This window comes from Dendronalium phyllosphericum CENA369, from assembly GCF_016056275.1.
Lineage (GTDB): Bacteria > Cyanobacteriota > Cyanobacteriia > Cyanobacteriales > Nostocaceae > Dendronalium > Dendronalium phyllosphericum.
On record NZ_JAECZA010000021.1, the window covers coordinates 1 to 52534 of the forward strand.

The window sequence follows — 52534 nt, forward strand, 5'->3', positions numbered from 1 at the left end:
CCCCTCTTCTGTCAGTCTCCGAAAACATTTGCCATTTCTGAATTCTAGAGCTTTTGTACAGCAAGCGATCGCGCGATTATTTTCTAATAACAAATTCAAGAGCAATTTTTTTCTAATAGTATAGGTTGTATTGATTGCCTCGTGAGACTTCTAGCAATCGCCCTCACGGAGAGTGACAGAAGAGGGTTACAGCAGATTTCAAGTGGTGAGGTACAAATAATTGTAAGGGCGAATGTAACAGCGCCCCTACTTGTGTACTTCATTTACCTGGAAAACGCTGTAAAAATGAGTAATTCAATTTTTAATTTTATATTTTTAATTTTTAATTGATTTATCTCCCCCTGCTTTCCTTCCTTCTCTTCCCGCGTTGCCAACTTTGACTATTGGCTTGTTTAGTAAATTCGCCGTTGGGAAAAAGTTTTTGTTCCAATTCTTCATAACTACCTTCAAAGTCACAATGACCGTAAAGAGGACATTTCTGGCAATAAACGCCTTCGGTGTAGCGTTCTAAGTTTTCACGGTTGAAAAAGTAGGGTTTATGGCTAAAGGTGCTGGCAATCCACTGCCATGACATATTATTGCTAGCAGGATCGCCATCTAGCAGATGTTCGAGAAACCATTTGGCTCCAGTTTGCCAACGAATGCGTCGCCAATGCACAATGTAAGCGGCTAGCCACATGCGGACATGGTTGTGTAAGTAACCAGTTTCTTGTAAGTTGCGGCTAAAACTGTCGATGCAAACTCGACCTGTTGTACTTTGTTTAATATCTTCTGGAAAATCTGCTGTGTAGTCTTTTTGGGTGTAACCCGTTTTGTATTCTTCTTGGTCTTGCCAGATACCATTGCCTAACTTAATGTATAAACGCTGCCAATAGTCACGCCAGGCTAACTCATTAATCAGTTTAGTGACTTCATCTGGATGCTGTACTTTTTCAAGTGCATAATCCCGAATTTCTCGCAAGCTCAAAACCCCATAACGAATGTAAGGCGAAAGTTGGGTTACGGCTCCTGTTAAAAAGTTACGTGTTTTTGCGTAGGCTGCTGGGTCTACTTTTTGCAGTGCTTCTTGCGCTGCTTTACGTCCCCCTACTGTATCACTGATGCGATCGCCTCTTTGTGCTGCTGTTGGAAACTGTTCGCTAATATAAGCTATTAATTCATCGCGGCTGGAAAATTGACGTAACATACCTGTTAAATTTCACAAAATAAATGGTAGCAACTTATAACCACGATCGACAGGTTAAATAGTTGCGATCGCTAACTCTATTTAAGCTTAGATGCAAAGTGTCTGCACTTGATGTCAGCTAGCAATTTAACTGTTGCTCAACCCAATCTACTATTTTGCTTGACTAATCTGATAGCTTCTTAATGCGTAATCAGTGGTAAATCTTTCTCATATTCTTTTACTTAAAACTCCTCAAACTAGGAAAGGATTTGATTAATACAATTCCTCCAATTAACGTAAAAGTTAAACCTAAACTGGTAAAGATAATTGGAAGCAACCAAAGTTCAAACCGAGAGTTAATCATAGCAGAATTGGGCTTTTGCGGATTGTATAATACTTCTACTTGCTGACCTTTACTAAATGCTGGTGGGTTGCTACCTGCGTTTGCTTCAAATACCGTAGGTTCGCCAGAACGGTCTGTAAATTTCACCACTGGATGATAGACAGAAGAGGAGTAACCTTCACTATCAGTTGACGAACGCAGCACTAAATCGATTATTGTGCCTTGTGCTGATATTGCTGTGGCAACAAAGGAATGAGTATTCAGTCCAAAGATTATGCCTATGACAGCAAATATGCTGCCAATACCAGTAAATATAGAACCAAAAATGCGAGGGAACATTACATCTTCATTCATAGGATGTTGACAAATGATACAGATATTGAGTCAAGGTTAGCGTAAATAAATACTTCCGGAAAATTTAATTACACAATATTTTATATTGCCTATCCAGTCAGAAGTATTTCGGAAAATTTAGCTAAAGTTTGCACCTATATACCAGATTTTTCCGAAAAACAGCTAATTATATTTGATGTTAATTGCTAAGACCATATTCTATCGATTTTATGCACTTATGAGCCAAAAAATAGCTTTTATTGTAGTAAGTGCCATTTCATCATCGACAGTTCTTGAGGACATAACCGCATGAGTTTTGTGGAGTAAAAATAAAATACTACTTAATAGTTGTAAAATTTTTTCATGTCAGAGTTTTTACACTCCGAATCTAACGTGCGTTCTTGCAGAGATTAATTGATATTGAGGAGAAAACGTGAAATTGCATAAGTTATTGTATATTTTTACTTTAATAGAGATTGCGACGTTCGTGAGTGTACCTGTATTTGCTCAAATAACGGAGACTCCTTCCAAGTCTTCACAGCCGAGTTGTCGTGCGACTAAAGTAGACACTCCAATTTTTAAAGAACCCTCAACATCATCCAACGCTATCAGAATCTTATCTGCAAAGACAAAGGTCTCTTTAGCATATATACCAGCTAGTGGAGACAAATTTGTGAGAATTCAATCTCCTACTTCGGGATTTATTCAGACTGCTGTGCTAAAGTTTTGTGAAACGAATAGCAGTGATGAAAAACCGTGGAATAAACCGACGATAGGCAATACATGTCGGCAAATCGTACAACCTGAAATTATTATCCGTCGCCAACCAAGTACAAAAGGAACGTACATCATAACACTTTATCCAAATACAATAGTATATGCAAATTTAACTACAGGTAATGTAGTTAAGTCATACAAATCTGAAAATTACATCTGGGTAGAAATTGACCTTTCTAGAAGTTTTCCTGGTGAGTTATCTGGTAATGGTTGGATAGTGAATACTGATTTAGTAAATACTCCTGGATTAAGTAGTCTATCTTATTGTAATTAGTAGCTCATTTGGATACAAATTTTACTATTTCTTTGAGAAGAAACAAAAGCGATCGCTTGTATCTTAAGAGTGCTGCGATCGCTCTTTCTTAGCTCAACTTTATCCATTGTGAAAGATAAAACAATAGCCTTATACATGAATTTATCCGAATCCGAATATTTATTAGTGTGATGACAGTAAAAGCTTTTAACAACTCGTAGTTTTGATGAATATTGATTACCAAATCGTCTCAACATTCAAAACAAACCCAACTAGGACATTTTCCCCTGATACTGAAGCAGGAGATTCCAAAACCTCAACCTCCTTTCCTTTTCTATAAATTTCTAATTGTCGAGATTTTCGATTAATTAAAAAACCTAAAATTACACCATTATCTATATATTCTTTCATCTTGTCTTGTGCAGCTTTCAAACTATCGCTTGGGGAAAGTAACTCAATTACAAAATCCGGAGAAATGGGAGGAAACTTTTCTTTTTCATCCTCAGTTAAAGCATCCCATCGTTCCAACTTTATCCAAGCAGCATCAGGCGAACGATCTGCACCGTTGGGCAATTTAAAACAAGTAGAGGAATCAAAAACTATACCTTGTTTACTTTGTTCATTCCAAACCCAAAGTTGAGCAGTTATTCCTGCATTACGATTCCCCGTTCCTCCCCCCGTAGGTGGCATAATAATTAATTCTCCCGTAGCAGTGCGTTCAAACCTTAAATCACGGTTTGCTTGACATAGCTTGAAAAACTGCTCATCTGTCAGTTCCACTACTGATTGCAGATTTACGATTAAAGCATTCATAGTGATATTGCAACTAGAAAAATTAAGGCAGTCAAAGTCCCTAACTTACAGACTATTCTATCCCCTGAGTTTTTCTCCATATATTACTGCGATCGCATTTACTACTGCCTGAATAGATTTTCAGCGATCGCTAATTCTATGATGACGAAGATAGCCTTTTTTCAGCATTCAATTCTCAAGCCTACGAATGCGAATTGCTGTTGGTGTAATCACAGTAAAAGCTCCTAGTAATTCAGCATTGTGTTGATTGATTGCATTGGCAATAATTTCTACTTTGCTAATTATTGATAACCCCGCTAATCGAATTAATACAACACCTGAAGCAATACGTCGTAAGCGGAACACTAACTCCCCAAAATCTTTATCAGATGTTAATAATATTGCTTCTTCTTGATTAGCCAAATCCAGCACTACATCATCTGAAATTCCTGGTTGCATTTCAGCAACGTACCACACTAAATGACCATCTTGGCGCAAACGTTCAACAATCTGCTAATCTAAATTCTCATCTGCTAGAAATTTCAAAAAGCGTTCTCAACAATAGGATAAATCACATCATATCGTAAAGCCTCAGCTGCAAATGCTAAAGCTGCTTGAATAGCTTCGCGTGTGAGTCGTGGATGTGATTCTAAAATTTGTTCTGGGGTTTCACCAGCAGCCAACTTTTCTAAGATTAACTCAACGGTGATGCGTGTTCCAACAATCACTGGTTTCCCCATCATTACCTTTGGGTCGGATACAACCAGTTGTTTAAGATGCTTTTGCATAGTTTTTGCTCGTGGCTTGCTTTTCCTACAATCATACTAGCGAGATAGCGATCGCCTTGCAGAAAACCTCAAAAACAAAGCGAGCGCTTGTTATGGAAGTTCAAAGAAGAGGCGGTCGCCTTGCAGAAAACCTCAAAAATAAAGCGAGCGCCAATTGTCGAAGAGTGAGCGATCGCACTTCATATTTTTATAAATGGATACTTATCTCGGATTCCACTGCCAACTGTTTTTGCATTTAGGGCAAGTAAGGGTCAATATGCCTAAATTGCTGGGTACACGCAGCTTTTGAGAACAATTTGGACATATAGTAATAATTTTTTCATCCTGTAGTGATTGATCGTCGAAAAGCTGTCCTACAAGTTTATAAGCTTCACTAAGAGGAATCTGCCCATTCTCGACAGCTTGAATCAACTGATAAGCATCTTCGGCACTAAGCAAATTTAGCTTAAGCGGCTCTTTTAAAAACACATAGAAGTCTGTAATGTCATGCTCCTTAACTTCAGAGCGCTTATCTTTTGCTTCAACTTCTCTCAGCTTTTCTCGATATTCATGCAAAAGCTGATTACGTTTACCTTCGTTAAAGCCACCATCTTTGATTAATCTAGATATGCCATAGACTGCTGCTCCACCAGCGACAGCAGCACCAGCTACAAGTCCCACAGGAGCAGCTACAACCATACCAATACCTGTTAGGGCTGTAATGATTGGTATTGAAGCTGTCGTTGTTCCGAAGAATGCGGCAGCAGCACCAGCACCAGCAACACCTAATGCAGTGATTCCAACATCAGCAAGAATTCCAACTTTATCATCTGGATTTCGCTCTAACCGCTCAATTGTTCTCAGAAGTTGTTCTTTATTCGGATTTTGATTGTTTGACATTTTGAGCCTTTAGGATTTGGGAATAAAACTAACTATTAGTAACGTCACGAAACACGCAGCCAAAAACATCTGCAAGAAGTGCAAAAAAGTGTTGAGCAATTTCCATAAGGTCTTCACCTACACCTTGGAATTGCTTATCAAGTCTATGCCCAACTATTGCACCAATTGTAGTAATCGTTATTCCCAACATTGCTGCCACTGGCGCTAGAAGCTGTCCTAGAAAAGGTATTGAGGTTAATAGACCTGCAATACTACCACCAACAACAGCACCGATACCAGCACTTAAAACCAGAAAAGGATGTGCTTTCACAAATTCAATAATCTTAATAAGCACAATCTTGCCTACAGAAAAGGCTCTACCTGCTACTTTCTTTGTGTAAGTAAGAATTTCGTGCAATCGGCTGACAACTTCTTCTGGAAGTCCCAGTTCCTAAAGTTGGATGTAAAGTTCACTACTTTTTACCAACTCTGCTTCTGAATTCCAAAGTGCTAATTTAAGATTTGCTTGTGCTATTGATAATTTTTGGTTCATCGCTATTGCCCAAAACATAGATTGCTATGAACTTTAGGCTAATCTCATTACGAACATTTGAGATTCGTGATTATACGAAATTTGATTGCGAGTCTACGAACCTGTCTTTTTTCTATATCCCGTGAAAAATCTTATAAATGAGGAAAACACGGTATTATCGTGCCTCTTACTTTATTGATTATTTATAAACCAATACATTTCAGCAAAGACTAAAACCTTTTTTACCATCATATTAACACAGGAGTTGGGGTTAATATTTATTAAGTCGCGCTTGGAGATTTTCAAAACATCTCCTAACTAACAGCATATTCTGTAAACTGCCTCATAAAAGGAGACTGGAAGCCTAACACAATGTCTTCCTTGAGAACTCCCTCAGCTACCAAATTAGCTGCAATATCATCTTCTGTACCATTCCACTGAAGCCAAATTTTTCCACCCTTAATGTCAATATGGATGATACAACTATGTACCCAGTCTTGACCTTCCCAGCCTACATGAACTATTTGATAATGGTCGCGTTCTCTATCAAAAATCGTTTCAACTTCTATATTTTCAGAAGCTGGTTTTTGCTCGCTATAATCATGTAATATTTGTTGTACAAGCTGGCGATATCGAGTTAATCTATCCATTGGGAAATCACCTCTTGTTCTACATCATATATAAGCATTTTAACTTGATTTTCTGCTATCATATATTTAGGAAAATCAAGTTGAAAAAATGTTTTGTAAATTGTTAAAGGCACTGCTAAATACAAAACACGTTCTGGTTGTCGCCGCCGTAATGCGGCTCTATAATTAATAAACTGTCCTAATGCTGTATGAAACTCTGAAATAGCAGACGACTTCTCTAAAAAACTTTTGACTTCGACTGCAATTTTTTGTTTTTCACGTTCTGCTGCAATCAGCTTTTCTGCGCCTAAATCAATCGAAAGATTAACTCCTCCCACGCTAATTGTGAGTGGATCGTTAGTAATTCGCCAACCATCTTTCTGTAAAGCTGTTTTGACAACTTCATGAAAGACATCTTTAGCAGACATACATATCTATAATTATATATTTGATTTTCATTTAGCCGCATTTTACACAATTTGCCAAAGATGTAGAGACGTTTTATTGAACGTCCCTACATTTATGATTAGGGATTATTCTATCCCTTCAATTCGGTCTTCAACTTCTTGGTACAACTCGCGCAGCAAGTCTAAATTGCTTTCGCTAGTCTCCCAATAACCGCGACCATTCACTTCCAACAAAGTTGATACAACTTTGCGGAAAGAATGAGGATTGAGATTCATCAATCGCTGACGCATTGCTTCATCTTTGATGAATGTTTCGTTAGTATCCTCGTAAATCCAGTTATCCACAGCGCCGGCTGTCGCACTCCAACCCATTGTATTTACCAACCGCTTGGAGAGTTCGCGTACACCTTCGTAACCGTGAGACAACATCCCCTCATACCATTTGGGATTTAATAATTTGGTACGGGCATCTAAGCGCACGGTTTCTGATAATGTCCGCACTTGGGCGTTAGCTGTGGTGGTATCTGCAATGTAAGATGCTGGTATTTTGCCATCACCCCGCAGACTTGCCACAAGTTTGGTGGGATCTGAGTCGAAGTAGTGGGAAACGTCCGTTAAGCTAATCTCGGAAGAATCCAGATTTTGGAAAGTTGCATCAGCAGTTTTTAAAGTGCTTTCAAAAATCTGCCGGGACTCGTCCATCATTCCAGGGTTATCGGAGTTGAAGGCGAAGGATTTCCGCTTTAGGTACATTTCCTGTAACTCGGCTTCGCTTTCCCAAGTGCTGTTTTCCACTGCCAAGTTGATATTTGACGAGTAGGAACCAGAAGCGTTGGAGAAAACGCGAGTCGCTGCTTGACGCAGGTTAACCCCCAGTTCTTCGGCTTGCTGCAAAGCATGTTTGCGGACAAAGTTCATTTCCAAGGGTTCATCCGCTTCGGCTGCCATTTTCACTGCTTGGTCTAGCAAATTCATCTGGTTGATGAACAAGTCGCGGAATACACCAGAACAGTTAATCACCACGTCAATTCTGGGACGACCCAACTCTTCTAAAGGTATTAACTCCAACTTGTTCACCCGTCCCAAGGTATCGGGAACCGGACGCACACCCACCATCCACATGATTTGCGCTAGGGATTCGCCATAAGTTTTGATGTTATCGGTTCCCCAAAGAACGCAGGCGATGGTTTCGGGCCATTTACCGCCATTTTCGGCTTTGTTACGTGCTAAAAGCCGATCTACAACGATTTTGGCTGATTGTACTGCTGCTGTGGTCGGGATTGATTGGGGGTCGAGTGCATGGATATTCTTACCTGTGGGCAATACATCCGGGTTACGGATGGGATCGCCGCCAGGGCCGGGTAGAATGTACTCGCCTTCTAAACCTTGGAGTAATCCTCCGAGTTCGTTGTCCGCACAAACTTGCTGCAAGCAGAATTCTAAGTATTCAAACAAGGGTTTCAAGGCTGCACCATCCACCTTGGGATAACCTGCTTTATGCAATGCTTCCACCCAAGGTTCTTTTTTACCCATATTGAAGAAATTCAACCGGGAAACTAAAGAAACCCGCCCTTCAGCGTCGGTTTGTTCTTTGACAAGGGCGCTAACAGCTTCGCGGGTTGCTAAGGTGATGTCTTGCAGTAGCTGGACATCTTCTAAAAGACCTTTGTCGCTATTTTGGTAAATCTCGTCAATGTTGCGTCCCAAGCTGTTGGCGATAATTCTGGGCAAGCTTTGAATTTCTTCTTCTGGACGGTCTAAGCTGGCAATATTAACCAGAGTTGCCACGGCTTCTTCTGCACTCGGCGGTTTCCCAATGATATGCAACCCACAAGGCAATAACCGAGACTCAATCTCCATCAACTTGCGGTAAACGCTGCCGACGATATTATCCCGCTCCTCTGCGGTCATATCTTTGGCATCGGTTTCCGGCAAGATAATATCTTTATCCAAGTTCACCATCCGGCACTTATCCATGATGGTGTTAACAATGGGAACGCCGCGTCCGGTATCTTTTAAGGTTTGGTAAGAAGCGATTAACTCACTGAGTTCCTTCAAACCTTTGTATAAACCAGCATTTTCGGCAGGAGGTGTGAGGTAAGAAATTGTCTCGGCATAACCCCGACGCTTGGCAATTGTCGCTTCGCTAGGGTTATTGGCTGCGTAATAATACAGATTGGGAATTGTGCCAATTAAGTTATCTGGATAACATTCGCCAGACATGCCCATCTGCTTACCGGGCATAAATTCTAAAGAACCGTGAGTGCCAAAGTGCAACACAGCGTCAGCTTGCCAAACTTGCTCTAGGTAAGTGTAGTAGGCTGCAAAACCGTGATGGGGACTCGCAGAACGAGAGAACAACAACCGCATCGGGTCGCCTTCGTAACCGAAGGTAGGCTGTACGCCGATGAAGACGTTACCGAATTGTTTGCCGTAAATCAGCAGATTTTGCCCGTCGCTGTTGAGGTGTCCGGGAGGTGGTCCCCAATTTTCCTCTAAGCGTTGAGAATAGGGAGTCAATGCTTCATACTCTGGCACTGACATTTTGTAGGCGATGTTGAGTTCGGGACTGCTGTACTGCGCTTGGGCATCGTGGATGACTTCTTGCATCAATGCTTCGGCTGATTCTGGCAATTCTGGTACGTCGTAGCCGTTGTTTTTGAGGGCTTTCATCACCTCGTAGATGGAACCGAATACATCCAAGTAAGCAGCTGTGCCGACGTTGCCTTTATCTGGTGGGAAGCTGAAAACAGTGATGGCAACTTTTTTGTTGAGTTTGGGTTTGCGACGAAGGTTAGCCCATTTTAACGCTCGTTGTGCTACTGCTTCGATTCTGTCTTGGAGAGCGATCGCTTTCCCGGTTGCCCCATCTCTACCCGATAATATAATCGGCTCAATTGCCCCATCCAATTCTGGAATGGCTATTTGCAAAGCTACTTGAATCGGATGCAAGCCTAAATCGCTATCCATCCACTCTTCGGTGGTTTGGAAAACTAAGGGCAATGCCACCATGTAAGGACGATTTAAGCGTTTGAGCGATTCAATTGCTTTGGGATGGTCTTGTCTGGCTGGCCCGCCTACCAAAGCAAAACCAGTCAGCGATATCACTGCATCCACCAACGGCATTTTAGAAGTCGGTTCGTAAAAGTATGCATCAACAGGCTTGGAGAAGTCCAAACCGCCAGCAAATACAGGCAGTACTCGTGCCCCCAGTGCTTCCAACTCCTGCACAATTGCCACATAATGGGCATCATCACCTGTAACTAGGTGAGTGCGTTGCAATACCAAGCCTACACAGGGAGCTAAGGGATCTTTCAGATTTTTGGAAATATCTTTGCGGGTAGTGTACCAGTTGAGGTATTCTCTAACATCCTCAAACATGTTGGGAGCTAAAGGATGCCAAATCCCTAAATCTGGATAAACTACTGGTGCTTGATATTCAACAGATGCAACATTTTGTTTCTCTAGACCTTTAAATACATATTTATCAGCTAGCATCAGCAAGAAGTTTTCCAAGTTGTCTGGAGAACCCCCTAGCCAATACTGAAAACTCAGCATGAAATTTCGTGCGTCCTGTGCCTTGTCCATTGGTAGGAACTTCAGCACTTGTGGCAGCGTTCGCAGCAGCTTTAGCATTCCATCTTGGAATCCCGCGCCGGATTTTTCCTTGCGTTTCCGCATGAATTGTGCGATCGCACTCTTCGACTGTCCCAACTGTGCCAAGGAAAAGCTGCCCATTTTATTTAGGCGCATCACCTCTGGCATTGATGGGAATACTACGGCAACGTCCAAGCGATCGCGGTGTGGTTCGACTGCTGTAACTACCTTCTGAGCTAAGTCTTCGATGAAAATAAGTGAGGCGATAAAAATATTGGCACTCTCCATATCCCGTTTGAACTCTTGATAGTTCTCTGGATCTCGGAGTTCTTCAATCAAGTAACCGCTGATTTCAATCGCCAAGTTAGGATTGTTAGAATTAATCGTGCGAACCGCTTGTGACAATGCACTCTGGTACTGGGACTCAAGCACGACATAGACCACCTTGATTAAATTACGTCCGCGTAAATTATCTGGCGCAATATGTCTAATGGTGGACTTGACGTGGGTGAACATGCAGACAGGCTCCTTTGATGCGCGTTCTCTACTGGAAGTTCTTAGCGGTTTGCGCCGCGACAGATTACTTCTTCTCTTTAGGCAATATGAGTTTTTTATCAGAAAAACCTTACCCAGAGGGAATTTTATTCCTTATCTGACACAAATCGATATAAAAAAAGAAATATTTATTAACTAATATTGACAACTAATGAAAGTAATTAATTCAATTTATGTAACAAATACTTAATATTAAGTGAGTGGTGACTGGTGATTAGGTATTGGGTACTAAAGAAGAGAATTTGCGAGAATAACAACTGACCCCTTCGGGATTCATCAGTCGCTCATGGGGGAAACCCCCAAGACCGCGCTGATTCACCACTGACCACTGACAACTGACAACTGACCAATGACTAAACAAGCAGTTGATATTTTAGTTCTCTCCAATGGGCCTGGAGAGGTGACAACTTGGGTGCGTCCAGTAGTAAAAGCTCTACGGCAAAAACTAGGAGATGACCGTTCTGTTGCGAGAATTTCCGTAGTGTTATCGCCATGCCCCAATGCTACTGGTAAAGAACCTGCGATCGCTCGTTCTTACCCAGAAGTTGATAGAGTTCAAGAAGCAGAGCATTTTTGGCAATTTTTGCTTTGGGGCAAGACTTTTGAGAATTGGGATTGGAGAAGTCGTGGTGTAGTAATTTTCCTCGGTGGCGATCAAATTTTCCCCGTAGTCATTGGCAAAAAATTGGGATATCGCACAGTTGTTTACGCCGAATGGGAAGCCCGCTGGCATAACTGGATTGACCGCTTTGGCGTGATGAAAGCACAAGTCGCTAAAAACATCTCTCAAAAACACGCTCACAAATTCACCGTTGTGGGAGATTTGATGCTAGAAGCACAAGAACAACTCCTAACTTCTCACTTTTGTACAAGCGAACGGCCGGTCGCCCCAACTGAATTAATTGGTCTTTTACCGGGTTCAAAAGCTGCAAAATTAACCCAAGGAATACCATTAGAGTTAGCCATTGCTGAATATATCCACGCTAAAAGACCCCAAACCAAGTTTGTGATTCCCGTCGCCCCAACTTTGGATTTACAAACTTTAGCTAGTTTTGCAGATCCGCAGAAAAATCCTTTTGTGCAAACTTTTGGCTTTAATGGTGCTTCTTTAATTGTTTCAAAGGAAAGCACCAATAATTCAACACTCAAAACGCAGAAGGGCTTAATTATAGAACTGTGGCAAGAAACGCCGGCCTATGACTTATTATCCCAGTGCCGTATCTGTCTGACTACAGTAGGGGCAAACACTGCTGAACTCGGTGCTTTAGGTGTGCCGATGATTGTTTTGCTCCCGACGCAACAACTAGATGCTATGCGTTCTTGGGATGGTTTGCCAGGGTTACTAGCGAATTTACCAGGAGTAGGTTCTAGCTTTGCTAAAGCGATCAACTGGCTCGTGTTGAAACGTAAAGGTTTATTAGCATGGCCAAATATCTGGGCACAAGAGGAGATAGTACCAGAACTTGTAGGCAAACTCCAAGCGCCAGAAGTTGCGGACATAGTATTAGACTTGTTAGATAATCCAGAAAAATTGGACGAGATCAGAACCAAGCTGCACAGCGTTCGTGGCGAAAGTGGCGCAGCACAGAAAATCGCACAGATTGTTTGCGAGGAAATGGGGAAGCAAGAGCAGTAGTAAGAAATGGGCAGAATTTAATTTGAATTAGGAATATTGATTTTTTATCCCTATACTGAAAAACTTACATGCAGTTAGGTAAAAGTGAGTTCTTCTTTTGTATGTAAATCCCGACCCAAATTTTTTTGGAACTCTAACCAATCAAACTTATAGAGTTGAGCGTAAAAATCTGGAGATTATCAAAAAGCACATAAGTAAGTTTGATAATTTTTTACCTAACCAAAAAATGATTGAAAGACTTCAGCAAGCTTTAGATTCAGGACAAAAAATTTCTGGAGCTGATGCTAGTTTCTATTTTCACGAACTAAAAGAAGCTGAGTTCATGGAACAAGGTTATGATTGGTATACAGCTCATCCTATGGCCATAGCACACTATGGTGTATCACCATATAGCTTGTATCATCCTGAAGTAATTAAAGCTTATCCAGAAGATTTCAATAAAAATTGGACAAAAGCTTGGGGAATTGAGTAAATATGAAATCACTCGATCTAGGTTTAACTGGAAAAGCTCGTATTTGGCAGGATGAACCATTATGTTTTCCTGGAGATTACCGACCTGTTTTTTATCCTGTAGAAGATGAAAGGATAGAAACCATACTCGATAATGCAAAAGTTGGTTCAATCTCTAAAACAGAAGTAATGATTGAGATATTAGTGCCTTTAGGAGCTAGGTTTTTATATGGTTGCTTAGGTGCTATTTTTGAACCAAACGATTCTGGCAAATTAGTATTGAAGGTTAGTATTGCCACGGAATCAGAACGCCAACTCAATACTTCTCTTGCATCATCATTAGATATAGTGAGAGTTGGCATAACTGAAGAGTACGTCCCTAGTGTTACTGATGGTGCAAGATTAAAACTTCAAGAACCCGGAGTTAGCGACATACTTGGGTCTGGCGAAATTTCTTTTAATAGGGGTGCATTTGGCGAAATAGGCTCCTCTAAAGCATTTTTTCACGATCTAGGTTATGCAGTTATTGAAGTGATAGTTCGAGATAAAGGAAGCTCTTACAATATTAAGCCACCCTTGAAAAAGGTTCTCGAACAATTTTGATGAACTTCTAATAGGTCAGCAATCAATCTGAAGATTGCCCATCGCGTCGCCCTAGTTCATAAATACCGGAACCCATACAGGCAAGTATGCCCATGCTGATTGCCCAACCGCGACCTAAACTTATTTCTACACCCCAGTTACATAAAGCGCCAATAATTAAAAAAGGCACGATGCTAAACAGTGATGCATAAAAGGCATTTTGGGATTCTCTAGCTTTACGAGTCTTTTCAAACTCTGACTGACTAGTGTAGAGCGATCGCTCGGCAAAGTTAAACCAGCGGCTTAATTGCTCCATCACCCATTCACTGACTGGGGAAAAACCTAGATATAGCGCCAAAGACCACAAACTCGCTCCGGCGATCGCGATCGTGTCTAACTCAAAACGAAAAGGCAAAATTTCAGTCAGCATGGCTTGGGTGAGTCCTGCAAATGGTCAACTGAACCTCTTATCAATGCCCAACTGACCTTTTCAGCAATTTTAAGCATAAAGATTAACAGTATTTCAATTGCTTGGCAACTCTCTATCGGTCAAATTGCTCTAGCTGACTGATGAGTTGCAAGAACTATTTACATGTCAAAATTTATATATTTCCACTACTCAGTATATACGTAATAATTACTAAAAATGTTTGTGTATAAAATTATTAAACCGTAACTGCTAGCAACTAACTGTATATTAACATTTAGCTAACAAGTAACCATGCTAATTAAAAATATACTAGTTGATTGAAAACAAATCAAATATGTAATTATTATTTTTTAATCTATTTTGGTTAATTAAAAACTTACAAATACAAGTTTGACAGGAGCGCGCATTCTGTCGTATGCTACATCACTAATATAGCAATATCTTGAAGAAGAATAGTGCAATGTAAGTAAAAATAATGTGTATATTACACTATTTCTATAGCAATAAATTTAAATTTTGAGTATAGATTTTTAATAAATTTATAGTTATTTAAAATATTTACGATTTGAGGATAAAATAATGAGTAAGCGGCAAAAAAGAACGCTATTCTATGGAATTAATCTGTTGATATTAGGATGGGTAACTATAAGTTTAGGTACTCTATTAACTGAGTCAAAAATTGTGATAGCTAAAGAAGTACAGCAAAAGAAAGTAACGACATACAGCAGCTGGCTAGGAGCTTCTTTTCCTGTAGAAAACTTTCAAGGTTACACGTCTGCTTTTGGTTATCGTCATTCTGCAACTGGCGGTTCTAAGTGGGAATTTCACGGTGGTTTAGACATTGCTGCTCCACAAGGTAGTTACATTCGCAATTGGTGGGCTGGTACGGTAATTAAAGTTGGCGATCGCAATGCCTGTGGTACTCATATAGTAATTAAATCAGGAGAATGGGAACACACATATTGCCACATGCAAGGAAGCGTCGAAACCGCACAAGGTCATCGTTATTTAATCGACCGTGCAGGTGGAATTCAAATTTGGGAAGGACAAACAATACCAACGGGATTCAGAATTGGTAGGGTAGGAATGACTGGACGCACTACTGGACCTCACCTCCACTGGGGATTGAAGTATGCCAACAATTATGTAGACCCTGCACTAGTTTTGCGGGAGATGTTTTCCCAGCAGCAAATTGCTAGAGGCGCGTCAAGGTTTAATTCTCAACAGTCGCAAGTCACTATTCAAGAATCAAACACTCGTGATTCTGGTTATTAAATGAGGATTATCCTCCTTGTTTACCTTGATTGTTTTTTCTTTAGTTGGTCTGACTGATCTTGATTTTCTCCTCCTGAGCCGTTGCCTTTCTGATCTTGATTGTTTCCTCCACCGCTGGCTGACTGTCCAAAGTTACTTTCATCAAACCACTCTGCCTTCAGCAATGACCACCAAGCAGCTGTAAGTCCGGCTAAAACATAGTCATAGGGAAGCCATCCATAACCGTTTTCTCCCCATTCAGATCCCCAAGAGTTTCTAACTAAGAACGCACCTTTTGAGTAGTGCTGGCGATCCGCACATCGGATAAATTTGTAATCATCATACCCAACTACAACAGCAGTGTGTCCACCAACGACTTTATCTTTGTTAGGATCGGGATATGGAATATAACCTTTTTTAACATTAGTCTCTTCGTATACAGAACTATAAAGCGTTAATCCAAAAATACAAGGAAAACCCGCAGCTAAAACGGCCTTAACCTGAAACAAAAGGCTCTCTGTAGTAATGCCAGCATAATCTAAAAGAAAGTATTTGAGTGTTTTGTAATTTTGTGCATAAGCATAGCAATAAGGAGGTGGTTCTTCGTTGACATTATCTTCGTCATACGGCCAAGATTCTTCCGGAGGAACACCAAATAAAGCTAGTGCTTTCATCGTTTCTCGTATAGATACTCCAACATCCCCTTGAACATTCATTTTGTTGCGTGCGGTCTGATAAAGAAATAGAGGAGAAGCATCTGTTGTTTTACCAAAATTTCTATTTTCAAAATACTCTAACAGTGCGATCGCAGCAAAAGCAGTACAAGAATTCAGCGAACCTTGATCTCTCACAGGAGAACACCAAAAGCTCAAATCAATTACACCTGGGAGAAGAAAAAATAGCTTTTTATTTGGTTGATTTGGTTGCTTTGATATTGTTAATTCATTGATATAGTTATTAGTAACTATAGGAATGTGTAAATCTAAAGTTGGAAATAATCCTGCTTTTTTCTGTTCATTATTGTTTGATGAATTACGATAATTAAATAATAATTCAATTTCAAAAACTTCTTGTTTATCAAAAATATTGCTTTTAACTTCTTTATTTTCAGCAACTGCTTGTGCAATCTCAGTCTCTGCATTTGAAATATACTTTTCAAAACGATTGAGGTATTTTTTTAGCAAAAAATACACTAATATATGATTTTTATCTTTTTGTTTTTCTGATTCAATAGAATAAATTTCTTGTTTAATAAGAGATAAAACTTGAAGAATGGCATCTCTTACTAATTCTGTTTCTGAATATTCTGGTTCAATATTTCGATTATTAGAAAAATCATCCTGATTAGCAACTTTTTCAAATTCTTCAAAGCCGTGTTCGATAATTTCTTTCCAAGTCTTATTTCTCCATTTTGCCAAAGGATAAAGTATTCGAGTTACAACTGAAAATATTGGATCGATTACATATGAATTTATTAAGATTGCTATAATATTATTGTTTGAAATACAAAAGCTACTATCTTTTTCATTTACACTATCTAAAATTCTTAGGAGATTATTTTCTATAGTACTAATATCTTCATAGTTATCTGTCAAATCAAGTATTTTTTGAAATAAAGTTTCTTCAACCTCTATTTTTTTGAGAAAACTATATTCAAAAATTTTTTCTAAAACAATTCTGGTCGGAAAATTCTTCTTGTCTGAGAATTCTTTTGATATTTGTTCACGTGACTTCAAAATCAAAACATTTACGAGTTTCTCAAATTCTTTGCTTGGTATTAAAGAGTTAACAGAAAAAAATTTTATTTTAGATAAAGCTCTTGGACGTATTGAATTTTGTTTTGGCTCTATATAATATTTAAGTTTTTCCAATGTATCAGGCTGAGAGAAATATTCATTAAAAGTGGTATAAGTTTCAAGTCCCACTATCCCATCGTCCATAATACAGGAACGACGCTGGAAATCTTTTACAAGTGATTGAGTTTTTAGATCGTACTTTTCTTGTCCCATCCAATTCATCCACTCTACTACGTTGTCTGTAACGCTAAAATCTTCAAAACTACTATTTTCACCTTGAATATATCCTCCTATTAATAAAATACCTAGGTACTTCCTGAGTTCTAATATTTGTTTTGAAAGGATACTTTCATATTTAATATAATTAAATATTTCTTTATTATTTGTATCTTTATCTTCGGTAATTTCTCGCAGAAACTTATGAACTCTAACTTTTGCAAATAGAACATTACCAAATATATTATTTTTAATTTTATCTATTCTATTTTGCTTGCAATTATCATGTTTAACTAAATCTGAAACAATATTAATTAATTCTTCTATAGCTGTGTCAAAATTACCAGTTCTTTCTTCTCTTTTAAATCTAAGTTTACTCTTAATTGCATCCTGGTTATCTAGATTATAATCGCGTAGGTCTGGATAGTCCGGTATCCAACCTAGTCCTTTTTTGCGAGCGTTATTACTTTGTTGATTTCTATCTTTACTTTCCATAATTTAAACCTCAGATTTTTACTTATCAAATTGACCAAAAAATAGATTAGAGTAGTACTTATTTTGGGAGCTAATCACAAATATCATGAGGACTATTCTGATTATTCTTTAAATAATCACTTAACCAATTGCATCCTCGCTCTATAAATTTATCCATATTTAAGTTATCTACATTCCATAACAGCAGTGTCTTGTCTGCACTAACAGTAGCCAGCATTGTACTATCAGGGCTAAATTTGACTGAATTAACTACATCTTGATGTCCTGTAAAAGTAGTAATCAATACACCTTTATAATTCCATATTTTTACTGTACCATCATCACTAGCAGTAGCAATCATTCGACCATTAGGACTAAAATCCAAACCCCAAATTCCAGCAACATGACCTTTCAAAGTATTTAACAGAACACCATTCAGATTCCACAATTTCACAGTGTTATCTTCACTAGCAGTAGCAATAACTTGACTATCTGGACTGAAACGAATGTTATAAACTGGTGCATTATCAGCTTTCCAGCTATGCAAAGAAGTACCATTACTGTTCCAAAGTTGTATTGTTCCATCCTGACTAGCAGAGGCAATTTTCTTACCATCAGCACTAAAGATGACACTATAAATTCGTGTAGAACCTGTCTGTAGATTCTTTAGGAATTTGCCGTCTTGAGTCCAAAGTTTTACAGTTCCGTCAGAACTAGCAGAGCCTATTATTTTGCTATCCGGACTGAAACTGACATTATTAACAGCATCACTATGCTTTATTAGTGGAGGTTTGAGTTCTTGTCCTTGTAAGTTCCAGCGCCTAACAGTTTTGTCATTACTGCCAGTTGCAATTATGCTGCTATCTGGGCTGAAGCTGACACTATAAACATTGCCAGAGTGGCCTTTGAGCGTTTTGAGTTCTTGACCCTGTAAGTTCCACAGTTTTACTGTTGTGTCACCACTAGCAGTTGCAATTACATTACCTTTAGGGCTGATATCAACACTGTGAATTGGTTCGCTGTGTCCAGGGACAGTAATTAGCCAGTCATTTATTCGCCAAAGTTTTACTGTTTTGTCATTACTAGCAGATGCCAGAATATTTCCTTGAGAGTTGAAACTCACACTATTTACTGGCCCTTTATGTCCTGCTAGGGTTGCTAATAATAAATGTTTTTGGCTACTCCAAAGTTTTACTGTCCCATCACGACTAGCAGTAGCAATAGTTTGATCCTCAGGGCTGAAAATAACATTGGTGACTGGGGCTGTATGTCCGATAAGCTGGTATTGCTTATTTCTCTTGTTCACATCCCAAAGTATAACTGTATTATCGTTACTAGCAGAGGCGAGAGTTTGACCGTTAGGGCTAAAACTCACACTCAAAACTACCTTTTGATGTCCTTTGAAAGTGGCAATCAAATTACCTTGAAGATTCCAGATTTTTACTGTTTTGTCTTGACTAGCCGTCGCAATTGTCTGGCCATCGGGACTAAAACTGACGCTATAGATTTGTCCAATATGATCTTTTAAGGTTGTCAATAGACGACCATTTAGTGTCCAAAGCTTGGCTGTCTTGTCTGCCCCAGCAGTTGCAATAATCTGCCCGTTGGGGCTAAAACTTACACTCCAAATACCACCTTTATGACTGAAAGTTAAAAGAAGTTTACCTTGTCGATTCCAAAGTTTTACAGTCCCGTCTCGGCTAGCTGTGGCAATTGTTTTACCGTTGGAACTGAAACTCACATCTACAACTGGCTTGGTGAATCCTTGTAAATTGAAGAGTTTCTTTCCATCTACACTCCAGAGTTGGACGGTTCGATCGTAGCTAGCAGTGGCAATTTTTTTACCATCAGGACTAAAACTAACTTGTGAAACAAGGTCTTGATGTCCTTCTAAGCGATCGCTCTCTCTAACGCTGTAAACTGCATTGCTAAGTACTTCCATTACTTGAGTTTGCAGTTCGCGGTTGTTACTAAACCAAAAAGAGTTTTTTAGCTGCTTTGCTGCTTTTAGGGCATCAATTAAGGCATCAAAAGTATTTCGATTGCTGATGTATCTTGCGTTTGAAGATGTTGTTAGTGCCTGGATTTGATTCCAGTCTGCTTCTCTCCACTTACCAGCTGCAAAGATGGCAATTCCTGTGATGCAAACTAAAGATGCGATCGCAATTCTAGTTATTTGCTTTTGTGTTTTTAACTCCAATCGTTTCTGAATCTCGCGCTGTTCTAATTCTTGACTGGCAGCTAAAAACTGATAATCTATATCGCTTAAACTTTTACCTACTGACCAAGTTTGAGCATCTTGTAATGCTTGTCCTCGCAATAAGCGCGATTCATCCTGACACTTAGAACGAACCCATATATTCAGTGCTTGGGCATAAGGGCGTAATTTCGTTAGTTGTTTGTCACACCATTGCTGGTTAAATACCTCTGCGTAAAGGCGATTATAAATTCGCAGCTTCCCATCGCGCTTTACTACCAATCCTGTCAGCCGCAGTTCAGCTTGTTCGGGACTATCATCGGCTACTACTTCTTTTTGTTGCAAAATTTGCTGACACAAACCTAACAATCTGCCGCTACGCTGTTCGCCGCTATGTAAAATGCGATCGCGGATTGTTTTTAAATGTTCTGGTTCGTCGTGGACTTCCCAATTTTCGATAATATGCGATCGCACCAGACGCTCTATCGACTGTACAATGGATCCTTCTTTCTTTATATCTTTGCTATATTGCAACAGCAATTTACAAACCTTCTGCGTTAAAAAAGGTTGTCCCCCTGTCCAGTCCAATACAACCTCAATTAATTCTTCACAATCGCCAATAGCTGCTAGTCCTTGTGCCAAAGGTTTTGCCTCTGACAGTTGAAATCCTGTCAAGTCAATTGCAGAACCAATATTAAAGGGCGTTCGCCGTTTATCAACAATCAAGTCTGAAGGTGTAGACACCCCTATCAAAGCAAAGACAAGTCGGGCGTAGTCGCTTTGAGTTGCCCGACGGTTATAACAGTCCCGAATCACTGCAAAAAAGTCATCCAAGTTAAATTGGAGACTCAGAATACTATCAATTTCATCAATAAAAATAACAATTTTGTCAGTAACTTCTACTAAAAGTACAGTTTCAATAAATTTGCTCAACCTTTGCACAGAAGATAGTAAACCGTTTTCCTCCCACCAAGTATTCAAGTCAAAGGTGGTGTAAAGGTTAAGACTGCCCACTAAAGTATCAATTACTCCGGCATACCATTGTTCTGATGTAATGTCTGCTGTTCCAATAGCAGTAATATCGATCGCAGCACAAGCAACTCCTTCTGAGAGCAACTGCTGCATCACCTGTACTCGCAAGCTAGATTTCCCCATTTGTCGGGAGTTGAGTACATAACAGAACTCTCCTTTTTTTAAATTCTCGTAGAGGTCAGAGTCAGCCTGCCTTCTGACATAGGTTGGTGCATTAATAGGTAAACTGCCTCCAAGCTGATATTCATAGGCTGGTTGAGGAGATGCGTTCATTGTTCGCTAGACTTCTTGCAAAAGTCAGTTTACATATCACTGACTATTTATCACACTTTTGTTTACCATTTATGCAATAAGTCTGATATTCGCTGATTTAATTCATATTTCTAATTTATTTGAGTTCTTCTAGCACAAAAAGTCCTTCTGAGTGCAGTATACGTTGCTGCTCATTGGTTAGGTGGTTGAATAACCCAGTTTTTTGAAAGAGTGAAAGGATTTCTTCTTTTGTGATATTCAAAGCGTTTTTTAGATTGAGATTGTTAGGTTGAGCAACGACGGTAGCCGAAGGAATTAAAGACACAAAAAGTATCAGCAAAACACGTATCAAATGCTTCGCAAGTAAAAATAACAAAGTTAATTATTTTTAGAATAAATAGTTACGTATCTACAATGCTTAAAATTCAAGTGTTAAAACCAGTGAACAATTACTGAAATTACTGCACGTAAGTTGAAAATATAGTAAATATTTAAAAACTTTAAGAGTCAATAGTCTATCAAGTTTAGACTATTGACTAATGATTACCCTTTAATGAGATACAGGCAATATTTCATCAGCTACCTGCGTATCTTTTAGTTGAGTATGTTCGGCGACAATTTTACGGAATACTTCACCATCAATTGTCTCTTGGTCTGTTAACATATCCACCAAACGCTCAAATACTGTACGGTTTTCTTGTAACAGTTCTTTTGCCTTGATGTAGCAATTGTTAACAATTTCGCGCACTTGTGCATCAATTTTGGCGGCGATTTCTTCAGAGTATTCTGATTTACTCATCCAGTCGCGTCCCAAAAATACTTCTCCACCCTGATTTTCTAGAGACAGTGGCCCTAATTCAGACATCCCGAACCGTGTCACCATTTGCCGTGCCATACTTGTTACTTGTTGCAAGTCGTTACCAGCACCTGTAGTCACTTCTGGCTTACCAAAAACAATTTCTTCAGCGGCGCGACCGCCCAAAGTCGCAGTAATTCTTGATTTCATTTGGGAACGAGAAATTAATCCTTGTTCTTCGTTGGGAGTAAACCAAGTTAATCCTAGTGCTTGTCCGCGTGGAATGAGGGTAACTTTTTGCACTGGGTCGTGGTCTTTAAGAAAAGTACCAACTAAGGCGTGTCCGACTTCGTGGTAAGCAATCAAGCGCTTGCTCTTGCTGTCAACCAAAGCTGTACCTTCCATCCCGGCTACGACTCGATCTACAGCATCATCAATTTCTAAGATGGTGACAGCATCTTTGCGTCTTCTAGCAGTGAGAATGGCAGCTTCGTTGAGTAAGTTGGCTAAATCAGCACCAGTAAATCCAGGCGTGCGGCGAGCGATCGCATCTAATGATACGCTGGAATCTATCTTTTTATTCCGGGCGTGAACTTTCAAAATTTCCAATCGCCCTTTCAAATCCGGTGCATCCACAATCACTTGTCTGTCAAAGCGCCCCGGACGCAACAAGGCTGCATCTAGTACGTCTGGGCGGTTGGTGGCAGCAATAATAATAATGCCTGTATTACCCTCAAAACCGTCCATTTCTGTAAGCAACTGGTTCAGGGTTTGCTCCCTTTCATCGTTTCCTCCACCGATACCAGCACCCCGTTGCCGTCCTACCGCGTCAATTTCATCGATAAATATTAGACAAGGAGCATTGTCTTTAGCTTTCTTAAACAAATCGCGGACGCGGGATGCACCTACACCAACGAACATTTCCACAAATTCGGAGCCGGAAATGCTAAAAAATGGTACGGCTGCTTCCCCAGCGATCGCTTTTGCTAATAAAGTTTTACCAGTTCCCGGAGGCCCGATTAACAATACTCCTTTGGGAATGCGTGCGCCTACAGCAGTGAATCTTTCTGGCTGTTTCAAAAACGTGACGACTTCTTGCAGTTCTTCTTTCGCTTCTTCGATACCTGCTACGTCATCAAATTTCACCCCTGTTTTTGCCTCCATTTGGAAACGCGCTCTGGATTTGCCAAAATTCATCGCTTGGCTAGAAGCGTTAGTAGAGCGACGGAGGAACAATAACATTAAAGCCACTAGAGGCAAAATCCACATCAGATTGATTAATAATCCTACAGCCGCTCTGCTGTTGGCTGAGGAAATCTCCCCAAATTCAACGTTTTTTGCTTTTAGTTTGTTAATTAACTCTGTGTTTTGATTTAAAAGTCTTACCTGTATCGGTGGAGTATCTGACTTTTGCCCCTTAAGATACACCTTTGCTACCTGTTCGGTTTCGTCTAACTCTACTTTTCTGACTTCCCCTTTTTCAGTTTTCTGGATCAGCTCGCCATAAGTTAGGGAGTTGCGCTCTACTTTGCGATCCGAGCCGGAATCTGCTCCACCAACTTGCGCTAAGGCGGGAGTTCCCCCAAAAATACTTGGCAACATAATCAAACTGGCTGCTATCGCACCAGTCCAAGCTATACGCTTTGGAGATTGCTGTTTTATCAATGCCTTTTTCCCGAAATTTTTCATAATAATTACCCTTTGTCTGCTGGCATAAGTTGAGCGCTACTTTTATGCCTATTCTTCTGGCAAAAATCCCAATAACTGGACACGATCGTTTTCTTATCTAGTCTAGCTTCTACATAAAACCATTCCCCAGATTCTCTAAAGATGATGGAGCAGGGGAGAATGACTAATGACTCGGTATAAGTAAAAAATTCTCACTGGCATTGTAGTTTGACTATAAGACAATAAATCGTTACAATAAGCATAGTCGTAATGAGTATGGATATTAATAATTAATTCTGGTAATGAAAGCCAATTATCTAGTTAATGGGTGAATTATGGTGAGAATTGTTGGCATTGGTGGTAGTTTAAGAACTAATTCCTATACCCAGATTGCTTTGCAAGTAGCAGCGCAACGGGTAGAAGCCCTGGGTGCAGAAGTAGAAATTCTTGATTTGCGACAACTGCAACTACCGTTTTGCACTGGCGCAAAAGAGTATCCAGAGTATCCAGATGTTCGGCGATTGCAAGATACCGTCAGTCGTGCCGATGGATTAATTTTAGCGACACCTGAATATCATGGGAGCGTTAGTGGTGTCATCAAAAACGCCCTTGATTTGATGAGCTTTGATGAACTGTCTGATAAAGTGACAGGATTAATTAGCGTTTTAGGTGGTCAATCCAATAGTAATGCGCTCAACGACCTACGGCTAATTATGCGGTGGGTACACGGTTGGGTAATTCCCGAACAAATTGCGATCGGGCAAGCTTGGAATGCTTTTAGTCCTGAAGGGAAGCTAAAGGATGAGAAACTTTCCCAAAGGTTCGATGAGTTTGCTCAAAGTTTAGTTGATAACACCCGCAAACTGCGAGAAGTGAATTAGCAAAAGCAGATGTTAGGGGAGGACATTTCTGGAAAGGGTTTTATAGTTCAATACAGTTCAGTTAAGCCCCAAATCCTCATGTAGAGACGCGATTCATCGCGTCTGAAAGACCAATTTTCTACGCTGAACCGTATTATTTTATAGTTACATTGCAAGAAAAAAGAAAAGAAATGTTGTTAATTTTTTCAGAGGCATGGTGTAGATGAGAGAAAAAGGGAAAAAATCTCTTTTCCCTTTGCCCTTACGCTTTTACCATACTGAGTGCTGAGTGCTAAGGAGCCAGTGCGTTGCGGAGCCAGTTGCGTGGGCGGGTTTCCCGACTTGAGCAAACTGGCGTGAGGTTCCCTCCGTTGTAGCAACTGGCGTTGCTGAGTAGGAAAAAAAGTACTCAGCACTTTCGCACTCTTCATTTTGTTTGTGCAATTGGCTGCACGCGTAAACCCTCTGTTTCATCAACTGTAGGAGTAGCAATCAACGACTCATTTCCTGTCAGACCTGATGTAATTTCAACTTCAGTACCATAATCTCGCCCAACCGCAACTTTTTGATAATGTACTGTTTGGTCTTTGGTTATAGTTGCGACTTGCGTACCGCCAGCGTTAACGACTAAGGCACTATCTGGGATGACAAAGGGAGCATTAGTACGGTTAATGGCAAATTTAACACTGGCATACATTCCAGGTCGTAGCACACCATCAGAATTCTGTATTTCTAATTGTGTCAGCAAAGTGCGAGTATTTGGATCTATAGCATTGCTAGTACGCACTACTTTTCCTCTAAACACTCGTTGTGGTAACTCTCTAACTGTAATTTGTGCTGTTTGACCAGTCTCAAGTATACCTGATGAACTCTGGGGAACGTTCACATTCACGTCTAGGGTATCGTAAGCAGCAATAGTATAAAGGCTGGTATTGCTAGTGCTACTGCTAGTATTGCTATTGCCACTACCTGCTGTAATCAGAACACCTGTATTGACATTACGTGCTGTGATGATTCCACTGAAGGGAGCAGTGACCTTTTTATAAGACTGCAATACGGTATTACGCTGGAAGTTTGCTTGACTTGCGTAGGCGCTAGCTTGTGCTGCTTTAACATTGGCAGAGTCAGAATTGACGGTATTTTGTGCTGCTTCAACGCTGGCAAGGTTAGCCTGATATGTAGCATATTTTGTATCTGCATCTTGTTGAGGCACTGCACCTTGCTTGACAAGAACCTGCCAGCGCTCCCAGCTTTGACGTGCTATCAATAAATTAGCGCGGGCTTGCTTGAGATCGGAAACACTTTTAGCTAAACTAGCACGACTTTGAAGTATGTTGGCTTGTGCTTGTGCTAACTCTGCCTTTGCTTGCAAAACTTGCTGATCGGTGTCGGGTGAATCGATCTCTGCTAACAACTGACCAGCGCGGACGCGATCGCCAATGTCTGCATACCACCGCCGCAAATATCCAGTACTGCGAGCATAGATAGTCGTTTGGTTCAGGGGTACAACACTGCCAGGTAGTTCCAAATTAGTAGTAGCAGCAGCGCGACGGGGAGTAATAACGTCCACCGAGGGTATGGTGCTTGCTTCCTTAACGGCTGCTTGTAATTCTGACCTTTGGCTTAACCGAGGCAGAATACCTATGAGCAATAAGCTACCAAAAAACACAGTACCAAGTACAGCCCAACCAATTCGACCAATGCCCCGCCTTTTTCTAGAAGTTGTTTGTTGTTCGGAATCAGGAGATGGAGGATGCTGAGAATCCATAGGTAATACTAATTCGTAATTTGTAATTCGTAATTAAGAAAGGTTTCTTTCGGATGATGACAAAGAGTATGCATCGTGTGGGTCTGAGAAGTTTAAATCGTCATCATCCTCAATCGGACGAGGTTGTTTGCGCCGTAATATGCTGTACACAACAGGTACGAAGAGGAGAGTAGCAATTGTTGCAGCCGACAAGCCGCCAATTACAGCGCGACCCAAGGGGGCATTCTGCTCCCCACCTTCACCAAGACCGAGAGACATTGGTATCATACCGATAAGCATGGCTAAGGCAGTCATCAACACAGGACGCAACCGCGTGTAACCTGCTGCCTGGGCTGCTTGATAAGCATTTTGCCCTTCCTGACGCTGCTCGTTAGCAAAAGTAATCAATAGAATACTGTTTGATGTCGCTACACCGATACTCATAATTGCACCCATTAACGAAGGAACGCTGAGAGTGGTGCGGGTGACAAATAGTATCCAAACAATCCCAGCTAAAGCACTTGGCAAGGCCATCATAATAATTAGGGGATCGAGCCAAGATTGGAAGTTTACCACCATTAAGCAGTAAACCAGCACAATTGCAAACACAAGTCCTAAACCAAGTCCCAGGAAAGAAGAATTCATTGTTTGCACTTGCCCGCGTACAGTAATCAGACTACCGTGGGGCAATTTTTTCTGATAATCAGCAATGATTTCATTCACATCGCGGGCAACTCCCCCTAAGTCACGACCAGAAGAATTAGCGTAGATATCAAAAATCGGCTGAATGTTGTAGTGATTGACAACTTGCATCCCCGTGTCGCGTCTGACAGTAGCCAAATTACCCAAAAGTTGGGGTGCGGTTTGACCGTTACCAACAGGCATATTCTTGAGGCTGTCAATAGAGTCAAGTTTGTACTGAGGAACTTGTACGGCAAGAGTGTAACTCACGCCTTTTTTGGGATCGAGCCATTGGTTGATTGCAGCTTGACCGCTCGAACTTAAAGAAGTGAGGACGCTATTAGCCACATCACGCTGGGTCATACCCAGTTGTTGAGCCTCTGTGCGGTCTACATCAAGGCGTAACTTTGGAGCATCGACAACTTGCTGCATGTGTACGTCTACAGCACCAGGAACGCGCTTCATCCGTGCTTCGATTTGTTGGGCAATTTTAAAGTTGGCCTTTGAGTTTTGCCCAGGCCCGGATATTTGCACATCAACGGCAGCAGGCAAACCAAAATTCAGAATTTGAGTCACAATATCAGCCGGCTCAAAAAAGAAGGTGTAACTAGGAAATGTCGTTTTTAATTTCTGGCGGAGTTGCTTGATGTAAGAAAAAGTTGAACCAGATTCTTTGAGCGACACAAGTATATCAGCATCAGCCGGCCCAATTGTCGCACCGTTGTAGCCATAGGTAAGGTTAATACCACTGTTGGGTAAGCCGATGTTATCCAAAATCATCGAGAGATTTTCTTTTGGTACAGTCTCGCGGATAACGCCTTCGACTTGGCTGACAATTCTTTCTGTCTCTTCCAAGCGAGTACCGGGTAAAGCTCGAACATGGAGGCTAAACTGACCGCCATCGACTTCAGGGAAAAAGTCTTGACCGACGAATGGCAACAAAACTCCTGCACTGACTATAAAAGCGCCAAACAGCACAAAGACTATGCGGCGATGATTCAATGCAGAGGTCAGAACATCGTAGTACCAACTACGAAACTTCTCAAATTGTCGATTGAATTTTTCGTGGAATCGCCAGATCCAATCTTTATTGACAGGTTGCGAGTTTTGTGTAGGCTCTGAAGTGTGGTGGCGATCGCTATGACCATTATTGTTTTGAATTGGCGAATGGTCGCGGCGATCGTGAATTTCCACTGGCGAATGGCTATGACCATTGTTATTTGTGACTGGCGAATCTAGATGATGGCGATCGCTATGACCATTATGCCCCTCGCTTTCTCTATGTAAGTCTGCTTCATGTGGTAGGAGATAATTTGCCATCGTCGGTACTACAGTCCGAGACAGCAAATAGGAAGCAAGCATGGCAAATACTACCGCCATTGCTAGCGGCACAAACAGATACTTTGCTACTCCACTGAGAAACACGACCGGCACAAAGACAATACAAATACATAATGTTGCCACAAGTGCTGGAGTTGCGATTTGCTGCGCTCCATCTAAGATTGCTCGCTTGATTGGTTTGCCTTGTGCGAGATTTCTGTGGATATTTTCAATTTCTACTGTGGCATCATCCACAAGAATACCTACAGCCAAAGACAAACCGCCCAAAGTCATGATGTTGAAAGTTTGTCCCAAACGACTCATTACAATAATCGAAACCAGCATCGAGAGGGGAATCGATACGGCTACAATGACAGTGCTGCGCCAACTTCCCAGGAAAATCAGAATCATCAGGGCAGTGAGACACGCCGCAATCAATCCTTCTTTGAGAACGCCTTGAATAGAAGCTTTCACAAATATAGATTGATCGAACAAAAACGCTAAATTCAGTCCTGGGGGTAAGGTAGATTGGATGCGAGGTAAAGCTTTTTTGACGCGATCTATGACATCAATAGTTGAGGCACTGCCACTTTTCAGAATACTAAGTAAGCTCGATCGCCTGCCATTTTGACGGACAACGTTCGTCTGCACGGCAAAGCCATCTCGCACTTGGGCAACATCACGAATGTAAGTCACATTACCGTTAACTTGCTTAATCGGTAAGTCGTTGAGGGCTGCCACTACATCTGGACTATTGTTAATTTGTACGGCAAAGTCACGATTGCCTATTTTCATACCGCCAGCAGGTAAGACTAGGTTTTGGGCACTGACAGCGTTAGTTACGTCTTGGGCAGAAACGCCTTTAGCTAACATCGCTTGGGGATCGATATCAACCATAATCTGCCGGGGTTTACCACCATAAGGCAAAGGTACGCTCGCGCCTTGCACTGTTGCTAACTGCGTGCGGACGAAGTTAGTAGCATAGTCGTTGAGCGCTTGTTCCGGTAAAGTTTTGCTACTGACACTCATCTGGATAATCGGCACGCTCGAAGCGTTGTATTGAATGATGAATGGCGGCGTGATCCCCGGTGGCAAAGGGCGCAGAATTGTTTGGCTGACAGAGGTGATTTGAGCGACTGCTGAGGCTATATTAGCGTTGGGTTGGAAGAATACCTTGACGACACTAACACCACTCAAAGATTGAGATTCAATGTGTTCGATGTCACCAACTGTTGTGGTCATGGCGCGTTCGCTAATTGTGACGATTCGCTGTGCCATTTCCTCAGATGTCGTGCCAGTGTAAGTCCAAACTACGCTGACAACTGGAATATTAATTGCCGGAAAAATGTCAACTGGCGTACCAAATATCGTGACTGCACCCAGGATCGCAATCATCAAAGCAGCGATCGCGAATGTATACGGAAGGCGTAAAGCAATTTTGACGATCCACATGCAATTTCCTTTTCAATATGTTTAGCGTTCTATCATCACTAGTGCGAAATAATTTAGAATCCTTCAGACAAGTGGCTTTCGTTAAAAAGTCACAATTTTGGGCATTGTATTAGAAAATCAAAATCAAACCCATTTTTTGTCTTGTATTAAAAATGGCATCTGATTTTTCTTTCTCTAGAGTGATAAAATAGAGTTAAATAGGCAAAGCTTTACTGAAGACATCGTAAATGAATGTAACGCGTTTTATACTTTGCGATCCGCGTTACCAGTTACAGATGCTATTAACGAAATATTTCTTAACATTGATCGGACAAATGTCGGGAACAAATAATTTTTTATTCAATACTGAAATCTTCAAAAATGCTCAAACTACTAAATACGATGAATCCAGAGCTTGACTCTGGATTCACTATCTCATCAGGTTTTTGACCTGACATTAATATCTTTGCAGGCGCTAAACTTCAGTTTTAATGGTGATGGTGGTGATGATGTTCGGCTAGTTGGGGATTAACCGCTGCTGCTTGCTCGTTCTTCAACTCCGCAATATGAGCATTTGCCCACTGGGCCGCCATCGCCAAAAATTCTGGATGGTCGTTGACACAAGCCATTTGCACGTAGTCTACATCAGAATGCTTCTTCTCCAAAGCATGGATGATGTGGTGTACGTCCAATAGGGTTTCGTGGTTTTCTGTCGCAAAGCCAATTGGCATAAACAGTACCACTTTCGCACCCAATTGAATCAGGTTATTAGCAGCTTGCTCGGCATTGGGCAGCGTCCATTCGATTAAAGGTGTGTCGTGATTCAGCCAACCTACGGAAATTAAAGGATAGCGATTAATTAACTTATCGCGTACCAAGTCGTATAGTGCTTGACTCTCGACAATCCCGGAGGTAAATCCTTTGGCTTTGTGAGGACAACCGTGGTTCATTAACACAATGCCGATTTGAGAAGGAAGGTAAGCTGCTGCCAAGTCGGCGGTAATTTTTTCCTCAACCAAGTGCGCCATCAAATCGATGTAGGCTGGTTCGTTGTAAAAAGAAGGGATGTAGCGTTGTGCTTTTACCCAATGTTCCTCACCATCACCCATTTGGGCGAGAGCTTTGTTAACTTGCTCGATCGCAATTCCACTAGTAAATATAGAATCAACAACCAGTAGTGGATAAATTAAAAGTTTTTCAAAGCCCAGGCTTTGGATTTCTGCCAAGACTTGTTCGGGTAGAAAGGGAGCGCAAAAGTTGAAAGCTTTGAAAACTTGCACGCTATCGCCCCATTTAGCTTGCAACTCTTTTTCGATCCCAGCACGCTGCTTTTCAAAGATCGCGTTGTGCGGGGAAATAAAATCGTGATGCGTGTGTCCCCATTCATGGCGATCGAATAACGCCAATAACTTTGCTAAAGGGGGATAAATCCAAGTTGGTACTGGTGCGAATTTTGCTGTCAGTAGATTTAAAGCCTGTTCGTTATAGTTAGCGAAATCTTCGTAGCTTTCGACTTCGCCATAACCCATGAGCAATACAGCTACACGGTCTTGACTTGATAGATGCTCGTGAGTGGCGTGCAGTTTTTCCGGCGTGGCAACCACAATAAAATCCTCAATGTAACCAGAGTAAAGAGCAAAACGAGATCGGGAACAGCTTAAGTTTTTCCCTACCTCGTAAACTATTATCCCATCCAGGGGGATAGGATAACCATAATTAGCTCAAACAATATATCAAAAGACATACTAGAGTTATTACTACATACTGAGTATTACAAAGTAGTTGATTTAGTATGCTATATCGGGTAGTTTATTTGTTTGGTACTTAAGTGTTAGTGACATTAATGGCAAGTTTGAGTGATTGAGCAAACTGTAGTTGAGAAAAATTCTAGTGATTAATGCTGATAAAGCTAGCTGCATTAATTACAGCTGTTTTGCTTAAAAATTGCGATCGCTAAAAATGAATGAGTATAATTATTTGCCCTGGAATTCATGAGCCAGCTTTAACTGAAAGATTCATATCAGGATTTTCGAGTTTATTGAGCGATCGCTCAATCGGCAACAAAACAGTAGATATACTAGTTTTTCCTGCTGAAGGTTTTTTAGCTTTATCATCACTTCATATTTTGCAGTTTTTGCGCGATCGCCTCAAAGATAAACTAGAGTCGCCAGTTATATTTATCAGCTTTAGTGCTGGAGTGGTTGGGGCGATTGTGGCAGCATGGCAATGGCAACTTTTAGGAGGTCATGTGAAAGCTTTTATTGCTATAGATGGATGGGGGATGCCCTTATGGGGTAATTTTCCCATTCATCTATTGAGCCATGATTATTTCACTCATTGGAGTTCTACAGTTTTAGGTAGGAGGCGCGACGATTTTTATGCAGAACCATCAGTCGATCATTTAACCATGTGGCGATCGCCCCAAACAGTTCAAGGCTGGTGGGTAGAGACATCGACCGATATTTCTCAAACGCCAGTTCGCCTGAGTGCGGCAGAATTTTTATATTCACTGATAAAACGTTATGACGAAAAATAGTCCGGAAAATAAAGTAGGTAAGCAGGAGTGAGAAAGAGGGGGGATTTTACGGTGGGGTAACGAAGTTATGAGTGATAGGGTGAGATTTTCTTCACCTAGCTCATACCAAAATTGGAATAGCTAGTATTATTTGAGATTCCACGAATAGCCTTTTAGTAAAGACCTGAAATCCAAAATTGGTATTACCCGTTCGCTTCCCGTTTCCCTCTAGCCCATCTACCCTAGTCACTATTCCCAAGAATCTAAATGTTTCCAACTGAACCTGCTGCTGTAAATAATGGGTTTGGCGCGCTGCTAAAAAACCGTAGTTTCATACTCTTGTGGATTGGGCAACTAATTTCCCAATTAGCAGACAAGGTTTTCTTTTTGATGTTAGTTGACCTGGTAGTAGACAAAAATAGTAGCTACCTTCCTCCTGCGGGGGTAGCACAGGAATCGATGTACCCCATTTTAATGGTGGCGTTTACTATCCCAGCGGTTTTATTTGGTTCGGCAGGAGGTGTATTTGTCGATCGCCTGCCGAAAAAGCTAATTATGGTAGGCTCTGATGTTTTACGCGGGCTACTGACCATAGCACTTGCTTTTTTACCCAGGGATTTTTACGCACTTTTTTTAATCACTTTTGGGGTTTCCACAGTTACGCAATTTTTTGCCCCAGCCGAACAAGCTGCAATTCCTTTATTGGTGCGAAGAGAGAATTTAATCGCAGCCAATGCTCTGTTTACTAGCACAATGATGGGTGCTTTGATTGTCGGTTTTTTATTAGGAGATCCGCTACTGAGTTTAGCGGAAACTGGTATAGCGAAAGAATATGGTCGAGAGTTAGTCGTGGCGTTACTATACCTATTGTCAGCAGTAAGTATGCTACCGATTCACTTTCGAGATCAAAAATTGGCGAGTGAAGTTAAAGGCGATCGCATCGACCTATGGGCTGACTTGAAAGAAGGCTTACGCTATCTCAAAAAAAACCGTTTGGTGTTAAATGCGATGCTGCAAATTACAGTCTTATACTGCGTCTTTGCAGCTTTGATGGTACTTGCACTTCCCTTAGCAGAAAAGTTTGCTCTAGAAGGAAAGCAATCCGGACGCTTTATTGCCGCAGTCGGCATTGGTATAGTTATAGGTGCTGGTATTTTAGGTCATTGGGGCGACAAAACACATCGCAAACCTTTACCCTTGATCGGCTTTTTGGGTATGGCGTTAATTTTGGTTTTAGTTGCCTTTACCAAAACTCAAGTACTAGCACTGGGATTTTGTATTTTGCTCGGTGTGAGTGGTTCTTTAATTGGCGTACCAATGCAAACTCTCGTTCAACAGCAGACTCCACCGATTATGCATGGTAAGGTCTTTGGCTTTCAAAATCATGCCGTGAACATAGCCCTTTCCGCACCACTGGCAATTACAGGCTGGTTAAATCAAGAGTTTGGCTTGCGAATTGTGCTTGTAGCTATGAGCTTGATAGTTGCTGCTGTTGGTGTTTGGGCTTGGCAAAATACTCGCAGAGTTCTACAAGATGTAATTTAATTAGCTGATGACGGATGACTAGGGATGAGAATAACAACTGACAACAGTCAACAGTTAACAACTTAATTTTTATATGAAAGATTTGTTCGAGCTTTTCCATTAAAATGAAATCTTAACTACAGAATTTAAGCGTTAACTTAGCTATCCTCTGAGGTTCGACTGTGACCGTGCGTTTGCCTTCCCCGATAAGTATCCCACAAACCGAGAATCACAATGGTACTGGCGACAACCCTCTTAACCAGAGCAACGCAGTGCTTACCCAGTCTACTACGCCAGTTGTCACACCCAAGCGTGCAACTGGTGGCTTTGCTCTCTTAGACAGTCTCCTACGCCACGGCGTTGAATATATTTTTGGTTATCCAGGTGGAGCAATCCTACCAATTTACGATGACCTGTACAAGGTGGAAGCAACTGGTGCAATCAAGCATATTTTGGTGAGGCACGAACAAGGTGCAGCCCACGCCGCAGATGGCTACGCCCGCGCTAGTGGCAAGGTGGGAGTATGCTTTGGGACTTCTGGCCCTGGGGCAACTAATTTGGTGACAGGTATCGCCACAGCCTACATGGACTCAATCCCGATGATTGTGGTTACAGGACAGGTAAATCGCAAATCAATCGGTACAGACGCATTCCAAGAAACCGATATTTACGGAATTACCCTACCAATAGTTAAGCATTCCTATGTAGTGCGCGATCCGGCTGATATGGCGCGGATTGTTGCCGAAGCCTTTCACATCGCTAGCACTGGCCGTCCGGGGCCAGTTTTGATTGATGTTCCCAAAGATGTGGCATTAGAAGAATTTGAATATACACCTGTAGAACCAGGTTCAGTCAAATTACGTGGATATCGTCCAACGGTGAAAGGAAATCCGCGCCAAGTCAATGCCGCAATTCAGTTGATTCGGGAAAGTCGTCGTCCATTATTGTATGTGGGTGGCGGGGCGATCGCCTCGAACGCTCACGAACAAGTTAAAGAACTGGCGGAGTTATTTAATATTCCTGTCACCACAACGTTGATGGGTATCGGTGCTTTTGACGAGCATCATCCCTTAGCATTGGGGATGTTAGGGATGCATGGCACTGCCTACGCTAACTTTGCCGTTACCGATTGTGACCTACTGATTTGTGTCGGTGCGAGATTTGATGACCGAGTCACTGGGAAATTAGACGAATTTGCCTCCCATGCGAAAGTAATTCACATCGACATTGACCCCGCCGAAGTCGGTAAAAACCGCGTTCCCGAAGTGCCCATTGTCGGCGATGTCAAAACTGTGTTGGTTGAGTTGTTGCGTCGCTGCAAGCAATTAGGCATCAAAAATACACCCAACCAAACCCAAGAGTGGTTAAATTTAGTCAACCGCTGGCGGGAAGAGTATCCTTTGGTAGTGCCTCAGCATAGCGATAGTATCTCACCCCAAGAAGTGATTGTAGAAGTCGGTCGCCAAGCACCCCACGCTTTTTACACCACCGATGTCGGTCAACATCAAATGTGGGCAGCACAATTTCTCAAGAACGGCCCCAGACGCTGGATTTCTAGCGCTGGCTTGGGAACAATGGGTTTCGGCGTACCTGCGGCAATGGGCGCTAAAGTTGCCTTCCCCGATGAAGAAGTTATTTGTATCAGCGGCGATGCTAGTTTCCAAATGTGTTTGCAGGAACTTGGCACGCTTGCACAGTATGGCATTAATGTCAAGACTGTAATTATGAATAATGGCTGGCAGGGAATGGTACGCCAGTGGCAACAAGCCTTCTACGGCGAACGGTATTCTTGCTCGAATATGGAAGTGGGAATGCCAGATATTGAGTTGTTGGCGAAAGCCTATGGAATCAAAGGTATGGTGATTCGCGATCGCGCTGAGTTAAAAGATGCGATCGCCGAAATGCTGGCACACAAAGGCCCGGTAATTGTGGATGTTCGAGTCACCAGAGACGAAAACTGCTATCCAATGGTAGCTCCTGGCAAGAACAACGCTCAAATGGTCGGCTTACCCAAACAGCCGCCAAAAGCTGCCGTCGAACCAGTGTATTGCAGTAACTGCGATGCAAGCAATCCTCCAGCACATAACTTTTGCTCGGAGTGCGGCACTAAGTTGTAAGTATTTTTACGGTTAACTAAATCTTAATTTCTACGCAGAGGAGTATATTCTCTGCTTTTTTTTGTCAGAAATTTATCCCAAAAAACAATAGTATTTGTGATTTTACGCATTTTTTTGGGAAACCTAAACCATAAGAAGCTGGATAAATCACGAACAAAGCTTCTTAAATCATAAAAGTACTTTTGTAGGAGAATTATGTCTAAAAGCGCATCGATCAAAAAGCGTAGCAACAGTTCAGTAGCTCTAGAACCAGAAGTTGCGATCGCAATCATTGGACTATTTTCCGCAGCTGCTGATGATGAAGGTATTTCTTCAACAGAAGAGTATGTTTTGAGCGAATTTCTCGGTCAGGTTGGCTTATTTGAAGATTACTCGGACGACGACTTTGATGAGTTGACAGAAAAAGTAGTCAGTTTGATCGAAGAAGAAGAACCAGAAGAATTAATCGCTCAAGCGATCGAATCTTTACCAAATCGAGGTTATCGAGAAGCTGCATACATAACAGCTATCTTAGTTGTAGGGATTGACGAAGAAGTACCCGAAAGCGAACAAGATTATGTTTCACAACTTCAAGAAACCTTAAAGATTTCAGACGAACGAGCGCAAGAACTCATAGATGAAGTGTTTGGAGCAGAAGAAGAAGAAGAAGAAGAGGAAGAGTAATTCTGTTTGAATTGCAGTCTTAGTTAGCTGATACCATCGCTACATTTCCGTCAAATTTAATCGCGTTCAAAAGTATTATCAAGCTTTAGGAAATAGAATCGGACAACTTTGAGCGTGCAACAAAACTATTAGTTGCTTGCTCTATTTTGTTGATATTGTTAAAATTTCAATCAAAGAAGTGGCGTAGTTTCCCTGCAAGCAAACTTCAGTAACTTATACTATTTCCCAAAAATAACAATCCAGATCCAAACCCAGGAAACTAGACTAAATGAGACTTTCTTAAGTATAAATTACGAATTACGAATTACGAATTATCACTCCTTTTCCTCCCAGCGATGCCATTGGCGAAAATTAGCTCCAGCACTTACAGCCAAGCCAATTTGGTGTCGTGACGATAGCTCATCATAGCCACCTTCGTTAGCACCTATATAGTACATACGAAAACTACCATCGTTCATTGGCACTACACAAGGTGTACCTATTGCTCGTGCATCCCAGCGACCAGAACCCTTTTCGGCATGGGAAAACACGGGGCCTCCAGGTTGTTCGCCTTTATCTTTTTGCCAATGAATACCGTCCTCAGAAATGGCTAGACCAATGGAGTGATAACCACTATTGTTGACACCTTCGTAAAACATTACGTACTGTCCATTTATTTTAAGAACATTGCGCGTACCAATGCCCCTTTCGTCAAAACTTCCAGACTCACCTGGCCCCAAAATCTGTCCGACTTTTTCCCAACGCAAACCATCGGTAGATACAGCTAAACCCACCAAAAATCCTTTATCTGGGTTTAAGGTATGGTAGTACAATTTCCAAGTTCCATCATCATCAGGTAGTACTTGGGGCCACGCACAGAACAAAGCATCAAACTCCCCCGCCTTACCTAAATCTAGAAAAGCTCCTTGATAAATACTTTCTAGCCGTACCCAATTCATACCATCACGTGAAATGGCACAACCAGGGCGCATATTTAACCCTTTAGCTTTAAACTTTCCTAAATCAACAAACCTACCATCTCCACCGAAGTACCACATCCAATAAAGATTATTGTGGAAGTGTACATTACTCACACCAACATGGGCTGAATCAAACCGATTAGGATCGGGGTGAGGCTCAAAAACAGCACCCATAGTTAATGGGCCTTGTACGCGTTGCCAACGAACGCCGTCTGTGGAGATTGCTAAACCACAGCGACCAGTAGGCAAATTAATTTGTCTATCAAAGGAGGCATCCCGACCGTAGTACCACATCTTCCAAGTTCCATCAGGACAATGCAAGACATGTGGCGAAGAAACTCGTTCGGAGTCCCACCAGCCTTCTGGCCCTGGTGTCAAGACAAGTCCTGGTTGATTGATTTGTTCGTGACTCATAATCTAAGTAAAAGGCAGTCCTATGAACTTCGTATATCACTAAGCATGAAAAAGGAACTGATGACTGGGGACGAGTATTTTACTCAGCACTCAGCACTTTTTTACGTATAAGCTGCCACAGATGGCTTGTAGTTATAGAGCCATTCCTCAAACTCGCGATCGCTTATTTGGGCTTTCTCCATCATCCCACGAAGATATGTCTCGCTATCAGCTTTATAAGAGCGGTTTGCCTGCACTGCATTGCGGATTTGAATGATTTGCGTACGAGGTTTACGACTGTTTTCGTAGTTAGCAAGGGCGGTTTCAATACTGGGGGCATGGCAAAGGTGCTGAGAAAGTTCCCAAGCATCCTCAAAGGCTGTGTTTGCTCCCTGTCCCAGTAATGGAACCATCGGATGGGCAGCATCGCCCAACAAAGTTACCCTACCTTGGCTCCAGTTTTCCAGTGGCGGTCTGTCGCATATCGGTCGTTCTACAATATCTTTAGTATCTGTGACTTCGAGAATAGCTGGTACTGGTTCTGCCCAATTCAAGAACTTTTCTTGAACGCGAGACTTAGCATCGCCAGTATTGATAATAGATTCGTCTTGCCATAGCGACGCAGCACTCCAAAACATGTATCCGTTACCCAAATCAAAGAACCCGAAAATTTTGCCATCGGGTGCTGTCATTGACATAACTTCGTTAGGAGGTAGCAATTCATGGCTGTATTTCAGAACAGCCCGCCAAGACATGCGACCAGCATAGCGAGGATCGCCATCACCAATTAGCATCTGTCTGACTGCTGAGTTTAAACCATCAGCACCGATTAATAAGTCTGCTTGTACTGGATCTCTGCCATCAAAGTATACTTCAACACCTTTGTCATTTTGCTCGAAGCCGATGCATCGATAATCGAGATGGATAGTTTCAGGTGGCAATGCAGCAGCAAGAATCTCTTGTAGACGCGACCATCGAATCTGCAACATTGGTTGACCGTATTTTTCCATCAGGGCAACTGATTTTTGGGCAATCATCTCGCCAGTGCTTTTTTTCAAGGTCAGCATCTGAGTTTGGCTACCTGCGTTTTTGAGTAACTCGCTGATACCAGGAGCAATTGCTTCGAGACTATTCAAGCCGTTTGGTACAATACTTAAACCAGCACCAACTGAGCGTAAAAAACGTGCTTTTTCGTAGACTTGGGCGTTGATGCCTTGTTTGTGAAGTGCGATCGCTACTGCTAAACCGCCAAGTCCACCACCAATAATAGCTACTTTTTTCAGCATAATTCTAGATAATCCTCTATTATCAAAAAATAATCATAATTTTGCTTTTTTATGAGTTGGTCGAAACCTTCTCGTTTGATTTTTTGACTTTGGATACCCAACCTTTGTATGAGTTCAAAATTTCTGAGTAAGGAACTGTGGTTTCAAATATCAAATCGACTAATGAAGGTGGGAAAACTTGGGGGAATAATCGGTGCAAACTTTTGGCAATCAACTCTCTGAAAATAAACTCAATAAATAAACTAGTAGATGAGGGGAAAGCATAGTCTCCTAATTCTACTAAGGCGTAACCATCTGGCTGACGGCGAACAGTAAATTGTTTTAGAGTTTCAGCTAAATCGTCGCTATATTCGTTTAAAAGATTATCAAAAACAACCACATCTTCAAGTGCGGCGTTGCAACCTTGACCAATCGAGGACGATACAGCATGAGCAGCATCTCCCATAAGCAGCACGCTGTCGCCTTGATGATAACGGTTACAGCGAATAGTTAAAATTCGAGATATTGGTCTATTTAAAAAAGCTTCTGCCTCTTCTTCAGTCATCACCTGACCAATTACGGGAAAATTTTTTTGAAAGAATTCTAGTATTTCTTTTGAACTGGAAAGACCTGCTACCTGATTTTTTTCACGAGGAAAGTTAATTGCTCCACTCATTGTTCCATCTACTTGATATAGGGCTACCATGAGTGTGCCGTCATCTAATCTCCAAGTGTGAATATTATCTGATTTAAGGTGAGTTTTTGAGTTCTTGGCATTGTCGAGAAAAATTGATTTGTAATCAGTAGGATAGTATTTATCTTCGCACTCAAAACTTTCTGTGGAAAGAAAACCTTCTCTGACCGCAGAACGAGATCCGTCTGTACCAACTAACAGATCGTAATTAAAAGTGATTTCTTCTTTGTTAGTGGGAATTTTTAGAGATGAGTCTGTCAAAACGCTTTGAAATATTACAGTTTTAGCTACAAAATCTACAGCAGTGCACGAGCAATCGAAATGGATTTGTAATCGGCTATTATCGTACTTTTGGCTCAACTGTTCTAGTAGGACAATAATTAAGTTCGTGCGGTCAAGAGTAACTAAAGGTTTTTGTCTGGGCGTAAATCTCGTCTTGCCATTTTTTTGGTGAAAAACCGTTCCTTTCATCTCCACACTTACTGCCCTAACTGCTTCTTCTAAACCCTCGATTTGTCTTAAGGCGCTCATTCCCCTTTCGTTGAGAGAGATGGGATAGGTTCTAGATTTTGAGAATGAGACAGTCCGAGGATCGCCGCGACGTTCATAAATGTCGATTTGATATTTATCGCCACGACGCAACAAGTAATGAGCAAGCAGAAGTCCACAAGGGCCAGCACCAACGATCGCTACTTTTTTCATCATGTCTTTTACCTCAAGACTCTGACAGTCTGTAATTGGGCAACTCATAATTACACAATATTTCCAGCATTTACATCAATCGTCAGGTTGACAGATGGGAAAAAGGAGCGATCGCGGTTGATAGTCAGTCAACAATCTCAAACCGGATAATTTATTTGAGTTCGTTAAATCTTTAGGAAACCTCGGATTAATTACGAAATATTACTGTAGTGTTTTGTGACTATAAGTACTAAATTGTTGATAGTAAAAAACGAGTATTTTGTCCTCATTTGGTGCCATTTGGCATCATTCAACCAAATAACTTATCGCTCTTTTCGAGTCAACAGGTATCTGCATTGGCTCAAATTTTTATTGACTTACAACAATTAACTTCAACAATTATGTCACTGACAGAAAACAATATCTCAGAAACTCAGAATAACTCTACTAAAAAATTACTTGGGTCTAGTATTGTCTTTATTGATACAGCAGTCATAGACTACCAAAGCCTATTAGCTGGTATTACACCAGGCAGTGAAGTAGTTATCCTCGATCCCACAAAAGATGGGGTAGAACAAATCAGCCAGTTTTTGGCAGGATGTGAATCTCAATCTGTTCAATCAGTTCATATAATCTCTCACGGCAGTACAGGGAGTTTACAACTAGGGTCAGCTAACCTTAGTCTTGCTAATTTAAATTTCTACACCAATCAATTGCAACAATGGAGAAATTATTTAACAGATAATGCGGACATTCTTCTGTATGGTTGCAATGTTGCATCAGGGGATCGAACTTTTGTGCAACAGTTGAGCCAAATAACAGGCGCTGATATTGCTGCTTCTGACGATATTACAGGAAATGCCGAGTTAGGGGGAGACTGGGATTTAGAGGTGAAGACTGGAGAAATCGAGTCAGATTTAGCCTTAACACCAGAGGTAATGAAGACTTACCGCTCAATTTTACCTTCATCATTTGCAACTGCCACCAACTTTAGCGTCGGAAGCGGTCCCCGTTCCGTGACAGTGGGAGACTTCAACAAAGACGGTAACTCTGACTTAGCCGTAGCTAATATTAACTCAAACAATGTTTCAGTGCTGTTGGGCAATGGCAGTGGTGGTTTTGGAACTGCCACCAACTTTAATGTGGAAAGCAATCCTTATTCAGTAACAGTAGGAGACTTCAACAATGACGGCAAATCTGATTTAGCCGTAGCTAACTATGGCTCCAACAGCGTTTCAGTGCTATTGGGCAATGGCAGTGGTGGCTTTGGAACTGCCAGCAACTTTAGCTCTGGCTTGGGAGACAGTCCCATTTCCGTGACAGTGGGAGACTTTAACAAAGACGGCAACTCTGACTTAGCCGTAGCTAATATTGACTCCAACAATATTTCAGTGCTATTGGGCAATGGCAGTGGTGGTTTTGGAACTGCCACCAACTTTAATGTGGAAAGCAATCCCATTTCCGTGACAGTGGGAGACTTCAACAATGATGGCAAATCCGATTTAGCCGTGGCTAACTATGACTCCAACAGCGTTTCAGTGCTATTGGGCAATGGCAGTGGTGGTTTTGGAACTGCTACCAGCTTTGCCGTGGGAAGCAATCCCTATTCTGTGAGAGTAGGAGACTTCAACAATGACGGCAAATCTGACATAGCCGTAGCTAACTATGGCTCCAATAGCGTTTCAGTGCTGTTAGGCAATGGCAGTGGTGGTTTTGGAACTGCCACCAGCTTTGCCGTGGGAAGCAATCCCTATTCTGTGACAGTAGGAGACTTCAACAAAGACGGCAACTCAGATTTAGCTGTGGCTAACTTTAACTCCAACAGCGTTTCAGTACTGTTGGGCAATGGCAGTGGTGGCTTTGGAAATGCCGACAACTTTGGCGTGGGAACCACTCCAACTTCCGTAGTGGTAGAGGACTTTAATAAAGACAGCAAATCTGACTTAGTGGTGACTAACTATGGCTCTAACAACGTTTCAGTGCTACTCAATACAGCTCAAGTAGGTCCCCCAAAAGTTAACTTTGGTGCTGCTACCTACAACACCATAGAAGATAGTACTGCTACTCAGGTAACTATTGCCGTTACCTTAGATGCCACTCCCAGTTCTAATGTTACAGTCCCGATTGTCATCAACAACACTAGCACAGCTACTAGTGGCAGTGATTACACTTTATCCCCCGCTACTATCACTTTTAGTGCTGGGGCAACAGGCTCAAATTTAACTCAACTGGTAACTGTCACCATTCAACCAGATAATTTACCTGAAAATAACGAAACAGTTGTACTCAACTTCGGCACAGTGACGGGGGCTGTTCCAGGGACAACCACTCAAACTACTCTGAATATTGCTGCTAACGATGCAATTCAATACGCAATTTCCACCACCACCCCAAATTTAACTGAAGGTGATAGCGGTACTCAATCTGTCACCTTTACTGTCACTCGCAGTGGCGGTATTGGTGTGGCGAGTACGGTGGACTATGCCTTGAGCGGTAAGGCACTTTTGAACAGTGACTATAACAATATTCAGGTTACGAATGGAGGAACTGCTGCATCAGGAACTTTAAGCTTTGCAGTTGGGGAAACGACTAAGACAATTACACTCGATGTTTTGGGTGACAAGACAATTGAACCTGATGAAGACATCACTGTTACTCTAAGCAATCCTAATCTCACAGCTGCGCCAGCAAGTTCCACAATTACTACCAGTTCAGCAAAAGTCAACATCATAAACGATGATTTCCTGCCTACACTGATCAACGAAATTTTGTTCGACCCTCCAAGTACGGATAGTCCTAAAGAATACATTGAACTGCGTGGTACTCCCGGTGCGACTATAGCAGCTGGAACTTATCTAGTTGGGATTGAGGGCGATTCGGGAACTACTGCTGGCACTGTTAAAAATATTTTTGATTTGTCTGGTAAGCAGTTTGGTAGCAATGGAATTCTGGTTCTTCTGCAAAAAGGCAATACTTATACAGTCAACTCTGGAGCAAATGTAGTCACTAATACTGGAACTGGAGCAGGCTGGGGAAATGGAGCCACAAGTTCGCTCGGTCATACTGGTTCGACAACCGAGATAGAAAATGGGTCTGTGAGCTTCTTATTGATTAAAACTGGTACTGCACCCACCCTCAGTACTGATATTGACTCAGATAACGATGGTATTGCTGATGGTAGTGCCTATTCAAATTGGACTGTGCTAGATTCTGTTTCGGTTTTAGATGGAACATCCACTACAGACAGAGCTTATGGCTCGATTGTATTTAGAAAAGGTGCTAGCGGTTCAGTTCCAACTAATGCCACTGTTGTTGACACCTCATTTATTGCTGGATATGTAGGACGAACAGGGGATACCACAGGTTCAACAGCCTCGGATTGGGTCGCCAGTGCAGTCGCTGGCACTGCACCAAATTTGACATTAGGTACTGTTGCTAATACATCATCTGACAACTTTGCCGAGCAACCATTGAATCACATTGGAGACACTAACTTTGCTCCCCCCGCTAATGTGAATTACGCGATTTCAACTACTACCCCAACTGTGACTGAAGGTAATAGTGGTACGCAAACTGTCAGTTTCACAGTGACTCGCAGTGGTGATACAAGCGTTGCCACTACCCTCAGTTATGCCTTGGATGGTACGGCAACCTATAGCAGCGACTACAACAGTATTAAAGTTGCAGGTGTCACAGGCACTACATCTGGGACTTTGAAATTTGCCGCAGGGGAAACAACAAAGACCATTTCACTCAATGTTGTTGGTGATAAAACTACTGAGTCTAACGAAAGCATTAATCTGAATCTGAGTTATCCCAACCAAACAACTCCCATCACTCCAGGAACAATTACCATCGCTGATGATGACAGCGCACCTACTATCTCTATCGTCGATAAAAGCGGCAAAGAAGACAGCGGCAATCTTGTTTTTACTGTCCAACTCTCCAATGCTAGCAGTAACGCGATCGCAGTCGATTACAACACGAGTAATAATACAGCGATCGCAGGAGTTGATTACACCGCAGTCACGGGTAGCCTGACTTTTAACCCTGGCGTTACCAGTCAAACAATTAGCATACCGATTCTCAACGATTTCGTTGCTGAATCGAGTGAGAGCTTTTTTGTCAATTTGACTAACCCCACCAACGCCAGCATTGCTGACAACAAAGCTACTGGTACGATTACTGATGATGATACAGCAGGTTTCACTATCTCTGCCGCCAATGGACTAGTAACTACAGAAGCAGGTGGCACAGCTAACTTTAATATCCAACTCACTAGCCAACCCACTGCTGATGTCACCTTTAGTTTGAGTAGTTCCAAGGTGAGTGAAGGTACTATTTCAGTTTCTAGCGTCACCTTTACCGCAGCTAACTGGAATACACCTCAAACAATTACAGTTACAGGTGTTGATGATGGCATTGCAGATGACAGCATTGCTTACCAAATCATCACAGGCACAGCAGTTAGTAGCGATGCCAAATATAACAATCTCAATCCCAGCGATATTGATGTCGTCAACATTAAAAAGGGCAACCTAGTTAGTAGCATCATCACTGGTTCAGCCAAGGCTGATACCTCCTTGCAAGGAACTAGCTCAGACGACCTGATTTTTGGCTTTGCTGGTAATGATGTAATTGTTGGTGGAGCAGGAAACGATCAGATTTATGGCGGTTTGGGTAGTGATAATCTCACAGGGGGTGCAGGTAACGATATTTTTGTGCTTGCCAAAGGCGAAGGTAGAGATACTATCAAAGACTTCAACACTAGTGAAGATTTGATTGCCTTATCAGGTGGTTTGCTCTACTCAGGTTTGTCTATTACTCAGAGCGGCAACGATACCTTAATTAAGGTTACTTCTAATAGCGAAAGTCTTGCTTTGTTAACTGGAATCCAAGCATCAACTTTAAATGCTAGTAATTTTATTACTTACTAGTACAAAACCGCGTCAATAGAGAAAATATACCCGGTTTATCTAGATAAATCGGGTTTCTCAATTTTTGTTGACTTTAAAAAGCTGCTGATTATCTCTAGTAAACACTAAACCAAAATAGAGTTATGCAATTTAAATCAGCCTCACCATAGAAAAATGATATTTTGTTTTCCAAACGAAATGAGCGATCAAATAGCTTTGTAATAAAGCTTATATCTGACAAGTATATTAATCTTTTGTAGAGTTTTATTTAAGGACGAAAATTATGACGAAACAGCCAGAAACTAGTCACATTAAAAGTCAAACTGATTCTGTGAAAAACTTACTACAAGCAAGTCAAAATATTGTTTTTATAGATACAGCAGTTATTGATTACCAAAGCCTGGTAGCTGGGATCGCACTCGGTAGCGAAGTTGTTCTTCTTGACCCTAATAAAGATGGTTTAACGCAAATTAACGAGTTTCTAGCAGGATGTAAACCTAACTCAGTTCAATCAATTCATATTGTCTCCCACGGTAGTGAGGGGAGTTTACAATTGGGGTCGACTTATCTTAGCCTTGCTAACCTTAATAGCTATGCAAATGAGTTACGAAAGTGGGCAAGTGTTTTAACTGATAAAGCTGACATCCTACTTTATGGGTGTGATGTAGCCAGCGGTTCAGGTATGAAATTTGTGCAGCTTCTTAGCCGAATTACTAGGGCAGATGTTGCCGCTTCCACTAATAAAACAGGAAGTGCGGCTTTAGGCGGTGACTGGAATTTAGAGGTGAAGACGGGAAAAATAGAGGCTTCTTTGGCTTTTCAACCTGAAGTAATACAGGCTTACCAATCTATTTTGCCAGCTAGTTTTACTGGCACATACTCTCAAAACTTTAACTCATTAGCTAGTTCCGGAACATCCACTTCTTGGGTTAATGATTCAACCATTCCCGGGTGGTATGCCACAAGAACAAGTTACAACGTTGGTTCTGGCACTAATAATACAGGTGGATTATATAGTTTTGGTATCACCGGAGACCGGGCCCTTGGTTCTGTCGCTTCTGCTAGTACAGGAACTATTTATTATGGGTTGCGCCTCCAAAACAATACAGGTTCACCAATTACTCAGTTGCAAATCGGTTATACGGGTGAGCAATGGCGTAATGGTGGTAATACATTGCAGCAACAGCTGAAATTTAGCTATCAAACTGCGGCAACTCTCACAAGCCTGACAACAGGAACATGGACACCTGTAACATCGCTAGATTTCACTGGGCCAATTGCAACTGCAACCGCAGGTGCTTTAATTGGCAATCAAACTAATAATAAAGTTGTCATAACACCTGTAACAATTACGCTAGCGACCCCAATAGCTAACGGTGAAGAGATTATGCTGCGTTGGGAAGACATAGATGATGGAGGCAACGATCACGGTTTAGCGATTGACGATGTATCTGTTAAAGTAGATAATACCACCTATGTAGTCACTAACACCAATGATAGCGGTGCTGGCTCGTTAAGGCAAGCTATTATCAATGCCAATAACGATCCAGGAATTGAGACAATCGTCTTTGATACGAATGGGATATTCGGTGATGCTACCCCCGATACCATTACCCTCACTTCTGGGGAATTGGATGTTACTGAAGGAGTAATAATTCAAGGAACTGGGGCTAATAAACTCACCATCAGTGGTAATAATGCTTCGCGTGTTTTTAATGCTAGTGCCTCTATCTCAATTGATGGGTTGACAATAACTGGCGGAAATGCAGGAACTAACAATGGTGGCGGCATCTACAGCACTAGTAGTGTCATACTCAGCAATAGCATCATTTCTAACAATACCACGAATAGTAGTGGCGGTGGCATCTACAGCAGTAGCGCCGTAGTTAGCAATAGCACTATTTCTGGCAACACTGCAAACACTTACGGCGGTGGCATTTACAGCAGTAGTCTTAGCATCAGCAATAGCACTATTTTTGGCAACACCGCAAACAATAACGGTGGCGGCATCTATAGCAGTAGTCTCAGCATCAGCAATAGCACTATTTCTACCAATACAACTAAAATTTCTGGTGGCGGCATCTACACCAACAATGCCACAGTCAGCAATAGTACTATTTTCGGCAACACTGCTGATAGTGATAATAATAGCCAGGGCGATGGTGGTGGCATTTTTAAATCTGGTGGCACTGTGAGTATCAGCAATAGCATAATTGCTGGCAATAGCGCTCCAGGTAATCAAGGGCCTGATGTCTATGGTAGCAACTTGAATGGCAGTGCTTACAACTTGATTGGCAAAATTAGTGGTAAATCGTCTGGGACTTTAGGCACGGGTACAGATATTATTAATCCCAATCCCGGACTTAAACCGCTAGGAAATTACGGTGGTTCTACACAAACCCACGCTCTATACTTTAATAGTCCTGCCAGAAATGCTGGCGATCTCGCTTATAGCGGTAACTTAACTACCGACCAACGTGGCACAGGTTTTAACCGTATTGAAAGTGGAAGAATTGACATTGGAGCATTTGAATATGTACTTCCAAAAGTCAGCTTTGGTGCTGCTACGTACAATGCAACAGAAGATAGTACCGCCACTACAGTAACTATTCCTGTTACTTTAGATGCTTCTCCTGAAACGGCTGTCACAGTTCCGATTGTCATCAAAAATACCAGCACAGCTACTAATGGTAGCGATTATACTTTTTCTCCGACTACTATCTCTTTTGCTGCTGGAGCAACAGGCTCAAATTTAACGCAGCTAATTACTTTTACTATTAACCCAGACGATTTACCTGAAAATGCAGAAACAGTTGTACTCAATTTCGGCACGCTAACAGGTGCTGATTTGGGGACAATACCTGAAACTACTCTAAATATTGCTGCTAATGATTCGATTCAATATGCAATTTCTACCGCCACCCCAACTTTAATTGAAGGCAATAGTGGTACTCAAGCTGTTAGCTTTACGGTTACTCGCAGCGGTGGTATAGGGGTAGCTAGTAGCATAAATTATGCTTTCAACGGTGCAGCAACCTTTGGTAGTGACTATAACAATATTCAGGTTACAAATGGAGGAACTACTACATCTGGAACTTTAAATTTTGCGATTGGGGAAACAACAAAGACAATTACAGTTAATGTTCTGGGTGACAACACATTTGAACCTAATGAAGACATTACTGTTATCCTGAGTGACCCAAACCTCACAGCTGCGCCGGAAAATTCCACAATTACTAATAGTTCGGCGACAGTAAACATCATTAATGATGACAACCAACCAACTATCAGCATTTCCGATATCTCCGTTGCAGAAGGGAACACAGGCACAACAACTAATGCTAACTTTACTATTAGTCTCTCCAATGCCAGTTATCAACCAATTACTGTAAATTACAACACGAGCGATGGTACTGCTCAAGTTTCTGATTCTGATTATAATTCTGGTTCAGGCACGATTACTTTTAATCCTGGTGAAACTAGTAAAACCATTAGTATTGGCGTTATCGGTGATAACAAATTTGAAACTGACGAGACATTTGGTGTAAATCTTTCGGGTGCAACAAATGCAGCGATCGCAGATAATTTAGGAGTTGGCACTATCATCAATGATGACAACCAACCAACTATCAGTATTTCCGATATCTCCGTTGCAGAAGGGAACACAGGCACAACAACTAATGCTAACTTTACCGTCACTCTCTCTAATGCTAGCTATCAGCCGATTACTATCAATTACAACACGAGCGATGGTACTGCTCAAGTTTCTGACTCTGATTATAATTCTGGTTCAGGCACGATTGCTTTTAATCCTGGTGAAACTAGTAAAACCATTAGTATTGGCGTTATCGGCGATAATAAATTTGAAACTGACGAGACATTTGATGTCAATCTTTCAGGTGCGACAAATGCAGTGATCGCAGATAATTTAGGAGTTGGTTCCATCATTGATGATGACAACCAAGTAACTATTAGCATCTCGGATGTCTCAGTTGCTGAAGGCAGCACAGGCACAACAACTAATGCTAACTTTACTATTAGTCTCTCCAATCCGAGTTATCAACAAGTTACTGTCAATTACAATACGAGTGATGGTACTGCTCAAGTTTCTGATTCTGATTATAATTCTGCTTCAGGTATAATTACTTTTAATCCTGGCGAAACCAGCAAAGTTATTAGCATTGGTGTTATCGGCGATAACAAATTTGAGGCTGACGAGACATTTGATGTCAATCTTTCAGGTGCGACAAATGCAGCGATCGCAGATAGTTTAGGAGTTGGTTCTATCATCAATGATGACAACCAACCAACTATTAGCATCTCGGATATTTCAGTTGCTGAAGATAACACAGGCACAACAACTAATGCTAACTTTACTATTAGTCTCTCCAATCCAAGTTATCAACAAGTTACTATCAATTACAATACGAGTGATGGTACTGCTGTTGCTGCTGACTCTGATTACAATTCTACTTCCGGGACGATTACTTTTAATCCTGGTGAAACCAGTAAAGTTATTAGTATCGGTGTTATCGGCGATAACAAATTTGAAACAGACGAGACATTTTCTGTCAATCTTTCAGGTGCGACAAATGCAACAATTGCAGATAATTTAGGAGTTGGCACTATCATCAATGATGACAACCAACCAACTATCAGTATTTCCGATATCTCCGTTGCAGAAGGGAACACAGGCACAACAACTAATGCTAACTTTACCGTCACTCTCTCTAATGCTAGCTATCAACTGATTACTGTCAATTACAACACGAGTGATGGTACTGCTCAAGTTTCTGATTCTGATTATAATTCTGCTTCAGGGATGATTACTTTTAATCCTGGGGAAACCAGCAAAGTTATTAGCATCGGTGTTATCGGCGATAACAAATTTGAAGCTAACGAGACATTTGGTGTCAATCTTTTAGGTGCGACAAATGCAACAATTGCAGATAATTTAGGAGTTGGTACTATCATTGATGATGACAACCAAGTAACTATTAGCATCTCGGATGTTTCAGTTGCAGAAGGGAACACAGGCACAACAACTAATGCTAACTTTACCGTTGCTCTCTCCACACCCAGCCTTCAGCAGGTTACTGTAAATTACAACACGAGTGATGGCACTGCTAAAGTTTCTGACTCTGATTACAATTCTGCTTCCGGGACGATTACTTTTAATCCTGGCGAAACCAGTAAAACTCTGAGCATTGGTATCATAGGCGATAACAAACCTGAAACCAACGAGACATTTTCTGTCAATTTACTGGGTGCTACAAACGCTATGATTACTGATAGCTTGGGAGTCGCTACTATCATTAATGATGATGCCCCTCCCGCTATCAGCATTGCAGATGTATCACTCAAAGAAGGTACTACAGGAATGATAACTAATGCTAAATTTGTCGTTACTCTCTCCAGTGAGTTTTATCAACCAATTACTGTAAATTACAGCACGAGTGATGGCACTGCCAAAGTTTCTGACTCCGATTATGATTCTGGACTGGGGACAATTGTTTTTAACCCTGGCGAAACCAGTAAAGTTATTAGTATTGGCATCAGAGGTGATAATAAAGTTGAAACCGATGAAACATTTTTTGTTAATCTCTATGGTGCGGCAAATGCTACGTTTGCGAATCATCAAGGAGTAGGTACTATCATAAATGATGACATTAACGCTTTTTCTTAAAATCTAGTATTGCTGATTTCAAGAGATGAAAAGCTCATGCAGAGAAGACATTTTTTGGACAATTCACTACATTATATTGATGGGGTCTACATCTATTGTCAAGCTAACAGATTGGGGACAAAGCGATCGCACTTGTTCCCAATCTGGTAATTGTGGCAAGGCATCAGCAGCAAATTTCAGTAATATTTGCCAGCGGTAACGGTTAGCTACCCGCACAATACTAGCCGGCGCAGGGCCTAGTATCTCAAATCCGGCTTTCGCACCCAAGGCTGTGGCGATTGTTTGCGCTGTATTTTGCACTTGCGTGGGATCGAGGCTACTCAGGCGCAACAAAACTAACCTACCATATGGCGGATAATTGAGTGCTTGCCGTTGTTCTAATTCAGTTTCAGAGAAAGATTGATAATCGTGCTGTTTTACCGCTTCAATGACTGGATGTTCTGGGGTGTAAGTTTGCACAATTACCCTACCCGCATCGTCGCCTCTGCCAGCTCGTCCTGCTACTTGAGTTAGGGTTTGAAATGCCCGTTCGCTGGCGCGATAGTCTGATAGATGCAATAATCCATCAGCAGCGACTACACCTACGAGTGTTACTTGGGGTAAATCTAAACCTTTGGTAAGCATTTGCGTACCTACTAATAATTCAGCTTCGCCGTTTGCGAACTTAGTGAGTAGGGTGCGGTGTGAGCCTTTGTTGCGAGTAGTATCGCTATCAAAGCGGATGAAACGCAACTGCGGAAACTGTCGTGTTAATTCCTGTGCGACTCGCTGAGTACCGCTACCAAAGAATTTCAGATAAGGTGAACTGCATTCAGGACAGTGTTGCGGATGCGATCGCCCATAGTTACAGTAATGACAGCGCAATAATTGCGGCGCTCCTTCTTCGCTATGGTGATACGATAGCGAAACGTCACAGTGCGGACATTCCAAGACATAGCCACAACTACGGCAAGAGACAAAGGTACTGTGTCCCCGACGATGGATAAATAAAATTCCCTGTTGTCGTCTTTCTTGCAAGTGTTGTAAAGCTGCTTGTAGCGACTTACTAAATATAGAACGATTTCCCTCCTGCAACTCTTGCCGCATATCCACTACTTCCACTGGAGGCAAAGGGCGAGAGTTGATACGTTCGGGGAGGGAGAGGTAAACAAGAGTGCTGAGTGCTGAGTGCTGAGTGCTGAGTGAGAAATTAGGAGCAGAGACGCGATTAATTGCGTCTGTACAGGAGTTAGGAGTTAAAAATTCTTCCCCTGCCCCCCTGCTCCCCTGC

36 protein-coding genes are annotated in these 52534 nt (G+C 41.5%); 12 read left to right on the top strand and 24 right to left on the bottom strand.

Features of this window, described 5'->3' with window-relative positions; all coding sequences use genetic code 11:
• Nucleotides 1–331 precede the first annotated feature (331 nt).
• Together I8752_RS07855 and I8752_RS07860 are read right to left on the bottom strand one after the other, a co-directional pair.
• The gene (locus I8752_RS07855; protein ID WP_214431755.1) at nt 332–1186 is read right to left on the bottom strand and encodes an FAD-binding domain-containing protein; all 855 of its coding nucleotides are present in this window, start codon (nt 1184–1186) and stop codon (nt 332–334) included.
• 217 nt (nt 1187–1403) lie between these two features.
• Nucleotides 1404–1862, bottom strand: coding sequence for a DUF3592 domain-containing protein (locus I8752_RS07860; protein WP_214431756.1), 459 nt, complete (start codon nt 1860–1862; stop codon nt 1404–1406).
• A 652-nt stretch (nt 1863–2514) separates the two neighbouring features.
• On the opposite strand from I8752_RS07860, the gene I8752_RS07865 reads away from it, so the two are divergent.
• A complete protein-coding gene (locus I8752_RS07865; protein ID WP_214431757.1) occupies nt 2515–2892 on the top strand; it encodes a hypothetical protein in 378 nt (125 codons plus the stop codon).
• Here I8752_RS07865 and I8752_RS07870 read toward each other — a convergent pair.
• From I8752_RS07870 to I8752_RS07910, 9 genes are all read right to left on the bottom strand, one after another.
• Nucleotides 2889–3029, bottom strand: a complete 141-nt coding sequence (locus tag I8752_RS07870; protein WP_214431758.1) for a hypothetical protein — start codon at nt 3027–3029, stop codon at nt 2889–2891. The genes I8752_RS07865 and I8752_RS07870 overlap by 4 nt on opposite strands.
• Before the next feature lie 79 nt (nt 3030–3108).
• Nucleotides 3109–3684, bottom strand: a complete 576-nt coding sequence (locus tag I8752_RS07875) for a Uma2 family endonuclease (RefSeq protein ID WP_214431759.1) — start codon at nt 3682–3684, stop codon at nt 3109–3111.
• A 168-nt stretch (nt 3685–3852) separates the two neighbouring features.
• Entirely contained in the window at nt 3853–4173 is a 321-nt protein-coding gene (locus I8752_RS07880) for a DUF5615 family PIN-like protein (protein WP_404827082.1), read from the bottom strand.
• A 32-nt stretch (nt 4174–4205) separates the two neighbouring features.
• Complete coding sequence (locus I8752_RS07885) at nt 4206–4451, bottom strand: DUF433 domain-containing protein (protein WP_214431761.1); 246 nt, start codon at nt 4449–4451, stop codon at nt 4206–4208.
• Between the two features lie 201 nt (nt 4452–4652).
• Nucleotides 4653–5330 (bottom strand): zinc-ribbon domain-containing protein, encoded by a 678-nt coding sequence (locus I8752_RS07890; RefSeq protein ID WP_214431762.1) that lies wholly within the window; start codon nt 5328–5330, stop codon nt 4653–4655.
• Between the two features lie 28 nt (nt 5331–5358).
• Entirely contained in the window at nt 5359–5727 is a 369-nt protein-coding gene (locus I8752_RS07895; RefSeq protein WP_225895509.1) for a hypothetical protein, read from the bottom strand.
• A gap of 428 nt (nt 5728–6155) precedes the next feature.
• A complete protein-coding gene (locus I8752_RS07900) occupies nt 6156–6491 on the bottom strand; it encodes a XisI protein (protein ID WP_214431764.1) in 336 nt (111 codons plus the stop codon).
• Complete coding sequence (locus I8752_RS07905) at nt 6479–6898, bottom strand: XisH family protein (protein WP_214431765.1); 420 nt, start codon at nt 6896–6898, stop codon at nt 6479–6481. Before I8752_RS07905 ends, I8752_RS07900 begins: the two co-directional genes overlap by 13 nt.
• Nucleotides 6899–7003: 105 nt before the next feature.
• Nucleotides 7004–10990: a magnesium chelatase subunit H gene (locus tag I8752_RS07910; RefSeq protein WP_214431766.1), complete on the bottom strand. Its 3987-nt coding sequence runs from the start codon at nt 10988–10990 to the stop codon at nt 7004–7006.
• Between the two features lie 388 nt (nt 10991–11378).
• Here I8752_RS07910 and I8752_RS07915 point away from each other — a divergent pair, with 388 nt between their 5' ends.
• The 3 genes from I8752_RS07915 to I8752_RS07925 all read left to right on the top strand — a co-directional run bounded on the left by I8752_RS07915 (nt 11379) and on the right by I8752_RS07925 (nt 13718).
• On the top strand, nt 11379–12665 hold the full coding sequence (locus tag I8752_RS07915) for a glycosyltransferase family protein (protein ID WP_214431767.1): 1287 nt from the start codon (nt 11379–11381) through the stop codon (nt 12663–12665).
• A gap of 97 nt (nt 12666–12762) precedes the next feature.
• On the top strand, nt 12763–13137 hold the full coding sequence (locus I8752_RS07920) for a hypothetical protein (protein WP_225895510.1): 375 nt from the start codon (nt 12763–12765) through the stop codon (nt 13135–13137).
• Nucleotides 13138–13139: 2 nt separating this feature from the next.
• Entirely contained in the window at nt 13140–13718 is a 579-nt protein-coding gene (locus tag I8752_RS07925; protein WP_214431768.1) for a hypothetical protein, read from the top strand.
• Nucleotides 13719–13740: 22 nt separating this feature from the next.
• Here I8752_RS07925 and I8752_RS07930 read toward each other — a convergent pair whose 3' ends face one another.
• A complete protein-coding gene (locus I8752_RS07930) occupies nt 13741–14127 on the bottom strand; it encodes a hypothetical protein (protein ID WP_214431769.1) in 387 nt (128 codons plus the stop codon).
• A gap of 579 nt (nt 14128–14706) precedes the next feature.
• Here I8752_RS07930 and I8752_RS07935 point away from each other — a divergent pair.
• Complete coding sequence (locus tag I8752_RS07935) at nt 14707–15402, top strand: M23 family metallopeptidase (protein WP_214431770.1); 696 nt, start codon at nt 14707–14709, stop codon at nt 15400–15402.
• Nucleotides 15403–15422: 20 nt separating this feature from the next.
• Here the strand turns inward: I8752_RS07935 and I8752_RS07940 are convergent, their stop codons facing one another.
• From I8752_RS07940 to ftsH, 4 genes are all read right to left on the bottom strand, one after another.
• Nucleotides 15423–17888 (bottom strand): C1 family peptidase, encoded by a 2466-nt coding sequence (locus I8752_RS07940; protein ID WP_214431771.1) that lies wholly within the window; start codon nt 17886–17888, stop codon nt 15423–15425.
• A 70-nt stretch (nt 17889–17958) separates the two neighbouring features.
• Complete coding sequence (locus I8752_RS07945; RefSeq protein WP_214431772.1) at nt 17959–21369, bottom strand: WD40 domain-containing protein; 3411 nt, start codon at nt 21367–21369, stop codon at nt 17959–17961.
• A 115-nt stretch (nt 21370–21484) separates the two neighbouring features.
• On the bottom strand, nt 21485–21673 hold the full coding sequence (locus tag I8752_RS07950) for a hypothetical protein (RefSeq protein ID WP_214431773.1): 189 nt from the start codon (nt 21671–21673) through the stop codon (nt 21485–21487).
• Nucleotides 21674–21898: 225 nt separating this feature from the next.
• On the bottom strand, nt 21899–23833 hold the full coding sequence (gene ftsH, locus I8752_RS07955) for an ATP-dependent zinc metalloprotease FtsH (RefSeq protein WP_214431774.1): 1935 nt from the start codon (nt 23831–23833) through the stop codon (nt 21899–21901).
• 314 nt (nt 23834–24147) lie between these two features.
• On the opposite strand from ftsH, the gene I8752_RS07960 reads away from it, so the two are divergent.
• On the top strand, nt 24148–24693 hold the full coding sequence (locus I8752_RS07960; RefSeq protein WP_214431775.1) for an NADPH-dependent FMN reductase: 546 nt from the start codon (nt 24148–24150) through the stop codon (nt 24691–24693).
• 185 nt (nt 24694–24878) lie between these two features.
• Here I8752_RS07960 and I8752_RS07965 read toward each other — a convergent pair whose 3' ends face one another.
• The 4 genes from I8752_RS07965 to I8752_RS07980 form a co-directional block, all read right to left on the bottom strand.
• The gene (locus I8752_RS07965; protein ID WP_214431776.1) at nt 24879–25103 is read right to left on the bottom strand and encodes a hypothetical protein; all 225 of its coding nucleotides are present in this window, start codon (nt 25101–25103) and stop codon (nt 24879–24881) included.
• On the bottom strand, nt 25100–26440 hold the full coding sequence (locus tag I8752_RS07970) for an efflux RND transporter periplasmic adaptor subunit (RefSeq protein ID WP_214431777.1): 1341 nt from the start codon (nt 26438–26440) through the stop codon (nt 25100–25102). Before I8752_RS07970 ends, I8752_RS07965 begins: the two co-directional genes overlap by 4 nt.
• A 33-nt stretch (nt 26441–26473) precedes the next feature.
• Entirely contained in the window at nt 26474–29872 is a 3399-nt protein-coding gene (locus I8752_RS07975; RefSeq protein ID WP_214431778.1) for an efflux RND transporter permease subunit, read from the bottom strand.
• Between the two features lie 467 nt (nt 29873–30339).
• Nucleotides 30340–31455: a ferrochelatase gene (locus I8752_RS07980; protein WP_214431779.1), complete on the bottom strand. Its 1116-nt coding sequence runs from the start codon at nt 31453–31455 to the stop codon at nt 30340–30342.
• A gap of 359 nt (nt 31456–31814) precedes the next feature.
• On the opposite strand from I8752_RS07980, the gene I8752_RS07985 reads away from it, so the two are divergent.
• The 4 genes from I8752_RS07985 (at nt 31815) to I8752_RS08000 (ending at nt 36670) form a co-directional block, all read left to right on the top strand.
• Nucleotides 31815–32387: a hypothetical protein gene (locus I8752_RS07985; protein WP_214431780.1), complete on the top strand. Its 573-nt coding sequence runs from the start codon at nt 31815–31817 to the stop codon at nt 32385–32387.
• Nucleotides 32388–32633: 246 nt separating this feature from the next.
• Nucleotides 32634–33911, top strand: a complete 1278-nt coding sequence (locus tag I8752_RS07990; protein ID WP_214431781.1) for an MFS transporter — start codon at nt 32634–32636, stop codon at nt 33909–33911.
• A 161-nt stretch (nt 33912–34072) separates the two neighbouring features.
• On the top strand, nt 34073–36007 hold the full coding sequence (ilvB, locus tag I8752_RS07995) for a biosynthetic-type acetolactate synthase large subunit (RefSeq protein WP_404827080.1): 1935 nt from the start codon (nt 34073–34075) through the stop codon (nt 36005–36007).
• Nucleotides 36008–36202: 195 nt separating this feature from the next.
• Nucleotides 36203–36670: a tellurite resistance TerB family protein gene (locus I8752_RS08000; protein ID WP_214431782.1), complete on the top strand. Its 468-nt coding sequence runs from the start codon at nt 36203–36205 to the stop codon at nt 36668–36670.
• Between the two features lie 314 nt (nt 36671–36984).
• Here I8752_RS08000 and I8752_RS08005 read toward each other — a convergent pair whose 3' ends face one another.
• The 3 genes from I8752_RS08005 to I8752_RS08015 form a co-directional block, all read right to left on the bottom strand.
• Nucleotides 36985–38043, bottom strand: a complete 1059-nt coding sequence (locus I8752_RS08005; RefSeq protein WP_214431783.1) for a glycoside hydrolase family protein — start codon at nt 38041–38043, stop codon at nt 36985–36987.
• Between the two features lie 101 nt (nt 38044–38144).
• Nucleotides 38145–39308, bottom strand: coding sequence for an FAD-dependent oxidoreductase (locus tag I8752_RS08010; protein ID WP_214431784.1), 1164 nt, complete (start codon nt 39306–39308; stop codon nt 38145–38147).
• Nucleotides 39309–39357: 49 nt separating this feature from the next.
• On the bottom strand, nt 39358–40686 hold the full coding sequence (locus I8752_RS08015) for an FAD-dependent oxidoreductase (protein WP_214431785.1): 1329 nt from the start codon (nt 40684–40686) through the stop codon (nt 39358–39360).
• Nucleotides 40687–41018: 332 nt separating this feature from the next.
• On the opposite strand from I8752_RS08015, the gene I8752_RS08020 reads away from it, so the two are divergent.
• Both I8752_RS08020 and I8752_RS08025 read left to right on the top strand, forming a co-directional pair.
• Nucleotides 41019–45599 carry a DUF4347 domain-containing protein gene (locus I8752_RS08020; RefSeq protein ID WP_214431786.1) on the top strand — a complete coding sequence of 1527 codons (4581 nt, stop codon included), beginning with the start codon at nt 41019–41021 and terminating at the stop codon, nt 45597–45599.
• A 262-nt stretch (nt 45600–45861) separates the two neighbouring features.
• Nucleotides 45862–51264, top strand: a complete 5403-nt coding sequence (locus tag I8752_RS08025) for a Calx-beta domain-containing protein (protein ID WP_214431787.1) — start codon at nt 45862–45864, stop codon at nt 51262–51264.
• A 66-nt stretch (nt 51265–51330) separates the two neighbouring features.
• Here the strand turns inward: I8752_RS08025 and priA are convergent.
• Nucleotides 51331–52534: replication restart helicase PriA (priA, locus tag I8752_RS08030; RefSeq protein ID WP_214431788.1), on the bottom strand; the 1204-nt coding region annotated here is incomplete at its 5' end.

Coding starts and splice junctions, on each gene's coding strand:
- I8752_RS07905 (WP_214431765.1), bottom strand. CDS start 6,898: ATGTCTGCTAAAGATGTCTTTCATGAAGTTGTCAAAACAGCTTTACAG.
- I8752_RS07890 (WP_214431762.1), bottom strand. CDS start 5,330: ATGTCAAACAATCAAAATCCGAATAAAGAACAACTTCTGAGAACAATT.
- I8752_RS08015 (WP_214431785.1), bottom strand. CDS start 40,686: ATGATGAAAAAAGTAGCGATCGTTGGTGCTGGCCCTTGTGGACTTCTG.
- I8752_RS07945 (WP_214431772.1), bottom strand. CDS start 21,369: ATGAACGCATCTCCTCAACCAGCCTATGAATATCAGCTTGGAGGCAGT.
- I8752_RS07940 (WP_214431771.1), bottom strand. CDS start 17,888: ATGGAAAGTAAAGATAGAAATCAACAAAGTAATAACGCTCGCAAAAAA.
- I8752_RS07965 (WP_214431776.1), bottom strand. CDS start 25,103: ATGAAGAGTGCGAAAGTGCTGAGTACTTTTTTTCCTACTCAGCAACGC.
- I8752_RS08005 (WP_214431783.1), bottom strand. CDS start 38,043: ATGAGTCACGAACAAATCAATCAACCAGGACTTGTCTTGACACCAGGG.
- I8752_RS07985 (WP_214431780.1), top strand. CDS start 31,815: ATGAGTATAATTATTTGCCCTGGAATTCATGAGCCAGCTTTAACTGAA.
- I8752_RS07870 (WP_214431758.1), bottom strand. CDS start 3,029: ATGTATAAGGCTATTGTTTTATCTTTCACAATGGATAAAGTTGAGCTA.
- I8752_RS07935 (WP_214431770.1), top strand. CDS start 14,707: ATGAGTAAGCGGCAAAAAAGAACGCTATTCTATGGAATTAATCTGTTG.
- I8752_RS07925 (WP_214431768.1), top strand. CDS start 13,140: ATGAAATCACTCGATCTAGGTTTAACTGGAAAAGCTCGTATTTGGCAG.
- I8752_RS07860 (WP_214431756.1), bottom strand. CDS start 1,862: ATGAATGAAGATGTAATGTTCCCTCGCATTTTTGGTTCTATATTTACT.
- I8752_RS08025 (WP_214431787.1), top strand. CDS start 45,862: ATGACGAAACAGCCAGAAACTAGTCACATTAAAAGTCAAACTGATTCT.
- I8752_RS07915 (WP_214431767.1), top strand. CDS start 11,379: ATGACTAAACAAGCAGTTGATATTTTAGTTCTCTCCAATGGGCCTGGA.
- I8752_RS07910 (WP_214431766.1), bottom strand. CDS start 10,990: ATGTTCACCCACGTCAAGTCCACCATTAGACATATTGCGCCAGATAAT.
- I8752_RS07960 (WP_214431775.1), top strand. CDS start 24,148: ATGGTGAGAATTGTTGGCATTGGTGGTAGTTTAAGAACTAATTCCTAT.
- I8752_RS07990 (WP_214431781.1), top strand. CDS start 32,634: ATGTTTCCAACTGAACCTGCTGCTGTAAATAATGGGTTTGGCGCGCTG.
- I8752_RS08000 (WP_214431782.1), top strand. CDS start 36,203: ATGTCTAAAAGCGCATCGATCAAAAAGCGTAGCAACAGTTCAGTAGCT.
- I8752_RS07970 (WP_214431777.1), bottom strand. CDS start 26,440: ATGGATTCTCAGCATCCTCCATCTCCTGATTCCGAACAACAAACAACT.
- I8752_RS07885 (WP_214431761.1), bottom strand. CDS start 4,451: ATGCAAAAGCATCTTAAACAACTGGTTGTATCCGACCCAAAGGTAATG.
- I8752_RS07930 (WP_214431769.1), bottom strand. CDS start 14,127: ATGCTGACTGAAATTTTGCCTTTTCGTTTTGAGTTAGACACGATCGCG.
- I8752_RS08010 (WP_214431784.1), bottom strand. CDS start 39,308: ATGCTGAAAAAAGTAGCTATTATTGGTGGTGGACTTGGCGGTTTAGCA.
- I8752_RS07855 (WP_214431755.1), bottom strand. CDS start 1,186: ATGTTACGTCAATTTTCCAGCCGCGATGAATTAATAGCTTATATTAGC.
- ftsH (WP_214431774.1), bottom strand. CDS start 23,833: ATGAAAAATTTCGGGAAAAAGGCATTGATAAAACAGCAATCTCCAAAG.
- I8752_RS07875 (WP_214431759.1), bottom strand. CDS start 3,684: ATGAATGCTTTAATCGTAAATCTGCAATCAGTAGTGGAACTGACAGAT.
- I8752_RS07900 (WP_214431764.1), bottom strand. CDS start 6,491: ATGGATAGATTAACTCGATATCGCCAGCTTGTACAACAAATATTACAT.
- I8752_RS07975 (WP_214431778.1), bottom strand. CDS start 29,872: ATGTGGATCGTCAAAATTGCTTTACGCCTTCCGTATACATTCGCGATC.